Origin of the sequence: Cerasibacillus quisquiliarum, assembly GCF_014202495.1 — a bacterium.
Classification (GTDB): domain Bacteria; phylum Bacillota; class Bacilli; order Bacillales; family Amphibacillaceae; genus Cerasibacillus; species Cerasibacillus quisquiliarum.
This window is the reverse complement of sequence record NZ_JACHHA010000001.1, coordinates 471,259-528,511: the sequence shown is the minus strand read 5'-3', so window position 1 is coordinate 528,511 and position 57,253 is coordinate 471,259. Positions and strand designations below refer to the sequence as shown.

Genomic DNA, 57,253 nt, shown 5'->3' with positions numbered 1-57,253 from the left:
TAACAAAATAAGATATAATGAATGCACAATCATTCAAATTTAAGGGGGAAATGAAATGACACAGTTCAACACGATTTATTCGCGAAAAGGTACGAAATCAATTAAATGGGATGCTTTACAAGACATCTTTAAAACTGATGATGTTCTTCCTATGTGGGTAGCAGATATGGATTTTCCCGCCCCGCAAGCTGTTTTAGAAACATTAAATAAACGAATACAACACGGTATTTTCGGTTATACGATGATAGATCAAGAAGTGAAACAATCAATAGTAAACTGGTTAGATAGACGCCATCAATGGAAAGTCCAAACCGAATGGCTCACCTTTAGTCCTGGTGTTGTTACTAGTTTACATATAGCTATTCAAGCATTAACAAGTCCAAAAGATAAAGTGCTTATTCAAACACCTGTCTATACCCCATTTTATAATGTCATAAAAATGCATGACCGAATCGTTGTAAAAAATTCACTTATATATGAAAACGGAACATATCGGATAGATTTTAACGATTTAGAGCAAAAGTTAAAAGATGTTCAGGCGTTTATTTTATGTTCACCACATAATCCGGTTGGTCGAGTTTGGAAAAAAGCTGAATTGAATAAAATAGCGACACTCTGTGAGAAGCATGATGTATTATTAATTTCCGATGAAATTCATGCTGACTTAATTTATCCAAATCATAAACATACTCCTATCGCGTCACTATCTGAAGAGATGTCTATGCGAACAATCACATGTATGTCACCTTCTAAAACGTTTAATTTAGCTGGATTACAAGCATCTTATATCGTAACTGAAAATCCTGTATTAAAGAAAAAAATTGATACGACACTCCGAAAGCAAGGGCTATCCTTATTAAATACGCTAGGTACATTGGCGATGGAAGCAGCCTATTCATATGGAGAAGCTTGGCTTGATGAGCTTTTAAATGTCCTAGAAGGACACGTCAACTATGTCATTGAAACTTTAGAGACTAACACCGACTTACGTGTCGTTCGACCTGAAGGAACATACTTATTATGGATTGATTGTAAGTCCTTAGGATTAACAGGTAAAGACTTACACGAATTTATGATAAAGAAAGCTAAAGTTGGATTAAATGCTGGTTTTGAATACGGTGTAGAAGGTGAACAATTCATGCGTATTAATATTGCCTGTTCAAAAGAAACGTTGCAAGAAGGCATTAATCGAATAATAAATGCCGTTCAATCATATGAATAGTTATTTTTAAGCGAAACGAATCGTTTGTTGATTTGTTTCGCTTTATTCATCTTCTTTTTCCTCGCTTTCCCCTTCTTCAGTTGGATCAGATGGCCATTCGCTTTGTTGTTTTTTTGGATCAACGATTTTTCCACATGCAAGTCTTACACCGGAAGAGCCACTCGGTTGGGTCATACCATCGTCCTGTTCTTCAGTAATAATTAACGATGTTCCACCACCCTTTAATAAGGATGTTTTACCTTCTTTTAAAGTAGCACCGTTAAGGGTCACTTCCGTTTCGATTAAGCCAGACCCATCTGCCTCAACATTAGGTAAGTCACCAAGATGAGGGCCATCGGGGTGTAGTAAACCATGCTTCTTACCTTCTGGATTTAAATGATTTCCTGCTGATTTAAACTCCGGACCATCACACTCTGGAAATTCATGAATATGTATGCCATGAAAACCAGGTGAAAAGCCTTCAACTTTCAATTTAATTAAAACACCTTCTTCACTTTCTGATAAAGTTACTTTACCTACATAATCACCAGAAGCATTATACATATTTACGTCTAATGAGGAGATTGGTGACGAACATGCAGTGAAAAAGATAATGAACAATATAATGATAAAACGCATCGTAAGACCCTCTTTTTCATCGATTTTTAATAGCTTTTCCTAAAAACAAAAAATGATTCCAGAGTGGTGGAATCATTTTTTTGAAGCATGTTCTTCTTTTTCAACCGTCACATGCATATATTGTTCATCAAATTCTTTTTCTTCTTTACGTGATTTTTTTATAAAGTAAATTGTCGCTACAATCGCACCGATTAAAAATATAGCAAATGTAATGATTGCTGGTATATATTCCGATTTATCGTTAGGAAAATAAAGAAATTCCATCATCGTTCTATCACTTCCTTCGAAAATAATTATATCAAAACAACAACGGCTTTTCACTCGATTATTATGATTGTTTTTGTCACAATAGATAAAGGAGGTTGATATGATGACATCATTTCAAATAGGAGACTATGTCCGTGCCCATTATAACTCAGGAACTTATATCGGAAAAATTGTTGAAGATAGAGGGGATCGTTATCTTATTGAAGTACTTGCTGTGTACAAACATCCAATGCAAGGTGATATCCATAATCCCTTTCAGGTGGATGATGTTTTTTTCCATGAACGAAAAGCTCTCGCCTACCGAGAAAAGGCTAATATTAAAAAGCCAGCGGTCCATCCTTTTTCAGAAGAAGTTCCTGATTATGGAGAATCGTTAAAGCAAGCTGTTCAAGCAATTAAAGAAAAACTAATGAAAGAAGATACCGCATATAATAAAAAAGCATTAAAAAACATAGAAAGTCTAGAGAAAAATTATTATCACGTTTACTACTCATAAAACAGCTAGAGGAGAAGGCCTCTAGCTGTTTTCACCTAAATGCTCTTTAATCACTTCTTCAATTCCTTTGATCGCCGCTTCCTCATCTGAACCATTTGCAATTACTTTGATCTCAGAACCTTTTGGAATACCTAAAGACATAACACCCATAATAGATTTAAGATTAACCTTTTTATCTTTATACACAATTTCCAATTTAGATTCGAACTGGCCTGCTTTGTTTACAAGTAATGTGGCTGGACGTGCATGGACTCCTGTTTCAGCCGTAATAAGAAATGTTTTTTCCTTCATTCCAATACCTTCCTTTCCCCTAAACATTTATTTTGATCACGATTATTTTTAATATGTATTCAATCGCATACGTTTATTATATACTATCTGATATATGAAATTAACCTTCAACCGTGACTTTTATCTTTTATCAAAAATAATCTATTTAAAGTTAGAGTATATACTTTGTTTTCCATACAAATTGTGATAACGTTTTACATGAGATTATTAGATTGAGGAGGTTGACAAATGAGTGTACATATCGGTGCAAAACAAGGTGACATAGCAGATAAAATTTTGCTTCCAGGTGATCCACTTCGAGCAAAATATATTGCTGAGACTTATTTAAAAGACATTATGCAATATAACGACGTAAGAGGGATGCTAGGATTTACTGGAACGTATAAAGGTGAACGTGTATCAGTCCAAGGGACAGGAATGGGTGTTCCTTCCATTTCTATTTACGTTAATGAACTCATTCAAAGCTATGATGTAAAAAAACTAATGCGTGTCGGAACATGCGGGGCAATTAAAGAAGATATCCATGTACGTGATGTCATTCTTGCACAAGGTGCCACAACGGATTCTCAAGTAAATAAACTTATCTTTAAAGGTGTCGATTATGCACCACTTGCGGATTTCGATCTTTTAAAAAACGCTTATGATACAACGAAAGAAAAAGGCCTAAATGTTCGAGTTGGAAATGTTTTTACAAGTGACTCTTTTTACCGTGACAACGCGAAAGAATTAAATGAACGATTAGCTAAATATAATGTATTAGCTGTAGAAATGGAAACATCTGCTCTTTACACACTAGCTGCTAAATTTAATCGTCAAGCATTATCTATTTTAACAGTATCCGATCACATCATCACTGGGGAAGAAACAACAGCAGAAGAGAGACAAACATCTTTTCATGACATGATGGAAATTGCCTTAGAAACAATTATTAAATAGTTGGAGATTTTTTTAAAATCTTCTAATGAAGTGGCGGCGAAAAGATGTCAGCTTTCGCCGCTAGTTCTTATAGAATACGATATCTTAGCCTGCTTTTTTTAACAAGTGAAGATGCATTGACGATTCAACGCGATCTCTCAACAGGTGGTTTCATCGCGAGAGGCTACGTTGAGCATACAATGGGCTATCATTGCTATGATTCTTCTTCGTATGTGTTAACAAGATAATAGAAAAGACCATTAGATACCCCTATATAGAACTCTTTCTAGCATATATACATCAATCTACTTTTTAATCATTTGTTCTCTAAAAACTTGTAATGCCTCATTTTCATTTAATACTTTCAAATCAGCTTCAGACAAAGTTCCGTCTCCCTCTTGAATAATGTATACATCAACTTCACGTTTTCCCCACTGCTTATAAACATCTTCTACTGTTTCATAATATAAATCAATTTTGTTTCCTTTTATGGCCCCACCCTTATCAGCTACGACTCCATATCCATAATCCGGAATATACATAATCGTCCCGATCGGATAGATTGATAAGTCAGCAGCAATTGTAGAATATAAATCTCGTTTGACCTTAACCCCAGAGAACGTGATACCGTATTCGGGGTGACCAGGATTTTTACCTGTTGATTCATATCCAGCTGTATACCCTGTAGCGATTACAGTCGTCTTTGGATATTGTGACATTTTCATCACTTCTTCTAATGATTCAGCTCCAGCAATCTCATCGCTAGAAAGATAACGTGTATGTGAATGAAAATTTTTTAATGCTTTTGGTCGTAAGGAGACCTCTCTTTCCTCCATGTTAAAAACATCTGTGCCATTACTAATATAAGAGTAAATATCTGATACTGATACATTGGATATACTACTTAATGTTGTTAATATAGCGTAAATAAAGAGAATACTTAACACGATGTAATTAAGAAAGTTGCTTATTTTCAATGTCAACACCCTTTCAGAATGTCAGCATCTCCAAATAAGCAACTTTTATTCATAAAATCCATATTTTTATTAAAACATTTGATAACCGCTTTTTCTTAATAACTTAATCACAATGCCAGAAACAACTGTTCCTAAAAAGCCAGCAAGAAATGTTACATAATCAACAAGATATAAGTTTGTTAATTTATTATATGTATGGGCAAATGCTTCTGATGGTGCAGTAAAATATCTTGTCGTTGGTATTCCGTCAAGCATCATAATCATTATGATAGGATAAAGAACACTCATTAACCATGTACGTCTAAGTAACATATTTAATATAAAAGAAATTCCAAAGAAGATAACGAAATATAATAAAACCGCAACTATCAATTGTATCAACGTTCTATTCCCCTTCAATTTTATGTTCTCATTTACAACGTTCATTTTATACTATAAGGACAAAAAATGAAAGATAATACATCTAACATTAAATATGAAGCCGCTTCATTTCCCTATTTTTTAAAATTTATGTTACGATAATAATGATTTGATTCTTAAATCTACTTCTTTCCTTCCATCCCAAAGGAAAGTCACACTTAAAAATAAACAAGTCTTTATGCTTATATGTACGAATAGGAGGAAATACGGTGTCAAATAACGTTTATGATATTACCATTATTGGAGCTGGCCCAGCCGGTTTATTTACAGCCTTTTACGGTGGCATGCGGCAAGCTAAAGTTAAAATAATAGAGAGTTTACCACATATAGGTGGTCAATTAACAGCACTTTATCCAGAGAAATATATTTATGATGTTCCAGCTTTCCCTAAGATTCGTGCTCAAGATTTAATTGACCAGCTAGAAGAACAACTTAAACTATTCGATCAAACAATCGTCTTAGGACAATCAATTGAAAAGGTCGAACGATTGGAAGATAATACATTTAAATTGACCTCGCACACTGGTGAAACACATTATTCCAAAACAATCATTATCACAGCTGGTAATGGAGCTTTCCAACCCCGTCGTCTAAACATAGGAAATAGTGAACAGTTTGAAGGTGTTAACTTACATTACTATGTTAAAAACATGAACCAATTCAAAGATAAAGAAATTGTTCTTCTCGGTGGTGGTGATTCAGCAGTTGATTGGGCACTTATGCTTGAACCAATCGCTAAAAAGGTAACACTTGTTCATAGACGTGATCAGTTTAGAGCACATGAGCACAGTGTTGAACAGTTAAAACAATCATCTGTAAATATTTTAACACCTTTTGCTGCTAAAGATATTGTCGGTTCTGACAAAATTGAAAAGATTATTTTACAAGAAGTAAGAGGCGAGCGTGAAATCGAACTTCCTGTTGACGATGTGCTATGTAATTACGGATTTGTATCAAGTCTAGGACCTATTAAAGATTGGGGATTAGAAATCGAGCGCAATAGCATCGTTGTCAATACTAAAATGGAAACAAATATACCTGGTATTTATGCTGCTGGCGATATTACAATTTTCCCTGGTAAAGTAAAATTAATAGCAACTGGATTCGGTGAAGGGCCTACAGCAGTTAATAATGCCATGCAATATATCAATCCAAAAGCACGAATCCAGCCAAGGCATTCAACAAGTATGTTTTAAGGAAAAATTAAGCCTTGCGTCATATTGATACATCTTTTTTACTGAATCGAACAACATGATTTTAAAATAATATTGTTCCATTTAATATAAGCGAAAGCAACATGAGTAACAAACAATGATTCCTTTTTCAATATGCTCCCTTTAAGGTAAACGGATTTTAAAAATTAAATTTCTGTTCTCCTTAAGGGGTTTTTTATGTTCAATTTAAGAACCAAATATTTGAAAGTTAAATATATATCTACAAATATGAAAGATTTTTAGATACAAGAAAAATTAAAGGCCTTAGCCCTATTGAGCTAAAGCCAATTAAATTACTTATTATTCTTTCCACAATCCACTTGATAAAAAGCATTTTACTTTCTATATTATTTAACAAGTTTCCGGGGTGCCTTCATAATCTTTTGCCCGGAATGAGGAACCACAACCACATGAGACAATCGCATTTGGATTATCAATTGTGAATCCGCCGCCCATCATGTTTTGTTTATAATCAATTGTTGTTCCCTCAATAATTGGGATATCTTGTTTATTTATGACGACTGGTATACCGTTTATTTCTTCAACATGATCTAGTTCCTCATTAATATTCTCTTCAAATCCTAGAGAGTAAGAAAGACCGCTACATCCCCCACCTTGGATACCGAAACGAAAGTGAACCGGATTTTCTTCTTCTTGCATCATTTCTTTAATCTGTAGGCTCGCTTGATCAGTTAGTGTGATAACCATTTCACTGCCTCCTTATGAACACGACATAAATTATGACTCATTATTCATTATACAAATCCATTTAATCTCCTTCAAATATTACACTTCATTCATGTTTGTAACGCTACATCATGTTTATCTAAAGCAGCATATATCGTTTTTAAACGTGGAATGCCTTCTGCTACAATTTCATCATTAACCATGACGATTGGATAAAAGAGATCTTCCTCTAATATACGTTGCACAAATTTTTTATGTTTTTCTACATTTGGTGGTGATTCAATATCAATATATTCATAAATTATCTGATCATCAACATATTTTCTACCAATTGCAGCTTGTAACCATTCATACGTATCTTTTGAACCTGGCGCACCAACACAACTTGCACATATTTGTTTTGCACCATAAACTGTAATAACAATCGACTCTTTTGACATATATAAACCCTCCCATTTTAATATTTATCATTTCCCGATCACTTTTATTTTACAAAATCGTTATTAAAAGATAAAATAATAGTAACTGAGAATGATTCTTAAATAAAGTTCTTGAATTAGATTTTTTTCATAAATCATCATATAATATAACATAGGAAAGGGGAATGCAGGATGCGTGAACAAGTACAAGAAGTATTAAATAAACTACGCCCATTTTTATTGCGTGATGGCGGTGACGTTCAACTCGTTGATGTCGACGAAAATGGGATTGTCCAACTTCGACTCATGGGAGCATGCGGAAATTGCCCTAGCTCAACGATTACATTAAAAGCTGGCATTGAACGAGCACTCATGGCAGAAGTACCAGGGGTAACTGAAATCGAGCAAGTATTTTAATGATGCAATTTAAAACTCTTTATCAATTAAGCAAGCGAAGAAGAGATTGTTTTCTTCGCTTGTTTTTATGTTGTTCTTCTAGTAACGTTAACACCTAACAAGACGAATACAAAAACTCTCCATGAAGCATCGATAAAATCAATTTTTTCGCCCTTTTCTAGCTTAAGAACACTAATAAAACGTAAATGATGAATGAATAGTAAAATGTTAAATAAGTATAACAAGAGCCAATTATGATGCTCTCATTTTATTGAATATTCATATATAAAAAATAATGTGCCAAAAGCCTAACAAGACTTATTGGCACTTCTATTACTCATTTCTTCGTAACTGGTGTCAGCGCACCATCTCCATAAAAATAACCTTCAAAGTTATCCATGCATAATTGGATCATTTGTGATCGTGTTTCATAGCTAGCTGAACCGATATGCGGAAGACAGACGACATTTTCCAAAGTAAATAGGGGATGATCTGCTGTAATTGGCTCTGACTCAAAAACATCTAACCCAGCAGCTCGAATTTCACCTGTTGTTAATGCTTCAATTAAATCTTGTTCATTTACGACAGCACCTCTGGAAACATTGATAAAAATTGCTTCCTGCTTCATCTTTTGGAAAGCTTCTGCATCAAATAATTCGGTCGTATCTTCAGTTAATGGAACGAGAGAAACGACATAATCTGATTTCTTAAGTAAAGTATCAAAGTCAACGTATTTAGCGCCTAATTCCGCTTCTAATTTCTCATTACGTGATCGGTTATGATATAAAATTGGCATGTCAAATCCTTTTGCTCTTCTTGCTACTGCACCACCAATTCGTCCCATACCTACGATTCCAATCGTTTTCTTATAAATATCAGTCCCTGCCAAGAAAAACGGCGACCAATCACGCCATTTGTTTTTTCGAATGACATGATGTGCTTCGATTAAACGTCTACCAGTCGCCATTAATAATGCGAAGGCTAAATCAGCTGTTGTTTCTGTTAAAATATCAGGTGTGTTTGTTACTGTTTTTCCTAAACTTTCTGCCGCTTGAATATCGATATTATCAAAACCAACGGCAAGGTTAGCAACAATTTTTAGCCGTGGATTGGCCTTTAAAAATTCCGCATCTATCTTATCTGATAACATACATAGCAAACCATCTGCCTCTTTTGCCTCTTTAAATAAAATATCATTTGGAACGGGCGTTTCTTCATGTTTCCATGTACGAATTTGAAAACGTTCTCTATATGGTGCTAATAATGATTCGGGTAGTTTTCTAGTAATGTAAATAGTAGGTGTTGACATGTATTTCTCTCCTTTATCTTATATCGTCTATTTTAATATATCATATGAGTGTTTTAATTTTCAGTAATTATACTTCTATAACAACATATCTTTCATTGGTTAACTTAATATGTTATCTTTGGATTACTAATCAATTCTTCAATTGAGGTGGATAAAATGGATGAAAAAGAACATATTCAAAGCGATCTTGAAATTAAAGCAAGACAATTATTAAGAGAACGTGGTGTAACAATTGAACATATTGCTGAACTCGTCTATTATCTTCAGTCGACATATCATGATAATTTAACGATGGAGATATGTTTAGAAAATGTCGACCGCGTACTAAGTAAACGTGAGGTACAAAATGCCATCTTGACAGGTATTCAACTTGATAAATTAGCTGAACAAAATAAATTAGAACAACCACTACAAAATATTATACGCACGGATGAAGGTTTATACGGAGTGGATGAAATAATCGCCTTTTCAATTGTTAATGTTTATGGTTCAATCGGATTTACAAATTATGGATATATAGACAAACAGAAACCTGGTATTTTAAAACAATTAAATGATCCATCAACTGGTGAATGTCATACATTCTTAGATGATATTGTCGGTGCGATTGCCGCCGCTGCATCTAGTCGATTGGCGCACTCGTTTGAAAGTAATACATAAAAAAATAAGCAGGCCACCACTTTAAGGTGACCTGCTTATTTGATAAGTTAAATATATGGAAGCCACTCTTTCAACGATTTCACATAATGTGTCGGCTTTTCCTCTAACGTTTCATACGATTCAAATGGAGTGACTCCCGTAAAGACCATTAATGTATCAATACCTGCATGAATGCCAGCCTTAATATCTGTATCATAATTATCACCAACTAATAATGTATCGGCGCGTTTTGTCCCAACAAGTTTTAGTGCTTCATTAACGATGATTTCTTCAGGTTTTCCTATAAAAATCGGTTTTTTTCCTGTAGCTACAGCCAAAACTGATGTTAAAGAGCCATTACCAGGAAGTAAACCTCTCTCACCTGGAATCGCGACGTCACTATTTGTTGAAACAAATGTTGCTCCACGCTGAAGCGCAAGACTACCGATTGCCAATTTTTCATACGTAATGGATCGATCTAAACCGATGACAACGTAATCACAATTCTCATCGTCTACTAATTGTAAGCCCGCTTTTTTAATGGCGTCACGCAAACCATCTTCACCAATGACATAACAACGAGCATGAGGGTTTTGCCTTTTAATATATGTTGCAGTCGCCATACTTGTTGTACAAATGTTCTGTGGCGTTGCATGAATACCCATATTCGTTAATTTATCCGCTACTTGCTCTACCGTCATTGTTGAATTATTCGTTAAAAAGACATAAGAGAAATCATTTTCAATTAAAGTCTGAATAAATGGAATGGCATCTTTAATGACTTGATTTCCACGATACATCGTTCCATCTAAATCGATAATATACCCCTTATACTGTTTCAATACACGTCATCCCTTTATACAGTCATCATTTATTATGAGTTTGAGGCTTAATCACCCATTTGCAACAATGGTCTCCCTTTGTGATCATTGCTGGTGCATCTATTTCACTACCTGGAAATAAATCTTCATACATCTTTTTCTCATGATGGCACATCTCGTGATAATCGCATGCTACATTCGCGATTGGGCAATGATAATATGTCATCACGTATTCACCGGACGCTTCCTTTTCTAATTCGACCATATATCCTCGTTTATGTTGTATGTTTGCAATTTCTTTTATCCTTTTGTCCAAGTCTGTACAATCGCTTGTCAATAGTTCTTCCAGTTGTTTTTTCTCCCGATCTATACGCTTTTTTAATAATGCTTGAACCATTTCTTCACCGGCAATTTCCTTTAAATCATCTAACAATTCCACAGGAAACGTCTCATAATGATTGGGATAAAGTTGATGTCCTTCTTTTGTGAGCTGATATGTGTGGTAAGGACGACCAATCTTTTGTTTATGGATTCGCTTTTGAACAAATCCATCAGCCTCAAGTTGTTTCAAATGCTTTCTAACAGCAATTTCCGAAATAGTAAAATGAATCATTAAATCATCGATTGACACAGTTTTCTCTTTCTTTAACGTATCTAAGATTTTCTGTTTAATAGAGGTCATTCGTTTCAATATGCATCACCTTTTTACTATTCTTTTGAAAATGCGTTTGCAACACCTAACTCATTATCTAAATAGTTTTTTATATGTGTACTGAATTGTCTTAGAACAGGCACATGTTTTTGCATCGTTTCTTTCAAAAGGGCTTGATCTACAGTTAAATAATCATTGACTAGCATTTTTCTTAAACTAATCACTTCTTTGTAAGCTGATTCATCAGCTTTTGGAATAACTTCTTCATCAATTAAAATATCGATAATATCTTCGTAACTACCAGGGTCACGCATAATAAATCCGTCAATCATTAAATTACCAGTATCAAGGATTGCTTCAATTAACATGTGACTTAACCGTTCTAGTGCAAGCTGTTCTATACGAGTTTCATAACGATAATTATCAAATATGTTTAAATAATCATCAATATAAGTTAATGTTTCAATAATTTTACTACGATCTACAAAATACATATCTAAAATCCTCCCATGACTTCCTTATATATATCATAGCATTAAACGACTATCGTGACATTATTAATGATATATCTCTCCAAATGGCACATCCAAGATTTTACATGTGTTAAAAGCTAACGATGACATAAAGTAGACATGTGAGGTGATCATTTAATGGATAAAAAAGGGGAAAAAAAGTATACCGATTTTTCTAATGTCGAACAAATGAAAAACCGATTAATTCCTGAAGAATTTCCCGAAGGAACATACGGATCATCTATTAATATAGATGAACCTGTTAAAGGTAAATCTACACCATGGGAAGAAGGTCAATATCGTGACAGTGCTTTTGTATATCCAGATCGTGAAAGACATGAGGATTTACCTAGAAAAGCTTTAGGAAGTCATCCTTTAAATAGTCGTAATAAAGATAATAAAGAGCAGTAGCTAAATTAGCTTCCTGCTCTTTCCGTTTTCTTGAGTACAAAATATGCACAACCAAAATTACAATATTCATAAATATAATCTTGTAATGTACTAATTCTTGTATCGTGTGAAGCCTTTTTATGAAAGTCATCATAAAAACCTTTAAGTCGTAATTGATCATAACCCCAATCACCAACAATGTAGTCGTATTTCTTTAAAATATCTGCATACCTTTCTTTAAATGCTTCTTCTTGAAATCCATCACGGACATCTTTTACTAATTCATATGTTACGCCATCTATTGTTATCAATGCCTTCCCTCCCGACTTTCTCTCCGTTTAGTTTACCATATTTCCAGCTATTCTGGGATGAACATGATTTTTACTGTATGTTTTCGTATTTTATTCTCAAACTAATGATAAATAATAAATTTAAGAGGCGATATATCATGCGAAAAATAATGATGATCATATTTATCACATGTTTTATACTATTTGGGTGTCATAACGATAATCAACGATTGAGTGAGCGTGAACATATAAATAATCAACTCGACCCCAATTCAAAGCAAACAGTAGACCCTGATTTCGATAAGCGAGTCGGCTTTGTTAATTATAAACGTGACCAAGTTAAACATGAAGAACAAAGACAAATAACTATCGATCGCTTCGCACTTGCTGACATGATTACCCGGATATTACTACAAAATGAAGCATTTGAAGAAGTTGCAACTGTTGTGACAAATAACGACGTATTGATAGCGTATGAAAAAAATGAAGAATATGATGAAAAAGAAACTATAAATTACGCGAGAAAAACAGCTATGTCTGTTATGCCACGCTTTTTCGATATACATGTATCAGATAACCCCAATTTAATCGATGACTTACAAAGTTTACACAACAGTTTAACAACCGATAAAAATGATCAAAATGTCGTAGAGCAAATCATTCATGAAATGAACCATAACGGATAAATATACATGATATTTAATTGAAAGGAGATTGGGAATCTGTATCAATGAATAAGTATAAATTACAATCATTCTTCACTATTTTAGTCATTTGTCTTGTTTTACTACCTACACCTACTCGTGCCAATCAAGTAGATGACACAATCTATAATAAACGACTTGCTTTATATAAAAAAACAGAAGCCATTACCCAACTGCCTTGGTATTTTATTGCAGCAATTGATCAATACGAAAGACAGATTCATAAAGATTTACCAGACGATCAACTTATTTCAATTAAGATTCCAGACATATTATGGTACGGTGTTGGAAACAGTTCGAACATTCAAGATGAAAAGGTGATTACATTATTTCAAGGAAAAGGGAAAGATGGCAACGGTGATGGGAAAGCTGATATCAATGATCCAGAAGATATATTATATACGATGGCACAAATCATCTTAGAATTTGGACCAACAGAAGATGACGTGAAAATTGGTTTATGGAATTATTATCAAAGAGAACTAACAGTACAAACGATTAAAAATACAGCTCGTGTCTTTAAAAAATTTCAACATGTTCATTTAACTGATCGTGATTTTCCAGTATCGTTACAACATAATTATAGTTATCGAAGTACATTCGGTGACCGAAGAGGGTTTGGCGGTTTAAGAAGTCACGAAGGAACAGATATATTCGCCAATTACGGAACACCAGTTAAATCAACAACATATGGCGTTGTAGAAATGCTCGGTTGGAATTTATACGGTGGTTGGCGTATCGGAATTAGAGACATCTACAATATTTATCACTACTATGCCCATTTAAACGGTTATGCTGACGATTTAAAATTAGGTGATATCGTTAAACCTGGAGATGTTCTCGGAAGCGTTGGTTCAAGCGGCTATGGACCACCAGGAACATCAGGTAAATTCCCACCACATTTACATTACGGCATGTATAAAGATAATGGTTATAATGAATGGGCTTTTGATCCATATCCATACTTACGTCGCTGGGAAAAGATGGCACGTTCAAAAAACAAATAAAGGGGGCTCTATTATAAAAGCACCCTTTAAAGTTTTAATGTTCAGTCTTTTCATTTTTACGAATAGCATTGATAATACTTGCTGTTAACCCACCCCAAATAATAAGCATACCTGTGATCATAACAATAATAGAACTCGTACTCATTTATTTAGCCTCCTTTATATCAACTTCAGTGTTTTCAGGTTTTTTTCTCCACTTGATGAGACTAAGGATAATCCCAATGACTAACACACCTATAGCGACAGACCAGCCACTATAAAAAATAAATGAATCGGGAAAATTACTATAATTTCCAGTCTCTGTAGCAAATGTCTTCAAAATATTTTGTCTTAAAGAATCATACATCATATAGCCTAATATAATAGGTGTAATCACGCCTAAGCAAATGGTCCACCAGACACCTAATTTAATATCTGACACATCATTAGCATGATTTCTCAATTCACGTAATTTACGTAAAACCCAAACAATAAGAACGACTTCAACTAAACCAAGCATAGCGACCCCAAAACTATTAATAAAGTAATCAACGGCATCTAAAATGTGTAAACCACCCTTTGTCGCGTAAATCATAGATATAATCGCCGCTAATCCCCCACCTACTAGGACGGCTTTTGTTCTAGAGATACGAAACTTATCAACTAAACCTGCAATATATGTTTCCGATATTGACATTAATGATGTTAAACCTGCAAGGACGAGCGAAAAGAAAAATAAGAATCCAAAGAAACCATTTAATGCTGGTAATTCATTAATAATAGCAGGAAACACCATGAAAGCTAAACCAACACCAGACTCTACGACATCATTGACTGCCACACCTTGTTGTCCAGCCATAAAGCCTAAAATAGCAAAGACACCGATCCCAGCCAATAATTCAAAACTAGAGTTTCCAAAACCTGTAATAAAAGCATTATTCGTTATATCTGATTTTTTAGGTAAATAACTAGAATACGTAATCATGATCGCAAATGCAATTGACAAACTGAAAAAAATTTGTCCATATGCTTCTACCCACACTTTACCGTTTAAAATCTTACTAAAATCAGGTTTAAAGAATGCTTCTAAGCCATCAAACGCTCCAGGCAATGTTAAAGCACGAATAACGATGATTAAAAAAACACCAATCAGTAAGGGGATCATTATACGATTAGCAATCTCAATACCCCGTTTAACACCTAATAAAAGGATACCTAAAATAATAACCCAAACGACAATTAAAGGGATAAAAACATCCGGAACTAAACTACCAACCTGCCCTGGTTTACCTACTTGTAAATGATTCAGAAAGAAACCTTCTGTATCACTACCCCACTGTAATTTGAATGAAAACAAAGCATAAGACATTGCCCAGGCAATAATCACTGAATAATAAGTAGAAATAACGAATGCGACTAATACACCCCACCAACCAATAAATTCAGTTTTCTTATTTAGTCTACGGAAAGTTAGTGGGGATGACCCTCGATACTTATGTCCCAATGTAAATTCCAAAATTAATATTGGAATACCTGCTGTTAATAACGCGACTAAATATGGGATAAAAAATGCTCCTCCACCATTTTCATAAGCAACAGCTGGAAAACGCCAAATGTTTCCAAGACCTACAGCGGAGCCAACTGCCGCTAAGATAAATCCAGCTCTAGTTCCCCATTGTGATCTTACTTCCATCGTTGTTCCTCCTTATATTTTCATTTCACATCTGAAAAGCTAAATTTTAATAAACTTAGCTATTTTCAGATATATTTGTTTTGTATTATACTCATACTTATATAAGATGTCAAAATGTTTTATTAATAAGAAAAGAAACCTATTTCTTCGCTATAACAAACGATAAAAATAGGTTTTCCACAATGAGTTTATACTTTTCTTAAATGAACTAATTGGAAACTAACGACAATAATCGCTAAAATTATTATTGATATCATTAAACCGAATCCGACTTGGTTTGTAAATCCGATAAATAAATAACCTAACCCAGCGGAAATGGCTGCTATAAACGCATAAGGCAACTGTGTTACAACGTGGTCAATATGATGTACCCCTGCTCCTGTTGATGAAAGAATCGTCGTATCTGAAATCGGTGTACAATGATCGCCAAACACTGCACCAGCAAGAACAGCGCCTAATGTTGGCAATAAAAGATTCATATCCGTTATAACGAGAACATCTACGGCAATCGGTAACATAATGCCGAACGTTCCCCAAGACGTACCCGTTGATAGAGACATGATACTAGCAATTAAGAAGAATAGAAATGGCAAAAAGGCAGTCTTCATCTGAGCTTCCGTAACAAGACCTGCTAAGTATTCACCAGTTTGTAATGTCCCGATAATAGAGCCAATCATCCAAGCAAGTAATAAAATAGTAATAGCTGGAACCATTGTCAGCGTTCCCTCTTTAACAATTTTCACCAGTTTGGCCTCACGTAAAGGGAGTTTTAAATATAATATAAGCGCAATCACAACTGATAATGTTCCACCAATAAAGAGTGATATATTAACATCGGTATTAGCAAACACTGCCAATATATTCGTTTCACCATCGCTTGCCATCCACCCAGTTATATACATCATAACAATGGTTGTCACTAGTAAAACAATAATTGGAATAAATAAATGGTAAGCCTTTCCATTTTGATTCGGTGTAAACGTATTTGATAAATCACCAGGTGGCATGCGATCTTGCCCAAGTAACTGACCTTTTTTTAACGCTCGTTCTTCATGTCTTTTCATCGGACCAATTAAAAAGTTTGCATAAATAACAATAAAGACAAGAATAAGAGCGATAATCGCATAAAGATTATACGGGATGATTTTAATAAACGCTTCTAACGCCTTAAATTCAGTTATTTCTTTAGCGGCAAACAGCCCACCTAATATCCCGATAATATATGCCCCCCAACTTGAAATTGGTGATAATACTGTTACTGGAGATGACGTAGAATCTATTAAATATGCAAGCTTTGCTCGTGAAACGTTATGGCGGTCTGTTAATGGACGTGAAATCTGCCCAACTGCTAAACTACTAAAATAATCATCAATAAAAATAATAAAGCCTAAAAGAACCGTCATTAATTGTGAACCTGTCCGAGTACGAACACGCTTTATCATCCATTCACCAAACGCACGGCTACCACCTGATGCTTGCAAGAAAGCAATCATAATGCCTAAAAGGACTAAAAAAAGTAATAATAAAATATTGCCTATTTCAATCCCTTCGCTACTGTAAAAAATAGCAACAAAAACTTGAACAATTTCTTTTAATGTATCAATGACATGAAATTCATGAATGAATAATGCCCCAATAACAATCCCTGTTCCAAGCGATAAAAGCACTTTTCGTGTTAATAAAACTAAAACCAGCATGACGAGTGCTGGTATAATCGAATAGACTGTCCCTACCATTTATACCCCTCCATTTATTATTCAGTTCGTATGGAGGGAAGAGGATTGACTTAAAAATATTAGGCAATGATAGAAAACGACTTATCATTGCCCCTTGCAATTTTCGTAATCCTCTATTTCGATCAGTAGTCCTCCATACAACAATATGTATGACAGTGCGTCTCTTATTCAAAGACACCCCAGCGAATATAAGTTTGACACTTATATTGCTTCGGCAAACAACCCTTTTGCTATCATCATTGTTGTCATCCTCAGATAGTTTACTCATGTTGCCTGCGCCTCTACCTCACCGACGTGATAAGGTAATATATTTAATTTATTACATGTTATTATACACATATTAAGGTAAATCTTGCAAGTCCTTTTTCGGAACAGCAATTGATGGCCCCTTATTTCCACCACCGTAGAAATTCGGTACTTGCCCCATAACTAAATGTTTGTCAATCATAATTCGCGTTTTTACAGTCGTTACTTCCGTTGTAAACGGTACGATTATTTGTACATCTGCTTCTACGAGAACATATAATGTAACAAATACATTGTTAATACCAAATTCTTCTCTTTCTTCTTTAATATCCGTGCGCACACTTCCAATCAGTTCTAAATTTACTGGAATTTTTGGACCTAAATTAGCTAAAATGGCATTTCCTGTTGCTTGACCAATCGGTATTTCTACAACTGTCGGATCCTTTTCCACTAATTCATCGACCGTATCACCATAAACTTTCGGTTCACTCAACGGATTTTCATAATTTGGTGGTTCTCCACGATTCATACTACGAAAAAATTCCTCAACACGGTCTGTAGCTGCTCGATTAATTTTATTAACAACTGACGAATCCCACCCAACTATTGATACATTTCCATTATCGTCTGTAATGGTACGGGCAATTTGATCAAACGTATAATTTTCAGCAAATTTAACAGCTGAATTAATTGCTCGAGTAGCAAACTCTGTTGTCTTTCTTTTAGCAATATCCATTAGGACAGGCTTTATTTTTGCATCGATATACCAAATGCTAAGAAATGTACTTATCATAACAAAGAGAAAAGAAATGAATAAAAGCTGACTCATCGGAGGTGGTGTTCGTGATTTAAATCGTGGTCGTTTGCGCATTTTTAAAACCCCCTTAACTCAAACTATGCTTGTTTACGGGGGTTTAGAAGAAAATTTATGCAATTTTTAACAATGCGTCTTTTCCATTCATACCAACTTCCCAACCATATTCCTTTGAAGCATCTGTTATCATCTCCAACGGTGCATGTAACAACTCATCAATTGTTCGAACACCATTTGCCCTGCCAGCAATCACATGTCTTTCTTTTAGCCGCTCATTTAAGACGTTAACGTCTAATGCAGCACACATGATATAGCCAATTTCATTTGCAATAATCAATAAATTCGTTCTTGGTAATTCAACACGTATCGCTGTAAAAATGATACCTTCTACATCAAGTGGATTAATTGTTATCATAAAAAATCCCCCTTTATCATAATACACACTATATGACAAAGGGGAGCGAACTGTTCATACACTTAATCATCTGCACCATAATAAGTCACTAATGTTTCTAAAAGAATATCCCGTAAAAATTCCGGTAAGAAGTAAGTTTTCTGTTTCGCTTGTGATATTTCAGGTAATAATGCACCAAATGTAAACGAATCAGCCGTTGCAATATTGTATGTCATATTTTCTTGTACTTTTCTCCCACCAATCGTAACATCGGATATGATGAAGCCTTCCATTTCATCCTCTATCGATGAAAAGGCGATATCAGAGTAAATCATTTTTCCTAGAACTTCTCCGCGAAAGCCAAATCCTTTCAATTTCATTTCAGTAAATGAACGGCTCAATGTCTTATGGATAACCTTGATTAATTCACTACCATAAATACTGACAACACATGGATTAATGGGATGCGGGCAAATACGGTGTATATCACCATAAGTAATATATCCAGAATGAAAGTCTTCTAACAATAGTCCTGCATTCAACATCGCTCCATCCGCATTTGTCCATTCTTTCACAGTATTAGTTAATTGTTGCATAATTTTTGTTTCTCTAAACCATCTCACTTCCAACGGTTCTTTTAAATAAACGATATCTTTTTCTAATATATTTCGTGCTTTGACATCTAATTGATGAAGCTTTTCTTCTGTAGCTAAATCTTTAGGAATATGTGATACATCTGTCGCAAAAGCTTCCTTATGAGAAAGCTCATCTATTTGATGATCCCATGTAAGATGCACTTCACCAACATAGTAACAATTTTTCCCAGCTGCCGTTATAAGGGTTTCATGTACCAACTCTCCACTTTTAAACAAATGATGTGTATGACCACCAATAATGACATCAATTTCTGGAAACTGTTTCGCAATTTTTCGATCAACCGAAATACCAAGATGTGATAACAATATAATGCAATCGACTTCTTGTTTTACCTTTTTTATATATTTTTCGAGTGTTGCAAATGGTGATTCCACATGGAGATCTAATAAATGATAAAAGTCATTGAAAGGTACTGTTAACCCTATCATGCCAATTTTTACGCCACCGACTGACTGAAATGTTGTATATCGTTTTAACCAATCCGGTTCGGGCCCATCATTACTATGTAGATTTGCACAAACGACATCAAACTCTGCCTCTTTATATAAATCAAAAAAATCATCTCGAGCTAATGTAATCCCTTCATTGTTACCAAAAGTGACAACATCATAAGCTAAATCATTCAGTAGTTCGACATTTGCCTTTCCCATAGTCGCCTCTGTGATGGGGTGTACCCGATCCATATGATCACCTATATCAATAAGATAATGTGATTCACCATCTATTTGATGTTTGATTTTCTTTACTTTTAAAAAGTTCGCTACACGTGACCATTGTGAAAAATGGCTATGAAAATCATTCGTATAATAAATGTGAATATGTTCTAACATCTTTCGATCACCTTAGCTCAACCCTTCTATAATTAATTGAAATCCTACTAAAATAAGAATAATCCTTAAAATCCACTGAACCGCATTTCCTGTTAATTTTTGATTTGTATATGCACCTAATTTGCCACCAATCCATGCTGCTGGAATAAAAATAAATACATATTGCCAATCAATATGTCCTAAAAACACATGTGTCGTCGCACTAAATAAGCTAACAAAAAAAATCATAAACATCGATGTCGCTGTTGCTATTTGTGTTGGAAAGCCGAATAAGAGGATCATTGTCGGCACCATAATCGCTCCGCCACCAATACCGAATAAACCAGATAATACTCCGACAATAAATGATATGGATATAGCGAACCACTTATTCACAGCATATTGGTACTCCACTCCATTTATCGTAAATACGCGTTTTGAACCAGTCGTAATCATTGGTCGTGCCTGTTCTTGTCGTTTAATAAATAATAACAATGACATAACTATCATTAGTAAACCGAAATATAACGTAAACTTCTCTGCGGGAACAAACTGGTTAAGCCATGAACCAAATATCCCTCCTGGAATACTACCTAGTAAAAATTGAAGCCCCGATTTCTTATCAACACGTTGTTGTTTAAGATAAGAAATGGTCGATGAGAGCGCTGTAAAAACAATTAAAAACAAAGAAATCCCAACAATCGTATGTGGCGTTGCCCAAGCAAAACCTGGATGATGTTCATGAAGTGCTAATAAGAGTGGAATTAAAATCATTCCACCACCCAATCCGACTAAGCTTCCAATAAAGGAAGCAATTATACCTGCTAATAAACTTATTAAGTAAACCAAGTAAAAACCCCTCTTACGAATTTAAATGATATTTCCATAGTAGCATGATTGAAATCTGATTCCTATTAGAATGGGTCATATGATTGTAAAGAGTCTATGAAGGTAAACAAAAACTTTTATTGTGTTAATAGATGGCTTTTATTTTGATATATATGATGGGTATATGCCTCATTTTATACCACATGTACGTATCTCTTCTACAAATAACGCTACTTAGGTCTTATCTTCGTATCAATATGAGTAAGGGAAATATCGAATAATATGAAGAGACATCATTTAACAGGACCTATATTCACAAAACTCAAAGCGGGTGTCTTATTTCGGGATATCCGTTTTTTTGTTATTTTATCTTCATCTCATACTATATTTTTTAATCCGTCTAAAAAAACTAGCTACAAGTGATCATATACACTTCCTTCTCAATTTTCTTACGCACTCATTAATCATGAATTTATCTATGATTTCAGTGCAGGATAATCATAATAATGCTTTTTTTACATCATTTACTCCTTTATAAGTTAATCGTCTTGTCCATATATTTGTTATATCATCCACAGGAGGAACAAACTTTGAGAAAAATAAGTCCAGTCTTTTTTATTTCAATCACACTTGCCATATTATTTATATTATGGGGAGCATTTCTTCCGAATAATCTCGAAAAAGTCTCGACAGCAACCCAAACATTTTTACAAGAGAAATTTGGTTGGTTCTACTTAATTACCGCAAGTGCTATCCTCTTATTTGCTATTTTTCTGGCCTTTTCAAAATATGGTCATGTAAAACTAGGTAAAGACGATGATGAACCTGAATATAGTACATTTAGCTGGTTTGCTATGCTTTTTAGTGCTGGGATGGGAATAGGTCTTGTGTTTTGGAGCATCGCTGAACCGATTTCACATTTCTACATTCCTCCTTATCATATCGGCAATCATCCTGAAGCAGCAGAAACAGCATTGAGGTTTTCCTATTTTCATTGGGGTTTACATCCATGGGGTATTTATGCTGTTATCGCCTTAGCACTAGCTTTTTTCAAGTTTAGAAAAGAGGCTCCTGGAACAATCAGTGCTATTTTTTATCCTTTACTCGGAGATCGTATCAACGGTCCGATCGGTAAAATAATTGATACGATTGCCGTTTTTGCAACAGTGTTTGGTGTTGCTACTTCCTTAGGTCTTGGGGCAATTCAAATAAATGGTGGCTTTCATTTTCTAAACGAAAACATTCCGAATGGATTCATAGCCCAATTGATTATCATTGTAGCAGTGACCATTTTATTCATGTTATCGGTTATTTCAGGACTTGGGAGAGGAATTAAGTGGTTAAGTAATGCCAATATTGTTTTGGCTATCTTGCTTATGCTTTTCTTCCTATTCATGGGACCGACGACATTTTTATTGAACCTTTTTACAACATCCTTAGGTAATTATGTAGAATACTTGCCACGGATGAGCTTCCGGCTATCACCTTTTGATCAGGAAAACAGTGAGTGGATTCAAGGTTGGACCATTTTTTATTGGGCTTGGTGGATTGCTTGGTCTCCATTTGTTGGTACATTTATTGCTCGAGTGTCAAAAGGCCGGACTATTCGAGAGTTTGTCTTCGGGGTATTAGCCGTTCCTACGTTATTCTGTGCGTTATGGTTTTCAATCTTTGGTGGTACAGGTATTCATATTGAAATGTTTGGTGAAGGTGGTATTTGGGAAGCAATGAATTTTGGAGAAAACACGGAAATTGCACTATTTGCGACATTACAGCATTTACCTCTAAGTACAATCGCTACAATTGTATCCATTATACTAATCGCTTCCTTTTTTGTTACATCAGCGGATTCTGCAACGTTTGTAATCGGCATGCAGACAACAAATGGCATGCTAAATCCTCCTTTACACGTTAAAATCATTTGGGGATTAGTCCAAGCCGCAGCTGCTGCGGTTCTACTATGGTCAGGTGGTTTGAATGCTTTACAAACAGCATCCATTGTATCTGCATTTCCGTTTGTGTTTATTTTAATATTCATCATGATCTCTCTTCATAAAGGATTAAAAGACGAACAAATTATAAAGAAAAATAGGAAAGTATTTTAAATGGAGGGAACATCACAATGAAACTGATTAATGTCAGAAAAGGACAATTTGTATATTATCAAAACAAATTACACAAAGTTTACTCAGTGAAACCCTTTTATAGACAATCCGTTCACCTTATTCGCCTGGAAGATTTAGAGCAACAACTCGCGACAGCTAAAGAAATTGATTTATATAAACCAAAACATCTCGACAGTTTTGTATGTAATCATACGCGCTATACTCTAAACAAGGATGTACGAGCAAAAGTTGGGGACTATATTTTAGTCATTAAACCACGCCCTGATTCACTTGACCGCCATTATCTCCATGCGATTGAAATGGTTTCTATCATTGAAGAAGAAGGAATCATCAGTCATAAATCAAATGGCATTAAGCATCATGAATATTGGGTGATGGAACCTGGACTAGCCGAAAATGCTACGATTATTGATAAACAAGTTCCTGATTCTGATGACGCCCATCAAGAGCGTACAAAAGACACATTTATGCCTGAATCACGAACACCGAAAATCGGTGATATATACCAAAAAAATGATAGTGACCCTGTCATCGAAGCCATGGTTATTGCTATGGAGGGAAATACCGTCTATCTAGGTGGAGATTTAGAAGTTACAATAGACGAACTCATCGATTCAAACAACTGGACGTATATGCATCAAGCCCATCACTGATTCCGCTCACAGAACGGGGTGCTTTTCTGGTGATAATGCGGACATGGGGGCAAGCAATTTCCCTGACAAAACAAGTTCATTCATACTCCTCTTGATCTGTGAATACAGCTTAAAAGAAATCATAAATAGGGATGATATTGAGATATGCAATTTTATTATGGAAATCAGATGCCTTTAAGGGTATTAGATGAGTGTGAGTTTTGGAAGCATTAAGAAGAACATACCGTTGCCATTCGAGGGTTAGTAAAAACCTTAGAGAAAAAACATGTAACCGCCTTACATGAATGGCAAAAAGCACTAAATGAGACTCAGCAACGAGTCGTACGCTTTATTAAGAGAGACTTATAACGCATTGAAGCTGTCAATCCAATGTAATACACTTCGATAAATCAGACTTGTATATAATGGATGGTGCCCCGTTGGGCAAAACATAAAACACCGTCAGATCTATAAAAATATAAGGAAATAAAACAGCGGAGATCCTCAAAACTTTCTCCGCTTATTTCATTTCAGATGCCTTTCAACATCCCGCTTTCATCTATATAAAAAAATAAAATCACTTGCTATGCTATTCAAGAAATTGATTTCCGAAAAAATGTAAATAACCCAAGAGCAAAGAATAAAATAAAACTCCCACTAGTAACCAATAAAAACTGTGTCATCGGCACGAAAAACATTCCCGACTTATCATTCACATACATCATAAAAAATGCTTGTGCCCAAAGGTAATACGGACCGAATCGTTCTTTAATAAAGCGGGCTACATGACTTATTCCGGTTTCTTAAAGTTAATTTAACTTTTATATATCATTATCATTTCCACTTTCGAGCCGTTCAACTAATTCATATTCAACAGAGATGGATTTGCTTTTTGGTTGAATTTGCATGAGTTTTTCCATGATTTGTTTCCGTTCATGAGGTGATAAAGAATCTATTAATTGAAGTTCGACTAAAATAACACCGTTTCCGATATCATAATGGCTACTAACATCTACAATGTTATCAAGCTGATAAACCTTATCGTGAATAATGTCTCGTTCTTTTTCCAATTCCGATTCAGAATAACCAATTCGACCTACGATCTCGCTATGACCAGGTAATTGATTCACTAAATCAATGGCTGCTTTAGGAATCTCTCCTTTAAATCCGAACCATGCTCCTCTATTTTCATTGAAAGTAGCTCCAGTAAATGTATCAGGATAAATTTCTTCTAGATCATTCGCTACACGGACAAAATCACTCTGCCAACCGAAACGCTCAATCGCTTCCTCTAAAGTAATCCCTTCACTTTCAGCTATTAATGTCAGATCTTCTAGCTCTTCATTCGTGATTTCTTGATGCTTATCTGCTTTATCATTTGATATAACGATCCTCTGTGTGTCTAATTCAGTTTGTTTATCCGATTCTTCGGCATCATAGGAAGGCAATTTAAGCGCAGTAGCGATTAAAGCAATAACTAAAACAGTTAAAAGCTTTTTATTCATTTTTCGATTCCTCCGCTCGATATTATAATATTACAAAAACTAATTTAAGATACCACCCTTTACTTTTATCTCACCTCTTTACTCATACATTCACTATAGGAATTTATATGACCTTTCTTTGTTGAATATAGCTTAATATCATTATACATTTTCTGAAATGTTTTTCATCTAAGAAACAGCTTAGTAATCATGCTTCTCGATATATTGTTTTGGAAGCTTTTTTATATGGTGTTGAAGGTATATTTTCTATAGTTGAAGTATTTCATTTATCCTAGTGAGGCGCTACCAATTCAACTTTTATTCGATCTGGGTCTTCAAAATAAACCGCATAGTGTTCCTCTCCACCATTCTATTTACACATCTTCTAACCGTTGCTCTTCCAATATATTTCTATCATTAGCATTTTGATTTTTAAATTCTTCAAATATTCGCTGTAACACCTATAATTGTATCTCATTATATGTACTAAAAATTTAAAAATCAAGGCTCTTTATTCATTTTTAAAATTAAATTGAACGTTTCTTCTTCGTCGTTTGTATAGTTAGTGAAGACCAAAATAGAAAGGAGACAAATAATATGCTGCAAATAGAAAACCTTGTAAAAAAATATGACACCAATACTGTCTTGGACGAAGTTTCAGCAACATTTGAAGAAGGAAAATGTTATTTACTACTCGGAGCAAATGGTGCTGGGAAATCTACTTTAGCAAAATGTATTGCAGGTGATGAGGGATATGAAAGTGGTTCAATTCAGTGGCATAACTCATCCACTAATGTATCGGACATCGTCGCTTTACAATATCAATTTTTTAATAGTTATCCACATTTAAAAGTACGAGAGGTCATCCAATTATTCCAACGTCTAATTGTAAATCCATACGATATCAATGAACTTTACACATTATTGAATGTTTCATCATTTGAACAAACGCTTATAAAAAATCTATCAGGCGGACAACAAAAAACACTCTCTATTATTCTGGCATTTTTATTAAATAAAAAAATCATCATTCTTGATGAACCTTTTGCAACTTTAGACTTGCAACGGAAACAAGTCCTTGCTGAATTTATAAAAAATCAAATACACCAAGATCGTTTATTCATAATTATTAGCCATGAGATTGCAGGTTTTGAAGATTTGTTTGATTCCATACTGATTTTACAAAATGGAAAAATTATGGAACAAGGCACAATGAGTGATTTGAAAAAGAAGTATAAGCAGACTACTTTTCCAGGAATCGAAGGCATTTATTTTGAAGTAACGGGGCAAGTGTTAGGAGGGTATAAGAAATGACCAATCAAATTGCACGAAGTTTTATCTTAGAACAAGTTCGAAACCGTGGTATACTTTTTGGAAACTTATTGCCAGCATTCATATTTATTATTTGTTCCTGGATATCCAAAATCAGTTTAATAAACAATCCAGATACGGTAGACTATTTGATAAAAGGACAATTCTTACCCATTTCATTGATGATGCTTCTTTTTACATTTTCTCTGTCAGGAGCAACAATCTATTTAGCAGATTTAAAAGCCAACAAAACATACCATTGGTTAAAACGAACGAATGTGTCTCCATTTACCTATTATTTCGGTATGGGGATTGGTGTTTTCCTATTAATGAATGTCTCATTAGTTGCTACTTTACTAGCATATGCTCTATTGATTCACATTTCATTACCATCCTTTTTCATTATACTATTAGTATGTAATTTTGTATTTCTAGCATTTTATCCAACCAGTTTTATCTTAGCAGGTATCTTCAAGAATGGAAATGTTGCACAAAGCATGCTTGTTCCGATTTTGATTATATTCATGTTTTCAATTACAATGCCAGCCATGTTTTTAACAATTAGTGGGAAAAATCCACAAGACTATTATATTTTTCTTAGTTGGAATCCAATGTTGTATTTAAATGATATGTTACAATATCAACTCAATATAATACATGAGATGTGGTTATCTTATGGTCAATATGCAATTATTTTATTATTCTTTAGCTTTGTACTCAGTTTATTTGCGAAAAAAATATATCAAAAGTAGGTGGGAACAATGGATATAGGTTGGATTATATCCTTAATTGTTACAGGAATTTGGATAATCGTGATACTAATGATTGTCATTCCAATGGATCGAAAATATATTGTACGAGAGAATCGAAAAATCAACTATAAAAAGACAAAAATTCTTTTGCGTTGGAATGTGTTCGATACGTTAACATTAATTGTCGCGATTTATACCATTATTTGTGTGCAAGCATTGAATTTCCTTCTATCGTCTGGAGAAACGATTGAAAATCCTTTCGTTCAATTCTTTACAAATCAATCACAAGCATGGGTTATTGTTACTATTTGTTATCTCGTTTCACGTGTGACCATGACTTTAAAAGCAATCAAAGCCCATATGAAGGATGCGACTAATGAGAACGAATGAAGAATGGATGAAAGTCTATCAAAGTGGTGATATAAGAGGATTAACTGTGTTGTATGAACGACTATACGAGACATTATATTCTTTTCTCTACAGATATACTCGTGAAGAACAACTCAGTATTGACATCGTTCATGACACGTTTGAAGTATTACAAAAGAAAAAGCATCATTATAATCAGCATAAGGGTACGGTAAAAGCATATCTTTTCCAGATTGCATACCGACTACTAATAAATAAATTAAACCGTCGAAAAAAATGGCGTTCGATTTTACCTTTTCTGGTACCCACTCCAACACCTACATTTTCTACGGATGAGAAATTAGTCATTCAACAAGCCATTGCTCGCTTGTCCGAAAAGCACCGCGCTGTTATTTTATTAGCATATTATGCAGACTTACCACAAGATGAAATAGCGCAAATTCTTGGTGTTCCAATTGGCACCGTAAAGTCACGATTATATCATGCAATTAAAATATTAAAAGAACAATTGAAGGAGGATTTTAATGTCAAAAAATGAATTCGAAGATGATAACTTAAAAAAGTGGCTCGACGAATATCATGTGCACATACCGAGAGAAAAATTACAATTTAGAACGCCTAAATGGGAACGTTTGATTCGTTACTTGGCATCACCAACACAAAATCCACTCGACAAATTTCACGAGACCTCATTCGGGTTAAAGTTGTTTCGGAGTATTCCACTTACAGGAGCGGTATTAGTTGGGGTCATTCAAGTCATATCTCAATTATAGAATAAGTATATAATCGTAAAATAAAACATAAAAATAACAACCATTGCCTGTTCATTCTCTAAACGCTATACTATTCATTGGCAATGCGATATTTTTTAGAGGTGAATAGAGTGCAGTTACCAGATGACTTTTTAGTTAAAATGAAAGATCTATTAAATGAAGAATTCGAACCGTTTATCACTACGTATAACGACAAGCAAACAAATGGTTTACGTCTAAATACATTAAAAATTAAAAAAGAGGATTTTTTAAACTTGACCTCCTTCGCTTTAAAGCAAATACCTTGGGTGGATGTTGGTTTTTATTACAATCATGAAGAACGTCCAGGCAAACATCCTTATCATGAAGCTGGACTGTACTATATTCAAGAACCAAGTGCTATGGCAGTTGTTGAAGTGATGACGCCACAACCAGGGGAAAAAATTCTTGACTTATCAGCCGCTCCCGGAGGAAAAACAACACATATAGCACAATATATGAAGCAACAAGGCTTGCTCGTCGCAAATGACATTCACCCTTCACGTGCTCGTATTCTTTCACAAAACGTCGAGCGTATGGGGATTCGAAATGCTGTTGTAACGAATGAAACACCTGAACGTCTCGCCAAAAGATTTCCAAGCTTTTTCGATCGCATCTTAGTGGATGCACCTTGTTCTGGTGAAGGTATGTTTCGAAAAAATCCTCTCGCCTGTGATGAATGGAGTTTAAATTATGTTGAAGCATGTGCAAGACGTCAAAAAAATATATTAGATCAAGCATGTCAAATGTTAAAAACAGAAGGACAGCTTGTCTATTCAACTTGCACTTTCTCTCCAGAAGAAAATGAACAACTTATTAATCAATTTGTAAAAGACCATCCAAATTTTGAAATTGAACGAATAGATGTTTATGATCAATTTAGTTCTGGACGTTCACATTGGGTCGATGGGCCTGTTAAAGGTATCGAACATACGATTCGATTATGGCCACACCATATCAAAGGTGAAGGACATTTTATAGCTGTACTACGAAAGAATGGCGCACGAGAGCAACATAAATATAAACAATTACGACCGATTAAAAATAAAAATCGTCTTAAAGATTATTTGACCTTTGCTAAAGAAAACCTTCGAACAATACCGAAAGGAACATTCATCTTATTTGGCGATGACCTTTATATCGTACCATCTGAGATGATTCTGATGGATCATTTAAAAGTTATCCGACCCGGTTGGCATTTGGGAACTAATAAGAAAAATCGTTTTCAACCTTCTCATGCACTCGCATTAAGTTTAAAAGCTAATGAAGTTAAACACCATGTCAATTTTTCCAGTGATTCCCACGATATCCTGGCTTACTTAAAAGGCGAAGCATTCCGAGTACAAGGTGAAAATGGCTGGAATCTAATTACCGTTGATGGATATTCATTAGGCTGGGGCAAATTATCGAATCAATTGATGAAAAATCACTTCCCAAAAGGCTTAAGATGGATGTCGTAAACAACTATTAAAACTTCCGACAAATTGTAGCTAAGCGAGATCTGATGAGGTTGTCTCGGATAGGCTTATGTCATATAACTTTGGCGAAGGGACGTACATTGAAATCCGATTCCATAAAACTTTAGTCTAATCGTAGGATTTACATAAATCAAAACGTGGAGAAAAGATTTCTCTTTCTCCACGTTATTTAATATAAGGCCATTATTTCAATAACCCTTACATCACACTCAATTGTTGGACGTGCTCTTTTCCTTATCCCTCATTAATATAAACGTACTTATCCAGGAAGAAATTGGAATGATAAGCGCAATACCAATACCTGCACAAAAGATAGTCATCATCTCTCCACTAAACACTTTCGAGTTGACAATCTCGCCAAAAGAATACTCTAAATCTTTAAACCAGATAAGTAGTCCTAAATAACCACCAAAAAAAGCAAAAAATATCGTATTCGCATCTGTTCCTAAGATATCACGCCCAATATTTAAGCCAGATTGGAATAATTCTTTTTTATTAAGTAACGGATTTAACCTTAACAAGTGATGAAGTGATGATGATATCGATATGGCTACGTCCATAATCGCACCAATCGTACTCATAATGATAACAGATGTAACGATTTTAACAAAATCTATACCGATATATAGAGAATACCCACTGATTTCATCTGTTTCTTCTTCACTAAAACCTTGAATTAGCGCATACTTTGTCACCAAATGGATAAAGAGAAGTAAGATGGTAACGGTAATAATTGTCGCAAGAAATGCTGCTATTGTTTTGTCATTTATTTCATTGATAAAAAAGAGATTGATACAACTAATCAAGACACATGCGATCAATGTAATGATTAGCAGATTAATGGAAGTATTCAACATGAAAAATACTGTTAAAATAACAGCAAGTAAATTTAACAATAATGCAACAAATGAACGTACGCCCTGTCTGCCACCGACAAAAGCCATTAATGTAAATAAAATAACCGATAATAGTCCAATTGCATTCATATATTCGCCCTCTTTCGCTGAACGAAGAAAATAGCTGTATACAAGCTAATCGGTATCGTTAAGACAACACCAATGCCTCCTGCTAAAGCTCGCGCAATTTCTAATGAAAGATTCATCGAAAGCGTAAATCCAAAAGGAACGCCATTTTTCAAATATAAAATAAGCATCGGAAGTGAACCACTCACATAAGCAAAAAATAAAATACTCGTAATCGTCCCCATCACATCTCTTCCGATTTCCAGTCCCGTTTCTTTAAGCTGCTTTACAGATATATCTTTATTCTTTTCATACAACTCAAAGATGGAAGACGACATTGTAATCGCAACATCCATCACAGCGCCGAGTGAGCCAATGAATAACCCAGCCAAAAAGATTAATCGATAAGGACGCGTTAAAAAAGACATGCCTTCATAATAAATCCCACTATCAGAGGTTATCGATAAAACAACATATGTAATAAATAAAGACGAAAATGTGCCAACTAAAGTAGTCACAATCGCGGCATATGCTTTATCATTCAAGCCACTCACAAATAACAATGAAATGACCGTAAATAAAACAACCATCAGCGCACTGAGCCATAATAAGTTTGATTGGGGATTTTTCACATAATAATCAAGGACGAGTGATAATAGAACAATGTTAATACCTAAACTCACCATTGAAAACAAACCTTGCTTCCTACCTATCAAGAGAAGTGTAAAAATAAAAACCCATGCCGTTATGACAACATATTTATCACGTTTTACATTCATAATATGACCAGTTAATAATCCATCTTCTGTTTGGACAATCTTTACAAATAAGTCGTGTCCTCGTTTATATGCTTGGTCATAAGCACCTGATGATGAATATTCATTCGTTAAATAAATTGTTTTTCCCTTATGTTCACCGTTTTGAACGACAGCCTCTATTTTCTGTGTAAAGCGTTCATCCTTATTTTGTAATCCATCGACTGTTGTCTCTGTATCTATTATTATTGTCTCAACAACTTTCACAATTGGTCGATCATAAAGTGAATGATTATGATAAACAAAAATAAAAGATAAGAGGCAACTTACAATAACGATGCTATAAAAAATGAGTCGGCTTTTAGGTGCCTCTTTTAATTGATTGATTAACATGCACCAAACCTCCACCTATCTGATAAGATTCAGTTTACCATGAACAACTGTTTGTTGCGAGTGTAGGTGTTTTGTATGTAATATAGCTTTAAAGCCATTACTCATGAGAACCGTTATATAATATAAAGAAAATATTGATTTAAGGAAGCAGATTACTTTAGATACGAATTGAAATATAATTGGAGGGATTTTAATTGAGCGAAGGTAAAAATAGTACCACTTATAGGCGTGAAAACTTAAAACAAAAAGAACTTAAAAAGAACACAAATCGTAATATAGATAATGTATTCGATCATTCAAATATCGGCAACTTTTCGGATGACCCAGTTGGTGTTTTGGGGTGGAAAGGAACTGGGATACTATTTCTTTTAATCATAGCAGGTTTTATCATTTATTCCCTATTCTTTCACTAGCGGGTGCATTACACCCTTGAAATGATGTATAGTGGGAACGATCGAATAACAAGATATTTTGTCGTAGTAATGAGTGTTTTTTGATTAACATTAAAGAAAAATGAATAGACCTCACTATCTTATGTAAGGCCTATGAGTAGTTAATATTCTCTATCAATTTTAGTTCGGTACCTTTTGTTAATTAAGGGCTTTTTATACTTTGTTTTATGGATTTAGAGACTGTATACACCCCATAAATCATTATAACAAATCCCCAGACAACGGTAATCACATTAAATTGTGGTGTATCATAAACTTGAAACCAACCGATCAATGGGTTTATAAAGGACACTACTTTTTCACCAAAAGGGTTCAAATTAAAAATATGCCAACCTGTATAATCATCTAATAAATAGAAAACAAATTGTAATATTAAAAAGGCGAATAGATAAATCAACCAACCATAGCGATTTTTTCTCACTTGGTCTGGACGATGCTCTTTTGAATTTTGCTCGGACATATGACGTCCACCCCCTTACTTATCAAAATTCTTTATTTTTATAAATCATATATGAAACAAAATACGAGACGATAAAAAGCACAATAGACACAGCAAAAAATGTAACTGAAAAAATCCCATCGAAACCATCAACCGTTCCAATAACAAGTTCTAAAAGCATAAAAACAATAAAAAACATTCCAAAACAGAATCCCATACTGCTTATCGTAATCGTATCTGATTTTTCTGTTCCTAATAAGTAAGTCAACGGATAATGTAACGCAGCAATAGCCAAAATGCCACCCATACCACGTAACAAAAAGTTAAAAAATGTATTTGTAAATGTTGGATATAAGAATGTATGAACAAAATAAAACAGGACAAACGTTAAAACTAAACTCATAGAAAACAATAATACGAATGTTATATATTTACTCTGAATAATTTTATGTCTTTCTACTGGCAATGTAAGCTCAAATTTACTCCAGCCAGACTTATCATCATGTTTTAATACTTCAAATGCATTGACAGGTATTAATAAAAACGGTAAAAAAGCGGCTACCCTTAATGCCACTGGATTTTGTGTAAAAAGAAGTAAACTAATGGCCAATATCGTTAATCCTATAGAAGACTTAATACCTTTTTCTACTGTGTACAAATTATTAAGAATGAGTCCTTTCATTGTTTTCTCCTTTCATAAGCAATAATGTAATATCATCAATCGTAAAATCGCTGATCTGGCAACCTCTTGGTAAACCGTGCTTATTTGAAACGAGTACATTGAGCATTTCATCTTTTGTTATATAAGCTAACACATCATCTTCGTTTATTTCATGAAATGTGTCAGAACGGCACTGAACAATGGCATAGTTATGAAGCAATTCGTCCTTGTTTACTTTTAAAATAATCTCGCCATTTTTAATAAATATCAGTTCATCCGCTATTTTTTCGATATCACTCGTTATATGTGACGATAAAAAAATCGCATGGTCTTTATCTTTTACAAAGTCTATAAATACCTCTAAAATGTCATCTCTTGCTACAGGATCTAATCCAGCTGTTGCTTCATCCAGAATTAATAATTTTGCACCATGTGATAAAGCAACTGCTATCGATAATTTCATCGACATACCTCTAGAAAAACCTGCTATTTTTTGCTTTTTTGGTAGCGAAAAAAGTTGAATATAATGATTGTATTTGTCGTTATCCCACTGCTGATAAATATTTTTCATCACTTTTGCTAATTGATCGACATTCAAATGACTGGAAAAATTCATGTCATCAAACACAACGCCTATATCTTCTCTTATTTTTGGCTTTGTAACATCCACTTTTTTTCCAAAAATGGTGATGGCTCCACGGTCTTTTTTCAATGTGCCAAGAATAGCTCCCATTGTTGTCGTTTTACCCGCTCCATTTTCTCCAATAAACCCGACAATCGATCCATACGGGATTGAAAAATCAATATCTTTTAAGACAAATTGGGATTTAGCATACACTTTCCTTAAACCGTCGACTTCTAAAATATTAGACACGTGCGATTACAACTCCTTTTCTTCATAAATTTTTATTGATAACCTCCATGACAAGAGGTAGAAAATAACACTAATCAATAATAATAAACTGTATAATTGACTATCTGGTAAATGATAGAAAAATAGAATGATGTTAGGAAAATATTCATTTATATAATCTAAAATCGATGGAATTAATATGGCCGTCACAACATAAATAAACAAGAAAATACTAATCAAATTTTGGTTTGCCAATTTATAAATAAGCGGGATGTATAAAGCCCCGTAAAACATCGCTAAAGCTAAACTAAAAACGATCCACTGCCAAGCTAGTAAAACGATTCCCCCATTAAGAATCGAGCTAACGATCATAAAAACAATCATTGTTGCGGAAGTGAAAACAATAATCCCAATGAATTTCGCACTAACAAGCTCCTTCCGGGTAAAAGGTAAAGCATTCATTAACTTATGTGCATTGAAAAAATCATCATAGTAAAATGAATTCAGAGTCATGATGGCACTTATTAAAACAATAATAAATACAGAACTATTTTGAAAATAAATAAAAATAGTCAACATGATCAAGTAAAGCAAAAGTAGGTGCTTCTGTATGATTAAATCTTTTTTAATTAAGTGAAACACCGCTCGCCCTCCTTTTAACGTAATACATCACATCTTCTAAAGTTGCTTCTTCAATAAGAGCTTCATCTGAAAATACCTTTTCTACCGATTGTCGATTAGATGTCAAAGCTTCAAATCCTGCTCCTGTTCGCTTGACTGAAACAAAGTACTTTTCTGTTTCTACATCTAATAAATCCAATGGCCCACGGACAATGGCATATTCTTCTTCAACTGCATGTAGTTCCTTAGAAAAAATAAGCTGCCCATCATGAATAAACGAAATATAATCAGCAATACGGGCTAAATCACTCGTTATATGTGTCGAAAAGAAAATCGTTTTATTTTCATCTAACATGAAATCATGAAGGATATCTAAAAATTCCCGGCGAAAAATCGGATCCATTCCCGCTGTCGGCTCATCAAATATAAGTAATTCAGCATGATGAGAAAAAGCTATTGCGAGTGATACTTTCATTTTCATCCCTTTTGAGAAGGTTTTTATTTTTTTCTGAAGTGGAATGGCAAATAAATCCGTATAGTAGCGAAATTGTATCTCATCCCATCGGCGATAACACGGAGCAATAATCCGTTGTAAGTCATTCACTGTCACATCTTCATATAACACATTGTCATCAAATACAATGACGATTCTTCTACTAACATTCTTTATTGCTGTATTTTCTTCATTAAAATTTACGTGGAGTGAAGGAAGTAAAGACGAACGCGGATAAATCATATGGTATTGCATTTCCTTTAATACCTTTAGGATGGCTATTAATCTATATAATGAGCTAATAGCTAAAATGAGTTACGATACTTATAAATTAACCATTTGGTTTTTTCTTACAGGTTTAATGATTCTGCAAGCAATTATTTTAACTGTATTAAAAAGGAAATACTAAGTATTGGTGCGTTATGATATGACGATTTAAAAGTTACATTAAAATCTACACAAAGGGAGCTTTCAAATGTTAGGATTACCACGTGGAGAGGTTTTTTTGGTTTCTTGGACAAAGGAATGGAAGGAAGCATTTTTGAACGAAAAAAAACTAATAGAAAAGTTAATTGGCGAGTACATGATAGATATACAGCATATCGGTAGTACAGCCGTTCCACACTTAAAAGCAAAGCCAATTATTGATATAGCTATTGTACTCGAACGATTTGAAGATGGACTAAAGTGTATTGCCCCATTAGAGAAACTAGGATATAAATATCGAGAAAATGTATTGCCTGAAAGATATTATTTTAATAAAGGTGAACCGAGAACACATCAAATCCATATGTATGAAAAAGGGAATAAATATTTAATGGAGCAATTAAAGTTTAGGAACCATTTAATTAATAATGATGCAGCACGTATAGAATATGAACAATTAAAAATTCAACTTTCTCAAGCAAATCCAAGTAATAAGCATCAATACGCGGAAGAAAAGACGGACTTTATTAGATCTATATTAAATATAATTAATGGTTGATAAGACAGCTTTGATTCTTAATTAGAACATAAAATTCCGGGGGAGTTTTCTTGTCTGAATACATCTTTACTGGACTGATTAGCTTAATGTCATGTAAATCATCTCTGATTGATAGATTTGTTTATCATTGCAGAGCACATTGCGATATAACCCGCTTCAATGAGGCCGATTTGTTTAACGTTGGAACATCAAATGCGATTTAACCCAAGCGGAACGAGATCAATGACACAACATCAATTGCTTTTTTAATCATCTTCATTTTAACTCACCCTTTATTTTATTTATAAAACTCTGTTTATCCAAGATTTGTGTCACATCATTAATTATTTCCTTGTCATTACTTTGAAGATCATTAGGATGAGCTTCTAAAGATGCAAATTCATCCAATGAATCAGATAATTTAATAAGGTAATCATCCGAAGCAACTTGGAACATACCTGTTTCTTCACCAAGAATCCAATAATCCGATTCACTAGCTGCCGTCTTTTTCAAGAAAAAAACATATTTTTCTCCAGGCTTGAACATTTTATTATCATTAAAACGCCATTCACTGTCGCCATTTTGTCTTATTGTTACTTCTGCCCTCATATCGTCTCCCTCAATCTTTTGAATAATATGAGTTGCAAATACTGTATAGGGAATTGGCTCTTCTTTCACTTCCTTAATCAATCTCTTTATTTCTACCTCAGCAATTAAATCAGCATCTTTTACAGCCTCTTCGAAATCAAAAGGTACAATTCTAGCATCTATTCCACCAGGTATTTCAGTACCTACTCCTGCATAATCTGGATTCATTTCTGTTTTTTCATGCGATGAACAACCAACTAGAAATGAAATAATGAGTAATAAAATAGATGTTGTTAGGAAATCCTTTTTCAATAAAAACCCCTCCTAAAAGAATAATATTGCTATTCATTTTAGCTATTTCCCATTATTTTTTCAAGATGGAATTTTTAGATATTTTTATATATATTGTGACAAATTTTGACATCGAACCTGATTGATGACTTGTTGTAAATCTTTTTTAAACGCCTGCTAAGGTCCTCTTCTTATAAAATTATTAGAAGATAACTACCATCCCATGTGTAGCCTTCTATGGTGTTATTTAGTGTATACGTTGATTTCTCAACAATCATCTGCAAATAGGCGTTCAGATGATACTAAATCGAAATAAGCGAAGAAAATGATTCTTCGCTTTTTTAGGTAAAAGGCATATCGCAAATAAATGAATTATACAGAGTGTCATTGCACGGTTACCTATTCCTTTGCCCCACCGATCGGCTTCATGTAAAACAATTCCCATTTCAAGCCAATATGACGGCTCATGTCCCGATAATAAAGCAAGGAATCTGTCATATTAATCCCGCAATTATTTTATCTTCTCATCCGAAAATAGCAACAACATTATATCATAATTTACACATCTGACACACTCACGTAAAATCCCAGATAGCTTATAAGTTTTTATGATATACTTTTCCTAAAGGAGGAATCCGTATGGGTACACGTAACTTAGACAAAATCCTTCTCTCATAATCAAAATATGATAGGAGGAACAATAAATGAAATTAGAAGAAGCGTTAAATTTTTATAAAAAACAGTTTCACGATTTTAAAAACGTTATAAATTTAACAACCATATTAGACAAAGAAGTCGATGAAATTGAACAACAAATCGGGAGACACTTTCAAACTGTATTAGAACTCGGAGCTGGAAATGGCCAATTAGCAAGAAGTATCGCACATCGAAAAAAAGATGTCACAACGATTGAGCTCGTTCCAGAAATGGTCGAATTTGCCAATTCAATTCCTTCATCGGTAAAGTCACTCTGTGGGAGTTTTTATGATTTACCACTTAATAAAACCTTTGACGTCATCCTCTATATTGATGGTTTTGGCGTAGGAAATGATGACGATCAATTAAAACTTTTGCACAGAATCTATGGATGGATGAATGATGATGGGGTTGCATTGATTGATATTTATCAACCAAACTATTGGAAAAAGATAGATGGAAAGAGTATGTATCCTTTAGGAACGAAAAAAGTAGCCCGTAAATACGGTTTTATAGAAGAAACAAATGAAATGACAGATACGTGGTGGCATGTGGATAATCCTGAAAACGTGTATACACAAACATTGACATGCTATTCACCAGATGACATTGTAGAACTTGCCAATCAAGCAAACCTAAAAGTAAAAGCATTCTACCCCGGTGGTGCAATGGATTTTGACACATGGACATACAACGAAACCGTGTCACTTTCTAGTTGTCTCAGTTATCGGGTGAAGTTGGTGAAATAAAAGAAAAAATCCTGTCACCATTTTAGCGGTGGCAGGATTTTTTTAATGATTGGTTGCTTCAGACTACATGATGGTTGTATGTTCTTCCAAAACTTGGGCAATTTCTGCTAATAAATATTTGCGGGGCACTATATCCACTACAAAGTCCTCTTCTTTTGGTTTTATTCAAATCACAGTTTATACCCGTTATACCTGAAAAAAAGCGCCGCAAAAAGTAATACTGTCCGCTTATTCGCATTGAATCGATTCTCTATCTTGACATGTGAAGCTTAGTAGTACGCCTCAACTTTGCTATGAAAGTATATGTTAATCAATTATGTGTATCACCCATTTTCAACGTTTATTTTTCAGAGTCATAAATCATTCTCAAATAATTAATTAACACCTTTATTTATTGCGAAAATATTCTCTGTTTCTAAACACTTACTCGAAATGTTCAATGTTTCCAAGTATGTCTCTTCAATTCCGCCTCCACCGGCTTCCAGTGCATCACCTTCTAAAAACGTACCGTAACTTGGGATTTTCACTCCATACAAACCATTCTTTTCATAAAGCTTTGTCCCTTTTGGCCAAATAGAAACACGTAATGATTTCAATTTACCATACAAACTTAACATTACTTATCGTGTTGGATCTACGTCAATATTTTGGACACAAAAAAGTTAAGTTTTCAATAGTTCTTTGAATGTTAATTTATATAAAGCTATTGGGCTTGACATGGAGCCTCTGCGGGCACGATTTCTTTAGCCTAGGCCAGCTTATTTAATACAATGCTGGCATGCCACAAAGGCTATCATACCCGCCACTCCATGTAAAGCCGTGCTCTTATGCAAGTTTACGTTATGATGTAACAGCTTTAATCTCATTTTCTAATTCTTGCGGTGTTTTATAGCTGATACTTCCATGCATTCTTTTGCGGTTATACCAGCTTTCAATGTATTGAAATAATACTAATTTAGCAGAATGATAATCAAAATATTGAACATGATTGACTTCTTCTTTCTTTAAAATGGCATGAAAGGACTCGATACAAGCGTTATCATACGGACTGCCCTTATAACTAAAGGAATGTGTCATTCCATACTTTTTAATGATATTCGCAAATTCACCACTTGTATATTGAGTACCAAGATCTGAATGGAAAATTAAACCTTCATCTGGTTTTTGTGTGTGATAGGCATTTTCTAATGCTTTTATAATCAATTCAGTCGTCATTTTTCTGGAAAAAGAGTAACCAACTATCTTTTTAGTATGTAAATCCATAACCGACGCAAGATAGCACCAGCCGTGTTTAAGCGTATAAATATATGTGATATCATCGACCCATTTCTCATTAAGCGTTTTGGTTGAAAAGTCTCTTTTTAGGATATTTTCGCGCTCAACAACTTTTTGTTTACTTGATGTAGGACGGAATTTTTTAACTATAATAGAACGAAGACCAGCCTTTTTCATTAAACGTTGAACACGTTTCATACTGACATGATATCCTTTCTTTTTTATAGACGGTGTATTTTCGGTGCACCATAACGCTTTTGACTATCATGATGAATCTGAGTGATTTTTTTTGTTAATTTTTGGTTTTCTCTTTCACGTTTAGATTCTGTTTTATGAAGCGACTGATAGTAAGTACTTCTTGGGATCCCGAGCACATCACACATCGTTTGAACTGGATATTCTTTTTTCTGTCGATCAATAAAATGAGTGATTTCATTGTCATCTACTTTTTTGCGAATATGGCCATAGCCTTTTTTAATATCTCATTTTCCTCCTGTAAGCGGAGTATTTGTTTTTGGAGTTTTGCGTAGTCATCTGGAGTAACAGATGAACCATCTTCTAATTCAATTGGAGAAAACTTTTTAATCCATGCATAAATGGTAACTTCTGAAACGCCATATTCGCTGCTTAAATCTTTGACTGATTGACCAGAACGATATCATTCAACAACCATTTTACGAAAATCATCATTGTATCGTTTGCCATTATTTTTATGTTTCATTGGACACATCCTCCTAAGATTGATTGTAATGACTTAACTAAGATGTGTCCATGAAACTATACTAGCATCAAAACTTATTTGAATATATATGTTAAGGATTTACATAGAGCCACTATGGCGTGATAATTTGCCAAATACGGAAGGTTAGTGAAACACATTTCGCTAGGTTGAGCCATATAACGACTGTCTATCCAAGTAAAGACTCGTTCTTATAAAGTTTTCGGTTATACCAGTCTTAAATGTATTTGAAACTTTTATGTGTAATGGGCATTTTCCAATACTGTTATAATCTATTCAATCATCATTTTTCAGGAAAAAGAGTAAACAATTAATTATTTTACTATGTAGATCCGCAGCCAATGTAAGATAACTGCAGCCATGTTTAAGCACAACTATAAATGTTTTGTCACTGATCGATTTTCCATTAAGCAGTTTGGTTACATTTTCGCGTTCAATTACTGTTTGTTTACTTGAAAACACGAACATCAGAAACCTTAATGTATTCGTCATAGCAAAGAGATTGATACATCCAAGCCTTTGCAAATACATATACTCTAAAAATTGCAATCTATAGATTAATAAAAATAGTTTAGTTTTATTAAGATTTATAATCATCATTCACCCAGAGTAGACAAAAAACCCGTCACACATATTTCTGTGACGGGTTTTTTAAGACCTTAACCGATTGAACCTTCCATCTCGAACTTAATCAATCTGTTCATCTCAACCGCATATTCCATCGGTAGTTCTTTTGTGAATGGTTCGATGAAGCCCATGACGATCATTTCTGTTGCTTCCTGTTCGCCTAGGCCGCGGCTCATGAGATAGAATAATTGTTCTTCAGATACTTTTGATACTTTCGCTTCGTGTTCGAGTGAGATGTTATCGTTATATACTTCGTTGTATGGGATTGTGTCGGAAATCGATTCGTTGTCTAGAAGTAACGTATCACACTCGATTGTTGCTTTTGCATTATCTGCTTTACGACCGAATTGGACAAGACCACGGTAGTTTACTTTTCCACCTTGTTTTGAAATTGATTTAGACACAATGGATGAAGATGTATTTGGTGCTAGATGATGCATTTTCGCACCGGCATCTTGTGTTTGGCCTCTTCCAGCGATAGCAATTGATAATGTGTTACCTCTTGCACCCTCACCTCTTAATAGGACAGCAGGGTATTTCATCGTTACTTTAGAACCAATGTTACCGTCAATCCATTCCATTGTGGCGTTCGCGTCACATGTTGCCCGTTTTGTAACGAGGTTATAGACGTTATTTGCCCAGTTTTGGATGGTTGTGTAACGGCAGTATGCATTCTCCTTAACGAAGATTTCAACGACCGCTGAGTGTAGTGAGTTTGTTGTGTAAACGGGTGCTGTACATCCCTCAACATAGTGGACAGATGCACCTTCATCAACAATAATTAATGTTCTTTCGAATTGACCCATATTTTCCGAGTTAATTCTAAAGTATGCTTGTAATGGTGTCGTTGCTTTTACACCTGGTGGAACGTAAATGAATGATCCACCTGACCATACAGCTGAGTTTAGTGCTGCGAATTTGTTATCAGTTGGTGGGACAACTTTTCCGAAATATTGTTTAAACAGTTCTTCATGCTCTTTAAGGGCTGAATCTGTATCGGTAAAGATGATCCCCATTTCTTCTAAATCTTCTTGTAAGCTTTGATATACAACTTCTGATTCATACTGTGCGGATACACCTGCTAGGTACTTCTGCTCTGCTTCAGGGATACCTAATTTATCGAATGTCTGTTTAATTTCGTCAGGTACTTCATCCCATGTACGCCCTTGTTTTTCTGATGGTTTAACGTAGTAAACAATCTCATCAAAATCAAGTTCTGATAAGTCGCCTCCCCACATTGGCATCGGGCGCTCGAAGAAATGTTCTAATGATTTCAAGCGGAATTCAAGCATCCACTCTGGCTCTTCTTTCATCTTAGAAATTTCTTCAACGACTTCACGTGTTAAACCTCTTTCAGTACGGAAAATCGAAACGTCTTTATCACGAAAACCATATTTATATTCATCAGACACTGGCAAATCTTTCGCCATTGCTTACAACCTCCCTTTAAAATTTTTCAATGTGTTCAAAAAAACGCATTGACTTATTCTTCTTTCTTCACACCTTGTTCCATCGCTTTCCAAGCAAGTGTGGCACATTTGATTCGAGCTGGAAATTGGGAAACACCTTGAAGTGCTGCAATATCACCTGAATCTATTTCATTAAAATCAATATCTTTTCCAAGCATCATATCAGAGAAAAGTTCTGACATTTTTAGTGCTTCCTCCACTTTTTTACCCTTAACAGCTTCTGTCATCATAGATGCAGATGCCATGCTGATGGAACATCCTTCACCTAAAAATTTAACATCTTCAATGACACCTTCATCGACTTTCATTTGTAATTCGATTCTATCACCACATGTCGGGTTATTTAAATCGACTGTTAACACATCGCCTTCAAATTTACCGCGATTTCGTGGACTTTTATAATGGTCCATGATGACTTGTCGATACAATGTGTCTAGGTTATTAAAAGACATGATTGAAATACTCCTTCGTTTTTAGAAGTCCTTCTACTAATCGATCAATATCTTCAGTCGTGTTATATAAATAAAAGCTTGCTCTTGCTGTAGCTGTTACATCTAACCACTTCATTAATGGTTGTGCACAGTGATGTCCCGCGCGAACAGCGATTCCTTCTGCATCCAAAACGGTTGCAACATCGTGTGGATGGACATCATCTAAGTTAAATGTGACAAGAGCTGCTCTCTTCTCAGGTCCGTAAATCTCGATACCATCAATGGTACGCATCTTTTCTAGTGCGTAGTCAGCTAATTGTTCTTCGTGTTTTAAAATGTTTTCCATGCCTACATCTTGTAGAAAGTCTATCGCTGCACCTAATCCGATTGCTCCTGCAATAATAGGTGTGCCACCTTCAAATTTCCATGGGAGCTCTTTCCACGTTGAGTCATATAAATCAACAAAGTCAATCATTTCGCCGCCAAATTCAACAGGTTCCATTACTTCTAACAAATCTTTCTTACCGTATAAAACACCTATGCCTGTTGGTGCTCCCATCTTATGTCCTGATAATGCGTAGAAATCACAATCTAAATCTTGAACATCAACTTCCATATGTGGCGCACCTTGAGCACCATCAACGACGAAAATAGCACCGTTTTGATGTGCAATCTGAGCGATTTCTTTCACCGGGTTAATCGTACCGAGCACATTGGAAACATGCGTGATGGCAACGATTTTTGTATTTGTTGTTACTGTTTTCTTTACATCATCTAATGTAATTGTACCATCTTCCTGTAATGGGATATATTTTAATGTAGCGCCCGTTGCTTTCGCAGCTTGTTGCCATGGAATAATATTACTATGATGTTCCATTGGCGTTATGACAATTTCATCGCCTTTTTTTAATTGGTGACGTGCATAACCATAAGCGACCATATTTATCGACGTTGTCGTTCCGCGTGTAAAAATAATTTCCGCCGTACTTTTAGCATGTAAAAATTGGCGCACTTTCTCACGTGCTCCTTCATATTGATCTGTTGCACGTGAGCCTAAAGTATGCACCCCGCGATGCACATTCGCATTGTTCTTACGGTAATAGTCATTCACTGCTTCAATGACTGTAATCGGCTTTTGTGCCGTTGCTGATGAATCGAGATAGACTAACGGATGACCATTGATTTCCTGGTTAAGAATTGGAAACATCTCACGAATGGCTTTAACATCCATTAGTTAATCTTCCTTTCAATGACTTGTTTTAGTTGCTTTTTCACTGATTCAAGTGGTAATTGAGAAACAACTGGCTCAAGGAATCCGTGAATAATAAGTTTTTCCGCTTCCTGCTTTGTAATTCCACGGCTCATGAGATAGTATAACTGCATTTGGTCCACGCGGCCAACTGATGCAGCATGACCCGCCATAACGTCATCTTCTTCAATAAGAAGAATTGGGTTTGCATCTCCACGAGCTTTTTCACTTAACATAAGGACACGTGATGTCTGTTCTGCGTTAGAACCTGATGCGCCGTTTTCAATTTTACCAATTCCATTAAAGACATTACTTGCACTGTCTTTCATCACACCATGTTGTAAAATATACCCTTCTGCATTTCTGCCCCAATGGATTGTTTTAGATGTAATGTTTTGGATCTGTTTACCACGACCGACAGTGACTGTATTCGCATTACATAAGGAATTGTCACCGACAAGTTCTGTAATATTTTCAAAGATTGTGTTCCCATCATTCATTTGTCCAATCGACCAATTAATCGTTGCATCTCGATTGACAACACCACGGCGGTTCATGTAAATCGTAGTGCCAGTTGCAAAATTATCTACACCACCGAAAGCAATTTGTGCATTATCATGTGCGAATACTTCTGTAACGATATTAGCTACTGTTTCTTCTTCATTATTTGAAATATAGTTTTCCACATAATTAACCGAGCTATTAGATTCTGCTACAACAATTACATGGTTGAAATAAGCAATCGTTGGATCCTCTTGCCAGAACACAACTTGTAATGGTGTCTTTACTTCTACGTTTTTAGGGACGTATACGAAAATACCGCCATTCATAAGCGCTGCATGTAAAGCAGTTAGACGATGTTCATCTATAGATACGGCATCTTTCATATAATATTTTTTAACAAGTTCTTCATGTTCTTGTAAAGCAGTAAATATATCTGTGAAAATAACACCTTTTTCTTTTAGTTCATTACTTAGTGATGCATAAGCAATGGAGTGATTTCTTTGAATGAGTAAGTTCTCAGGTAAATTTTCTGGATCAAAGAAATCTTTTATTTCTTCAGGTAGATGTTCCAATGATTGAATCGCTTCACCCTCGACATAGTCATGTTTAAAACGACTGAAATTCCATCTGACGATATTTGTTTTATCAGGTTTAGGCATGTCAAGAGTTTCTGACTGTTCCAATGCCTGAAGGCGTAACGTTTTCATCCACTCTGGTTCATTTCTATCTTTGGAAAACTGTTTAATATATTCTTTTGTATAAATCTGTTCCGTATCAACAGTCATGCTAACCCTCCTAACTTAAGCTTCTTGTCCAACAGTTTCATCTTTAATACCAAGTTCCTCTTTTAACCATTCGTATCCTTCTTCTTCTAGACGTTTTGCTAACTCAGGTCCACCTGATTTAACAACACGACCTTGCATCATAACATGGACGTAATCTGGTTTAATATAATTTAATAATCTTTGATAGTGCGTAATAATTAATGTCCCGAATTCTTCACTACGCATGTCATTAATCGCATCAGAAACAATTTTAAGCGCATCAATATCTAAACCTGAGTCAATTTCATCAAGAATAGCAATTTTTGGCTTTAATAGACTCATTTGTAAAATTTCATTACGCTTTTTCTCTCCCCCAGAGAAGCCTTCGTTCAAATAACGCTGTGCCATACTTTTATCGATTTCTAATGCTTCTAATTTCTCATCCATCTCTTTAATAAATTGCATAAGTGGGATTTCATTACCTTCTCCACGAATCGCATTTATAGATGAACGTAGGAAATCAGACGTTGTGACACCACTAATTTCGCTTGGATATTGCATCGCTAAAAACAAACCTGCTCGTGCACGCTCGTCAACTTCCATATCAAGCACTTCTTCTCCATCAAGAAGAATACTTCCCTTTGTCACTTCATAGCTTGGGTGTCCCATAATTGCGGATGCTAAAGTTGATTTACCGGTTCCGTTCGGTCCCATAATTGCGTGGAACTCGCCACCCTTTATCGTTAAATTAACTCCTTTTAATATTTCATTCCCTTCAACTGAAACATGAAGGTCTTTAATTTCTAAAGTAGATCCAGCCATAATGATACCTCCAATTAAAAATAGTTATGTTTGAGAACCATTATCACCAATTCTCAATTTATTATCATTATCATCTTAAATCATCTAGCAATTAATAGCAAATGATTGAGATAACTCTCTCTAAAACATTATAACACATATATATTTACACTTTAATGAGATGAAATGAATGTGATGTTTTTCACTTTATATTTTCAATTAAACAAATAAAAGCGATGGTTATTGATACAAAACCCGATTGGAATTCAACAAAGAAAGAGCTGTTTCTTATATAAAGATAAATAAGTGAAGCACAATAATCGATTTAAATGAAATGAGCCTGATTTTAAAATTGTCATTGTAAAATGAACATTTTATGGAATTGGTTAGTTAGCGAAAATTGATGGTGTTAATCCAGGCTAATCTATTTACGCAACCATAAAAAATCCACTCCTAATAATTAGGAGTGGGAAATAGACTAAATCTTAACTCTAACGTACGAAATAGATGGATCTATCTCATATTCATTTTGCACTAAACCGATTGCAATCGTCCTTTATAATTAAAGACAATAAAAATTTAATCTTCGTCAACCGGTACAACTGAACCGTTATACTCTTCTAAAATAAACTCTTGAATCTCTTCAGAACGAAGAACTTCAACGAGCGTTTTAATTGCTTCGTTATCTTTATCTTTCGACTGCACAGCAATAATATTCACATATGGTGAATCAGAATCTTCTATGGCAATTGCTTCTTCAATAGGATTAATATCATGATCAAGGGCGAAGTTTGAATTGATTAAAACCGCATCTCCCTCATCATTTAAGTACATTTGTACGAGCATTTCTGGTGATGTTGAGTCATCGAACTTAAAGTTTTTAGGATTTTCCTCAATATCATCCACAACGGCTACTGTTTTATCGATGCCTTCTTTTAATTTAATTAATCCCTTTGCCTCTAGTAAAGCTAACATACGACCATGGTCAGCGACTGAGCTACTTAATAAAATCGTCGCACCTTCTGGTAAATCTTCTAGGCTTTTATGACGTTGTGAGTAAATACCGATTGGTTCGATATGAATGCCACCTGCATTTTCGATATCATAACCATGCTCTTCTTTCTGAGATTCGAAAAACGGTATATGTTGATAGAAGTTAGCATCCAAATCGCCTGCATCTAAATCTTGATTCGCCATGACATATTCTGTATATGTTTCAATCTCAAGCTCTATTCCTTTTTCCTCTAAGATTGGTTTTGCTTTTTCTAAAATGGGAACATGCGGATTGGGTGATGCGCCTATTTTTAATGTGACAGTTTCACCTGACGCATTGTCCTTTGAATCTGAACTTTTGTCTTCTTTATCCGCTCCACATGCTACTAATGCAATAGCAACGAGCACAATAATTGATAATTGCAACCATTTCTTCATGTATGATCTCTCCTATTATTTTATTATTTATATATGGGAACTAGATGAACTAGTATGTTAACGTTTATCAACTTTTGCCGAAATCGTATCACCAAGCCACTGAATGAAAAAAACAATGAATAAGATAATAATTGTAGCAACTAATGTCACATCCGGCCGATTGCGTTGAAACCCGTATAAAAAGGCTAAATGACCTAACCCTCCTGCACCGATCACTCCAGCCATCGCTGTATAGCCAACAAGTGCGACAGAAGTGACAGTGATGCCTGAAATTAATGCTGGACGTGATTCTGGGATAAGCACTTTCCAAATGATGGTGCTTGTTTTAGCTCCCATTGATTTCGCTGCTTCTATAACTCCTTTATCAATCTCGCGTAAAGCAATTAACACCATTCGCGCATAAAACGGAGCCGCTCCGATAATTAATGCAGGAAGAGCTGCGTTTGCTCCACGAATGGATCCGAAGATGAGCTTCGTAAATGGAATGAGTAAAATGATTAAAATAATAAAAGGTATCGAACGAAATATGTTTACGAAAGCTCCAGTTAAAAAATGAACGATGCGATTGGCCCATAAATTATGTGGCGCTGTTAAAAACAGAAGAAGGCCTATCACCAAACCGAATATAAAGGTAAATACCGTTGACAATGCGGTCATATAAAGTGTCTCATATGTTGCCTCCCACATTTGTCCCCAATCTACATTTGGAAAAATCTGTTCAATAAATGACGTTGTTTCATTCGATGTCTGCTCATTCATTGCTTAAAACCTCTGCTTTCACATCAATTGATTGCAAAAATTGCAATGCTTCATGAATTTGACTTTCTGCACCGTCGATATGAACGATTAATGTGCCATATGGACCGTCTTTCGTTTCGTTAATATGTCCGTGGACGACACTTGCCGATACTTGAAAGTTTCGAATCAGCTCCGTTAATATCGGCTCTTCTGTTTTTTTACCAACAAAAGTGAGCTGAATGAGCGAACCACTCGGATAATTGTCAAAAAGCATCTCTAATGTCGGTAAAGTATCTTTAACACCTGTTAATTGTGATACAAAACGTTTCGTAACAGATTGTTGTGGATTTTGAAACACATCTAGCACTTTACCCATTTCAACAATCCTTCCTGCTTCCATGACTGCAACACGATGACAAATTTTTTGAATGACGTGCATTTCATGGGTAATTAAAACAATTGTAATACCTAAACGTTCATTAATATCTACGAGTAAATCTAAAATAGCATCCGTTGTCTCAGGATCAAGTGCACTTGTTGCCTCATCACCGAGTAACACATCTGGTTCATTCGCTAATGCTCTAGCGATACCGACCCGTTGTTTTTGTCCTCCCGATAGTTGACTTGGATAAGCTTTTTCACGTCCTTGTAAGCCGACAAGTTCAATTAGATTTTGAACGCGATCATATCTTTCTTCTTTTGATACACCTGCAATTTCTAATGGAAAAGCAATGTTTTCTTCAACCGTTCTCGACCAAAGTAAATTGAAATGCTGAAAAATCATGCTCACTTTTTGACGTGCCTGACGTAAACTCTCACCTTTCATATGGGAAAATCTTTTACCATTAATAAACACTTCACCACTTGTTGGTTGTTCTAAACCATTTAACAAGCGAATAAATGTACTTTTCCCTGCTCCACTATAGCCAATGACTCCGAAGATTTCGCCTCTTTTTATATCTAATGTCACATCATCGACTGCAACAATCTTTTTATCCTCAACAGTAAATTCTTTGCGGAGTTCTTTTATTGAAATCACTCTATGCCCTCCTATCACTTAATGTCATATAAACAAAAACGTCTTCCTGCTCTAGAGAACAGAAAGACGATATCATTCATCTTCGTTCTCTCATCTTCCAAAGCATGGCTTTGCAGGAATTAGCACCGTTTTAGGAATATCCTAAAGGTTGCCGCGGTTTCTACGGGCCTGTCCCTCCACCGCTCTTGATAAGAGATTTCATTTTTATGCTTTTTCCTAATAAATGCAATGATACGCATTTTAATCATAAATGTCAACTCATTTATATTTATTGTGCTATATCTTCTTATTATTAATCTTGTTGAAATAATTCTGGTTTATATTGATATAAATATTGGTATATATTCCCTATTGAATGAAAAGCATAGACTTTTTCTTTTACTTCATTATTTTTTTTGATAAATAGACATGGTACACTCTCAACTTCATTATCTTGCATAAATTGAGGATAAAGGGATGCGTTCATTTCATAGAATATATCTTGTTTATGAATCCCTTCAATTTGTTCAAGCATTTGACGGGCAACGTGACACGTTCCACAAAATGGGCTATGTATATATAGTAATATTTCTTCTGCTTCAAGTTGGTTTTCCGTTATTTTTATCATTTAATCACCCTAATTTTTAAGCTTACAGAAAAATAGGGTTCACTTCAATGTTTTTACTCACTAAGGCATGAGCTATTTCATGTAACGGTGTTGTAGCGACCTCTTTATAATCTGGATGGATATAAATATGTTCAGCATGGGGTAGCTCTCGCTTCAACTGCTTGCGTAATTTCCATCCTGCTCTATCTTCATCTGCCATTATATATACATCACGATCATCCAGTTGATACGTTTCTAACATGTTATCAAAGCGTTCAATTCCGAGTGTTCCGTTTGTACAAATGATGGTAACATCTTCCGTTATGACTTTTTTTATTTGCTGTTTATCTGTTAATCCTTCAACAATTATCACTTTAGGAAGCATGTTATACACCTCGCAATGTCAAATGTTTTTAAATATGCATATTTGATTTAATAATCTTTTCAGCTCACAACTTAAATCTACTGATTAAGCAATAAACGAAAAAAAGGTTGTATCGTTCACAGCAAAACGACCAACCTCCTTGTAAACTTCATATACACTTAGTCTTCTTCTACCATTGCTTTATATTCATCACTAGACATGAGTTTATCTAATTCTGATTCATCAGAAACTTCAACAACGATCATCCACGCTTTTTCATATGGTGATTCGTTTACAAACTCAGGGCTATCCTCAAGATCTTCGTTTACTTCAACGACTTTACCACTTACTGGAGCATAAAGTTCGGATACCGTTTTAACGGACTCGACACTACCGAAAGGTTCATCTGCTTCAACTTCCTCGCCAACTTCAGGTAACTCAACGAATACGATGTCACCTAATTCATCTTGTGCAAAATCAGTTATCCCAATTCGCACTTTGCCATCTTCTTTTTTAACCCATTCATGTTCTTCAGAGTATAATAGTTCTTTTGGAAAATCCATTCCAATTCCCTCCATTCAATCATTGCGGCTTCATACTTAAATATACAAGTTTACAGAAAAATTTGCCAGTAAATCATTGCTTGTTTTTATTTTATCATAAGATGCCTAGAACATTAACTCCAAGTTTCAGCATATGCATCCTCTTTAAAACCAACTGTAACACGTTCACCATCTGTCGCAATCGGTCTTTTAATGAGCATCCCTTCTTGAGCTAATTGTTCAGCCATTTCCTCTTTCGTCATATCTTTAATTTTATCCTTCATATTAAGTTCGCGATATTTTTTCCCACTCGTATTAAAGAATCGACGTGGCGGCAGACCGCTTTTATCCATAAAATCTAATATTTCTTCTTTTGTCGGTGGATTTTCTACAATATGTATATACTCATATTTGATTCCTTGCTCATCAAGCCACTTCACAGCTTTTTTGCATGTACCACAATTCGGATAACAATATAACTTCATGAAAAGCCCTCCTATTATTTAACATTTGTTTTCATCTTAGCATGTTCTGGGGTGGGATTGAAGTATGTTGGTTTTAGGATTGTTAATTGTCTGTATGTCGTTGTTTTACGTTGAAATGGATGATAGAAGAACAATCTAGAAATAAGCAATATATAGAATTTACGTTACTACACCTGCTCCTTTAGTTTATTGATAGGTATTCGAAATAATGGTAAAATTTATAAAAAGTTTTTTTAATAATTGTTATGAATCCCTTAATTTAAATTTTAAAATTTCAGGAGTGTCATCATATGATTTCAGCCATCGAAATATCCAAAACGTATCACAATTCTAGAACAGCAGCACTAAAAAATACAAATATCGTTATTGATGAAGGTTCAATTAACGTTATTATGGGTAAAAGTGGGTCTGGAAAATCAACACTGTTAAATATATTAAGTGGGTTGATTGAACCAAGTACTGGTACTGTTTATATGATGAATAAAGATTATTATAGGTTATCAGAAAAAGAAAAAGCACAGTTCCGCGGAAAATATTTTGGTTATGTATTCCAATCCTTTCAACTCATTTATGAATTGACGGTGTATGATAATATCATCATGCCACTACATATTACAAATCAAAAAGTAAATGAACAAGCCGTTTATCAACTACTAAAAGATTTAGAGATTTATCATTATATGCGTTCTTTTCCTAGTGAATTATCTGGTGGGCAACAACAAAGAGTGGCCATCGCAAGGGCAATGATCCACAATCCAAAAGTCATTTTTGCGGATGAACCTACAGGTAATTTGGACTCTGAGAATTCATTAAGGGTAATTGAATTATTAACTCGTCTTTGTAAAAAAAATCAAACGACATTACTCGTTGTCACACATGATAAACAATTAATTAAAAATCCGGATCATCTATTTATACTAAAGGATGGAAAACTCGTATAGAATGAAGGGTAAACAATGAAATCGGTAAAACTATTATCTTACGCATGGAAATTATTATGGAATGATAAAAAAATTTTCTGGTCAATTGTTAGCGCTCTAACATTTATACTCGTATTTATAACGATTGCCGTTGGGATATTGCATCAATATGTGGATCAAGCAAAATTAGCCGCTTATCAAACATATGGTGACCACACTTTAATTGTAAATTCCGATGAACCCATGACTGGAGAAAATGCACTAAGGGAAACTGGACATTTCCGCATTTCTGGAAATATATATACATTCGGTCTCTTAAACAATGATCAAGATTTGGATTTCACAATCGGGTGGATGGACGAGCACGCTTTGACTCAAATGAATCTCCTCCGTGGAAGAATGCCAGAGTCAGATTATGAAGTCCTAGTCGAAGAATTTACTATTAAACACCTTGCTAAAGGGTCCAAGCAAACTGACATCAAGCTTCCTTTCACATTCAATATAGAGGGAGAGGCGTTTACTGTCGTTGGGATTGTTAAAAACTATTCCGGTATTTGGTCTAGTTCAACGATAATTGATAAAGGGAAAAATACATTTCCAAATATCATTTTGACTCGTGATTTTACACAACCCTTCCCAGATATTCAACAACATATGATATTAATCAAAGACAGAAAAGAGTCACTTACTCTCGACTTTGATACAATTGATACTTTTTTTAAACATAATAATTTGCAGGAATTGGATTATGACGCAATTGTCATTAATACAAATTTATATGATGATCATTTAAAGCAAGTCAATCAGGTTTATGTCTTAACAACACTATTTTTATCAGTAATCACAATAACTGCTTTGATTGTCTTCACATACATTTTTTCATTCTATTATTCAATACGATTTCGCAGTCATTTTAATCTTTTTTCAAATTTAGGTTTTACACCATGGCATATCTATAAATTGGCTTTCTTTCAAGGTTTAATTATTGTATCCATAAGTGCTTTTTTCATGTTTCTTATCCATATCATGTCTGTCTATATCTTTAATATTTTACCTAAATTAAATATGCTTTTACTTATGACAATCACCCTAATAGCGATTTTATTAATGGGATGTTTAATATTAATTGTTTGTCATCTTACATATTCAACTTCAAGGGATAACATTCGACATTTACCTGTGTTTATAGAACTGTGGATAAAGAATTGGCATGTGAAATGGAAATTATTTTATTTAAATCTATTCCATTCGTTGAAATCGTTTTTCTTAATCATCGGGCTGTTGACAAGTTTACTCGTGTTAATATTTTTAAGTGAGCTTATAGCAAATGAAACATTATATGAAACGGATGAAAAAATGGCCGATTATATTTTTAGTTCCAAAAGGTCAGATGCATTTGTGCATTTACAGCAATTTGAAATCTTTTTCACACCAGAATATATTCCTAGTCATTTAGTAGATGAAATAGAAAATGAAGCAGTAGCCTTCATGGATAAAGAACCGAAAACACTTGGAACGAGCTTGTTGTTAAAAGACGATTCATTAAACGCACCAATCATTAATCGTTTTCACGAAGATGTGGAAGATTCGGGTGTTGTTTTTACAGAACATGATCTATTAGAGTTAGACATGCCGCTCGACTATGTTCCTTTATCTAATATTCATTATGTCGTTTTAAATGATAACAATTGGTCACTTTTTAATTCTCAACTCAAATTTAGTGAGCGCACATATCATAAATTGCAAGATTCTCTATCTATGATACTTATCATTCCAGATGAAACAATTCGGTTCGATCAACCTGATACATTATCCATTGGGAGAATTGAAAATCTCAATAATGAATTAGAGTATAAGCAGTGGGATTTACAAGTTTTAGAATCCGTAAAGAAAACGATCGTTCACCCAATAACAAAAGAAGCATTTTCTAACATAATCATTATGATTCATGAGAACACCATGCAAAAATATGATATCTTCCCTGGTTATAGAAACCTGGAAATTTACCGAGATGCGCAAGCTAATATAAATGAAATTAAACAACTAGAAAATAAGTTGGCAACTTTAGCAGCTATGTATCCAGATAACTTATACTACATTAAAGAGGCATTTATTGAAAAAAGCAAAGACCAAGCTAGATTTATAAGCCGACTTGGCATTCTGTTATTTATCATATTGGGGTTATTTGTGGGAACGATTATATTTATAGTCTTTTTAATGAAGTTTTATCAACGTGAAAGAGAGCTTCTTATTTACAAATCTCTAGGAGGGACTACTCAAGATATTATTAAAATCTTTTTAACGGAATTACTTGTCTATTATATTCTCTCGTTATTCTTAGCAACAGGATTAATTACTTTACTCCTAATCATCACACCAGCACCTGTTCAATCGATTATAGACGCTATTTATCTTGATATCCGTTTATTTATCATATTGGGGATTTCCACAGCAGGTCTTTGTTTCGTAATGATGAAGAAATTGAACATGTCACATCTTTATAGTATACAAAATAAATATGGTTCATAATTAGTAGATACGTTACAACTATATCTAAGATAGGTGGGGAATTATGCGAGTTGTTGTCAGAACAGGATTAATAATAGCCTTTTGTCTCTATTTACTCATTTTAACAAAGCTCATTTTATTTAAACATTTGCCTGCCGGAGAAATTATCAATCATTTTACTTTTAAATTTGATGGTATCTATTGGCCTGCCCATATTGAAGTCATTATCTCAGCATCACTTTCTGAAATTCCCAGTTCCACAAGTATTTCTTTGTCGGCAGTAAATTCAACATTTCCATTTGCGTCTTCTTCAAAGAATTTTGATAGATTTTCTGCCAATTCAATCTGTTCTTTGTCTACTACGATAGCATCGGGATTAACAACCAGAATTTTCGAATCAGCATCCCAATCAATAGAATCTTCCTTTTTACCGTAGCTAATTCCGTTAGCGCTTACTGAAGTAGAAAAAGCCAAAGTAACCTAGCGACAACAATTAATAGAGTAAAGAACCTTTTTAACACATGAACCCTCCTGATCTTTTATTGGAAGCGTATACATGATGTTTGATTTACAATATACTAGTAAATACCAAGAATAAACAAGGGGGAAATAGTAAAAAATGTATTTTCTTTTATTCACTGTAATTTATTGTTTAATAACGCAGATTTTGAACATAGACTATGTGCTTGCTTTGGGAATTTATTTAATCGGCCTATGCTTTATCAAAGGTATGCTTAAAGAAATGACTAACGGTGAAGGAATAAAAGATGTTTTTAACATAAAAAAAACGAAGCACATGTATGAAGAAAATGGATTTAAAAATTCTTTAATAGAGTATTTATCTCTATTTCTAGTTTTTTTAAATTCTTATTTAATTGATTATGAGCCTTTCACTCCTTTTGAATATATTTATATGTTTTTTCTTATTGGGTTTGTATATCGCTTTATATTTTGGGGGATGATACGTTCCTTTAAGGAAGCAGACTTCAGGAATTTGGAAAAATAGTGGGGGAAAGGGTTAAAAAAACTCCTCACTATATTCAAGTCTTCATCCACTAATAAAACTGAATGTTGTTCACTTTTTCTTGTGGTTTTCCCACCAAGTTAGGTGGGGTTGTTGGATATTTGCCGTTCCATTACTTTTATCGTTTTTATTTACGTAGAAGTGAGGGTCAGGCTTGATGGGATAACTGAAACGCGACCTCTCAGGAAGGAAATGGATGACTAGACTATTCATTGAACCGGCAATACAGCCTCTCGATGATGATATTATAAACGAGACTATGCATTGAAGCGACAACGTGGACTCTCATAAGAAAAATACAGTACGAGACTGTACGTTGAAACGATAACGTGGACTCTCATAAGAAAAATACAGTACGAGACTATGCATTGAAACGACAACGTGGACTCTCATAAGAAAAATACAGTACGAGACTGTACGTTGAAACGACAACGTGGACTCTCATAGGAGAAATACAGTACGAGACTATGCATTGAAACGACAACGTGGAGTCTC

The 57,253-nt window shown here is 34.6% G+C and carries 65 protein-coding genes, 3 pseudogenes and 2 riboswitches; of the genes and pseudogenes, 24 read left to right on the top strand and 44 right to left on the bottom strand.

Annotation, left to right across the window (positions count from 1 at the left end; all coding sequences use genetic code 11):
* Window positions 1–55 precede the first annotated feature (55 nt).
* Window positions 56–1,222 (top strand): MalY/PatB family protein, encoded by a 1,167-nt coding sequence (locus HNQ35_RS02590; protein WP_146934030.1) that lies wholly within the window; start codon window positions 56–58, stop codon window positions 1,220–1,222.
* 42 nt (window positions 1,223–1,264) lie between these two features.
* Here HNQ35_RS02590 and HNQ35_RS02585 read toward each other — a convergent pair whose 3' ends face one another.
* Entirely contained in the window at window positions 1,265–1,840 is a 576-nt protein-coding gene (locus HNQ35_RS02585; protein ID WP_146934034.1) for a superoxide dismutase family protein, read from the bottom strand.
* A gap of 72 nt (window positions 1,841–1,912) precedes the next feature.
* Window positions 1,913–2,107, bottom strand: a complete 195-nt coding sequence (locus tag HNQ35_RS02580; protein ID WP_146934037.1) for a hypothetical protein — start codon at window positions 2,105–2,107, stop codon at window positions 1,913–1,915.
* 103 nt (window positions 2,108–2,210) lie between these two features.
* Between HNQ35_RS02580 and kapB the strand changes: the two genes are divergently transcribed.
* The gene (gene kapB / locus HNQ35_RS02575; RefSeq protein ID WP_146934040.1) at window positions 2,211–2,603 is read left to right on the top strand and encodes a kinase-associated lipoprotein KapB; all 393 of its coding nucleotides are present in this window, start codon (window positions 2,211–2,213) and stop codon (window positions 2,601–2,603) included.
* 21 nt (window positions 2,604–2,624) lie between these two features.
* Here the strand turns inward: kapB and HNQ35_RS02570 are convergent, their stop codons facing one another.
* Window positions 2,625–2,894, bottom strand: a complete 270-nt coding sequence (locus HNQ35_RS02570; RefSeq protein WP_146934043.1) for a phosphocarrier protein HPr — start codon at window positions 2,892–2,894, stop codon at window positions 2,625–2,627.
* A 228-nt stretch (window positions 2,895–3,122) separates the two neighbouring features.
* On the opposite strand from HNQ35_RS02570, the gene deoD reads away from it, so the two are divergent.
* A complete protein-coding gene (gene deoD / locus HNQ35_RS02565) occupies window positions 3,123–3,830 on the top strand; it encodes a purine-nucleoside phosphorylase (protein ID WP_146934046.1) in 708 nt (235 codons plus the stop codon).
* Between the two features lie 284 nt (window positions 3,831–4,114).
* On the opposite strand, the gene spsC is transcribed toward deoD, so the two are convergent.
* Both spsC and HNQ35_RS02555 read right to left on the bottom strand, forming a co-directional pair.
* Window positions 4,115–4,786, bottom strand: a complete 672-nt coding sequence (gene spsC, locus HNQ35_RS02560; protein WP_146934049.1) for a stationary phase survival protein SpsC — start codon at window positions 4,784–4,786, stop codon at window positions 4,115–4,117.
* A 69-nt stretch (window positions 4,787–4,855) separates the two neighbouring features.
* Window positions 4,856–5,167 carry a YuiB family protein gene (locus HNQ35_RS02555; protein ID WP_146934052.1) on the bottom strand — a complete coding sequence of 104 codons (312 nt, stop codon included), beginning with the start codon at window positions 5,165–5,167 and terminating at the stop codon, window positions 4,856–4,858.
* 248 nt (window positions 5,168–5,415) lie between these two features.
* On the opposite strand from HNQ35_RS02555, the gene HNQ35_RS02550 reads away from it, so the two are divergent.
* A complete protein-coding gene (locus tag HNQ35_RS02550) occupies window positions 5,416–6,402 on the top strand; it encodes an NAD(P)/FAD-dependent oxidoreductase (RefSeq protein ID WP_146934055.1) in 987 nt (328 codons plus the stop codon).
* A 369-nt stretch (window positions 6,403–6,771) separates the two neighbouring features.
* Here the strand turns inward: HNQ35_RS02550 and HNQ35_RS02545 are convergent, their stop codons facing one another.
* Together HNQ35_RS02545 and HNQ35_RS02540 are read right to left on the bottom strand one after the other, a co-directional pair.
* Complete coding sequence (locus HNQ35_RS02545) at window positions 6,772–7,128, bottom strand: HesB/IscA family protein (protein ID WP_146934058.1); 357 nt, start codon at window positions 7,126–7,128, stop codon at window positions 6,772–6,774.
* Between the two features lie 89 nt (window positions 7,129–7,217).
* Window positions 7,218–7,547: a YuzD family protein gene (locus HNQ35_RS02540; RefSeq protein ID WP_146934061.1), complete on the bottom strand. Its 330-nt coding sequence runs from the start codon at window positions 7,545–7,547 to the stop codon at window positions 7,218–7,220.
* A 171-nt stretch (window positions 7,548–7,718) separates the two neighbouring features.
* Between HNQ35_RS02540 and HNQ35_RS02535 the strand changes: the two genes are divergently transcribed.
* Window positions 7,719–7,943 carry a NifU family protein gene (locus HNQ35_RS02535; RefSeq protein WP_146934064.1) on the top strand — a complete coding sequence of 75 codons (225 nt, stop codon included), beginning with the start codon at window positions 7,719–7,721 and terminating at the stop codon, window positions 7,941–7,943.
* Window positions 7,944–8,259: 316 nt separating this feature from the next.
* Here HNQ35_RS02535 and HNQ35_RS02530 read toward each other — a convergent pair whose 3' ends face one another.
* A complete protein-coding gene (locus HNQ35_RS02530; RefSeq protein WP_146934067.1) occupies window positions 8,260–9,231 on the bottom strand; it encodes a 2-hydroxyacid dehydrogenase in 972 nt (323 codons plus the stop codon).
* A 156-nt stretch (window positions 9,232–9,387) separates the two neighbouring features.
* On the opposite strand from HNQ35_RS02530, the gene HNQ35_RS02525 reads away from it, so the two are divergent.
* Window positions 9,388–9,891 (top strand): phosphatidylglycerophosphatase A family protein, encoded by a 504-nt coding sequence (locus HNQ35_RS02525; RefSeq protein ID WP_146934070.1) that lies wholly within the window; start codon window positions 9,388–9,390, stop codon window positions 9,889–9,891.
* Window positions 9,892–9,938: 47 nt separating this feature from the next.
* On the opposite strand, the gene nucF is transcribed toward HNQ35_RS02525, so the two are convergent.
* The 3 genes from nucF to HNQ35_RS02510 are packed head-to-tail and all read right to left on the bottom strand — an operon-like array spanning window position 9,939 to window position 11,837.
* A complete protein-coding gene (gene nucF / locus HNQ35_RS02520; protein WP_146934074.1) occupies window positions 9,939–10,712 on the bottom strand; it encodes a 5' nucleotidase NucF in 774 nt (257 codons plus the stop codon).
* A gap of 25 nt (window positions 10,713–10,737) precedes the next feature.
* Window positions 10,738–11,373, bottom strand: a complete 636-nt coding sequence (locus HNQ35_RS02515) for a helix-turn-helix transcriptional regulator (RefSeq protein ID WP_246118000.1) — start codon at window positions 11,371–11,373, stop codon at window positions 10,738–10,740.
* Window positions 11,374–11,399: 26 nt separating this feature from the next.
* Window positions 11,400–11,837, bottom strand: a complete 438-nt coding sequence (locus HNQ35_RS02510) for a DUF86 domain-containing protein (protein ID WP_146934081.1) — start codon at window positions 11,835–11,837, stop codon at window positions 11,400–11,402.
* A gap of 156 nt (window positions 11,838–11,993) precedes the next feature.
* On the opposite strand from HNQ35_RS02510, the gene HNQ35_RS02505 reads away from it, so the two are divergent.
* Window positions 11,994–12,266, top strand: coding sequence for a hypothetical protein (locus HNQ35_RS02505; RefSeq protein WP_146934084.1), 273 nt, complete (start codon window positions 11,994–11,996; stop codon window positions 12,264–12,266).
* Between the two features lie 5 nt (window positions 12,267–12,271).
* Here HNQ35_RS02505 and HNQ35_RS02500 read toward each other — a convergent pair whose 3' ends face one another.
* Window positions 12,272–12,556: a YutD family protein gene (locus tag HNQ35_RS02500; RefSeq protein ID WP_146934088.1), complete on the bottom strand. Its 285-nt coding sequence runs from the start codon at window positions 12,554–12,556 to the stop codon at window positions 12,272–12,274.
* Between the two features lie 137 nt (window positions 12,557–12,693).
* Between HNQ35_RS02500 and HNQ35_RS02495 the strand changes: the two genes are divergently transcribed.
* On the top strand, window positions 12,694–13,221 hold the full coding sequence (locus tag HNQ35_RS02495) for a YhcN/YlaJ family sporulation lipoprotein (RefSeq protein ID WP_170226527.1): 528 nt from the start codon (window positions 12,694–12,696) through the stop codon (window positions 13,219–13,221).
* Between the two features lie 44 nt (window positions 13,222–13,265).
* A complete protein-coding gene (locus HNQ35_RS02490; protein WP_146934094.1) occupies window positions 13,266–14,246 on the top strand; it encodes a M23 family metallopeptidase in 981 nt (326 codons plus the stop codon).
* A gap of 34 nt (window positions 14,247–14,280) precedes the next feature.
* Here the strand turns inward: HNQ35_RS02490 and HNQ35_RS02485 are convergent, their stop codons facing one another.
* The 7 genes from HNQ35_RS02485 to HNQ35_RS02455 form a co-directional block, all read right to left on the bottom strand.
* Window positions 14,281–14,391 (bottom strand): methionine/alanine import family NSS transporter small subunit, encoded by a 111-nt coding sequence (locus HNQ35_RS02485; protein WP_146934097.1) that lies wholly within the window; start codon window positions 14,389–14,391, stop codon window positions 14,281–14,283.
* On the bottom strand, window positions 14,392–15,918 hold the full coding sequence (locus HNQ35_RS02480; RefSeq protein ID WP_146934100.1) for a sodium-dependent transporter: 1,527 nt from the start codon (window positions 15,916–15,918) through the stop codon (window positions 14,392–14,394). It lies immediately after the preceding gene.
* Between the two features lie 188 nt (window positions 15,919–16,106).
* Entirely contained in the window at window positions 16,107–17,654 is a 1,548-nt protein-coding gene (locus tag HNQ35_RS02475; protein WP_146934103.1) for a Na+/H+ antiporter NhaC family protein, read from the bottom strand.
* Window positions 17,655–17,772: 118 nt separating this feature from the next.
* Window positions 17,773–17,946, bottom strand: a riboswitch (Lysine riboswitch).
* A gap of 48 nt (window positions 17,947–17,994) precedes the next feature.
* Window positions 17,995–18,771: a sporulation protein YunB gene (yunB, locus tag HNQ35_RS02470; RefSeq protein WP_146934106.1), complete on the bottom strand. Its 777-nt coding sequence runs from the start codon at window positions 18,769–18,771 to the stop codon at window positions 17,995–17,997.
* 55 nt (window positions 18,772–18,826) lie between these two features.
* Window positions 18,827–19,129 (bottom strand): YunC family protein, encoded by a 303-nt coding sequence (locus HNQ35_RS02465; protein WP_146934109.1) that lies wholly within the window; start codon window positions 19,127–19,129, stop codon window positions 18,827–18,829.
* A 62-nt stretch (window positions 19,130–19,191) separates the two neighbouring features.
* Window positions 19,192–20,595: a bifunctional metallophosphatase/5'-nucleotidase gene (locus HNQ35_RS02460; RefSeq protein ID WP_146934112.1), complete on the bottom strand. Its 1,404-nt coding sequence runs from the start codon at window positions 20,593–20,595 to the stop codon at window positions 19,192–19,194.
* A gap of 12 nt (window positions 20,596–20,607) precedes the next feature.
* A complete protein-coding gene (locus HNQ35_RS02455) occupies window positions 20,608–21,423 on the bottom strand; it encodes a sulfite exporter TauE/SafE family protein (RefSeq protein WP_146934115.1) in 816 nt (271 codons plus the stop codon).
* 569 nt (window positions 21,424–21,992) lie between these two features.
* Between HNQ35_RS02455 and HNQ35_RS02450 the strand changes: the two genes are divergently transcribed.
* The 3 genes and pseudogenes from HNQ35_RS02450 to HNQ35_RS14175 all read left to right on the top strand — a co-directional run.
* Window positions 21,993–23,507, top strand: coding sequence for a glycine betaine uptake BCCT transporter (locus tag HNQ35_RS02450; RefSeq protein ID WP_146934118.1), 1,515 nt, complete (start codon window positions 21,993–21,995; stop codon window positions 23,505–23,507).
* A 17-nt stretch (window positions 23,508–23,524) separates the two neighbouring features.
* Window positions 23,525–24,181, top strand: coding sequence for a hypothetical protein (locus HNQ35_RS02445; protein WP_146934121.1), 657 nt, complete (start codon window positions 23,525–23,527; stop codon window positions 24,179–24,181).
* A 144-nt stretch (window positions 24,182–24,325) separates the two neighbouring features.
* Window positions 24,326–24,517 (top strand): annotated as a pseudogene (locus tag HNQ35_RS14175) (DUF2935 domain-containing protein); the annotation flags it as partial.
* Between the two features lie 464 nt (window positions 24,518–24,981).
* Here HNQ35_RS14175 and HNQ35_RS02440 read toward each other — a convergent pair.
* Complete coding sequence (locus HNQ35_RS02440) at window positions 24,982–25,665, bottom strand: hypothetical protein (protein WP_146934124.1); 684 nt, start codon at window positions 25,663–25,665, stop codon at window positions 24,982–24,984.
* A 271-nt stretch (window positions 25,666–25,936) separates the two neighbouring features.
* Window positions 25,937–26,011 (bottom strand): annotated as a pseudogene (locus tag HNQ35_RS14565) (VOC family protein); the annotation flags it as partial.
* A 230-nt stretch (window positions 26,012–26,241) separates the two neighbouring features.
* Here HNQ35_RS14565 and HNQ35_RS02435 point away from each other — a divergent pair.
* The 6 genes from HNQ35_RS02435 to HNQ35_RS02410 all read left to right on the top strand — a co-directional run bounded on the left by HNQ35_RS02435 (window position 26,242) and on the right by HNQ35_RS02410 (window position 30,327).
* Entirely contained in the window at window positions 26,242–26,958 is a 717-nt protein-coding gene (locus HNQ35_RS02435; protein ID WP_146934127.1) for an ATP-binding cassette domain-containing protein, read from the top strand.
* Window positions 26,955–27,707: an ABC transporter permease gene (locus HNQ35_RS02430; RefSeq protein WP_146934131.1), complete on the top strand. Its 753-nt coding sequence runs from the start codon at window positions 26,955–26,957 to the stop codon at window positions 27,705–27,707. The genes HNQ35_RS02435 and HNQ35_RS02430 overlap by 4 nt, the downstream gene beginning before the upstream one ends.
* A gap of 9 nt (window positions 27,708–27,716) precedes the next feature.
* On the top strand, window positions 27,717–28,097 hold the full coding sequence (locus tag HNQ35_RS02425; RefSeq protein WP_146934134.1) for a group-specific protein: 381 nt from the start codon (window positions 27,717–27,719) through the stop codon (window positions 28,095–28,097).
* On the top strand, window positions 28,075–28,614 hold the full coding sequence (locus HNQ35_RS02420) for an RNA polymerase sigma factor (RefSeq protein ID WP_174771651.1): 540 nt from the start codon (window positions 28,075–28,077) through the stop codon (window positions 28,612–28,614). The genes HNQ35_RS02425 and HNQ35_RS02420 overlap by 23 nt, the downstream gene beginning before the upstream one ends.
* Window positions 28,601–28,849 (top strand): hypothetical protein, encoded by a 249-nt coding sequence (locus HNQ35_RS02415; RefSeq protein WP_146934137.1) that lies wholly within the window; start codon window positions 28,601–28,603, stop codon window positions 28,847–28,849. Before HNQ35_RS02420 ends, HNQ35_RS02415 begins: the two co-directional genes overlap by 14 nt.
* A 110-nt stretch (window positions 28,850–28,959) precedes the next feature.
* Window positions 28,960–30,327 (top strand): RsmF rRNA methyltransferase first C-terminal domain-containing protein, encoded by a 1,368-nt coding sequence (locus tag HNQ35_RS02410; protein ID WP_146934141.1) that lies wholly within the window; start codon window positions 28,960–28,962, stop codon window positions 30,325–30,327.
* Between the two features lie 227 nt (window positions 30,328–30,554).
* Here the strand turns inward: HNQ35_RS02410 and HNQ35_RS02405 are convergent, their stop codons facing one another.
* Together HNQ35_RS02405 and HNQ35_RS02400 are read right to left on the bottom strand one after the other, a co-directional pair.
* Entirely contained in the window at window positions 30,555–31,331 is a 777-nt protein-coding gene (locus HNQ35_RS02405) for a YibE/F family protein (RefSeq protein WP_146934144.1), read from the bottom strand.
* Window positions 31,328–32,455 (bottom strand): YibE/F family protein, encoded by a 1,128-nt coding sequence (locus HNQ35_RS02400; protein ID WP_146934147.1) that lies wholly within the window; start codon window positions 32,453–32,455, stop codon window positions 31,328–31,330. The genes HNQ35_RS02405 and HNQ35_RS02400 overlap by 4 nt, the downstream gene beginning before the upstream one ends.
* A gap of 194 nt (window positions 32,456–32,649) precedes the next feature.
* On the opposite strand from HNQ35_RS02400, the gene HNQ35_RS02395 reads away from it, so the two are divergent.
* Window positions 32,650–32,868: a DUF6366 family protein gene (locus HNQ35_RS02395; RefSeq protein WP_146934150.1), complete on the top strand. Its 219-nt coding sequence runs from the start codon at window positions 32,650–32,652 to the stop codon at window positions 32,866–32,868.
* 181 nt (window positions 32,869–33,049) lie between these two features.
* On the opposite strand, the gene HNQ35_RS02390 is transcribed toward HNQ35_RS02395, so the two are convergent.
* Genes HNQ35_RS02390 through HNQ35_RS02370 form a run of 5 tightly spaced genes read right to left on the bottom strand, consistent with a single transcriptional unit; the run spans window position 33,050 to window position 36,229 of the window.
* A complete protein-coding gene (locus HNQ35_RS02390) occupies window positions 33,050–33,367 on the bottom strand; it encodes a YfzA family protein (protein ID WP_146934152.1) in 318 nt (105 codons plus the stop codon).
* 22 nt (window positions 33,368–33,389) lie between these two features.
* Complete coding sequence (locus tag HNQ35_RS02385) at window positions 33,390–34,028, bottom strand: ABC-2 transporter permease (RefSeq protein WP_146934155.1); 639 nt, start codon at window positions 34,026–34,028, stop codon at window positions 33,390–33,392.
* The gene (locus HNQ35_RS02380) at window positions 34,009–34,881 is read right to left on the bottom strand and encodes an ABC transporter ATP-binding protein (RefSeq protein WP_146934158.1); all 873 of its coding nucleotides are present in this window, start codon (window positions 34,879–34,881) and stop codon (window positions 34,009–34,011) included. The genes HNQ35_RS02385 and HNQ35_RS02380 overlap by 20 nt, the downstream gene beginning before the upstream one ends.
* 6 nt (window positions 34,882–34,887) lie before the next feature.
* A complete protein-coding gene (locus HNQ35_RS02375; RefSeq protein WP_170226529.1) occupies window positions 34,888–35,502 on the bottom strand; it encodes an ABC-2 transporter permease in 615 nt (204 codons plus the stop codon).
* Window positions 35,486–36,229, bottom strand: coding sequence for an ATP-binding cassette domain-containing protein (locus tag HNQ35_RS02370; RefSeq protein WP_146934166.1), 744 nt, complete (start codon window positions 36,227–36,229; stop codon window positions 35,486–35,488). Before HNQ35_RS02370 ends, HNQ35_RS02375 begins: the two co-directional genes overlap by 17 nt.
* Window positions 36,230–36,449: 220 nt before the next feature.
* Between HNQ35_RS02370 and HNQ35_RS02365 the strand changes: the two genes are divergently transcribed.
* Complete coding sequence (locus HNQ35_RS02365; RefSeq protein WP_146934169.1) at window positions 36,450–36,959, top strand: GrpB family protein; 510 nt, start codon at window positions 36,450–36,452, stop codon at window positions 36,957–36,959.
* 255 nt (window positions 36,960–37,214) lie between these two features.
* Here the strand turns inward: HNQ35_RS02365 and HNQ35_RS02360 are convergent, their stop codons facing one another.
* The gene (locus HNQ35_RS02360) at window positions 37,215–37,838 is read right to left on the bottom strand and encodes a hypothetical protein (protein ID WP_146934172.1); all 624 of its coding nucleotides are present in this window, start codon (window positions 37,836–37,838) and stop codon (window positions 37,215–37,217) included.
* Window positions 37,839–38,521: 683 nt separating this feature from the next.
* Here HNQ35_RS02360 and HNQ35_RS02355 point away from each other — a divergent pair.
* A complete protein-coding gene (locus HNQ35_RS02355) occupies window positions 38,522–39,262 on the top strand; it encodes a class I SAM-dependent methyltransferase (RefSeq protein ID WP_146934176.1) in 741 nt (246 codons plus the stop codon).
* Between the two features lie 374 nt (window positions 39,263–39,636).
* Here HNQ35_RS02355 and HNQ35_RS02350 read toward each other — a convergent pair whose 3' ends face one another.
* From HNQ35_RS02350 to HNQ35_RS02285, 14 genes and pseudogenes are all read right to left on the bottom strand, one after another.
* Complete coding sequence (locus HNQ35_RS02350; RefSeq protein WP_146934179.1) at window positions 39,637–39,879, bottom strand: hypothetical protein; 243 nt, start codon at window positions 39,877–39,879, stop codon at window positions 39,637–39,639.
* Between the two features lie 223 nt (window positions 39,880–40,102).
* A pseudogene (locus HNQ35_RS02345) lies at window positions 40,103–41,258 on the bottom strand (IS3 family transposase).
* A 677-nt stretch (window positions 41,259–41,935) separates the two neighbouring features.
* Window positions 41,936–43,333 (bottom strand): Fe-S cluster assembly protein SufB, encoded by a 1,398-nt coding sequence (gene sufB / locus HNQ35_RS02340; protein ID WP_146934182.1) that lies wholly within the window; start codon window positions 43,331–43,333, stop codon window positions 41,936–41,938.
* A gap of 53 nt (window positions 43,334–43,386) precedes the next feature.
* The gene (sufU, locus tag HNQ35_RS02335; RefSeq protein ID WP_146934185.1) at window positions 43,387–43,824 is read right to left on the bottom strand and encodes a Fe-S cluster assembly sulfur transfer protein SufU; all 438 of its coding nucleotides are present in this window, start codon (window positions 43,822–43,824) and stop codon (window positions 43,387–43,389) included.
* Complete coding sequence (locus HNQ35_RS02330) at window positions 43,814–45,034, bottom strand: cysteine desulfurase (protein WP_146934188.1); 1,221 nt, start codon at window positions 45,032–45,034, stop codon at window positions 43,814–43,816. Before HNQ35_RS02330 ends, sufU begins: the two co-directional genes overlap by 11 nt.
* Window positions 45,034–46,341 (bottom strand): Fe-S cluster assembly protein SufD, encoded by a 1,308-nt coding sequence (gene sufD, locus HNQ35_RS02325; RefSeq protein WP_146934192.1) that lies wholly within the window; start codon window positions 46,339–46,341, stop codon window positions 45,034–45,036. Before sufD ends, HNQ35_RS02330 begins: the two co-directional genes overlap by 1 nt.
* 15 nt (window positions 46,342–46,356) lie before the next feature.
* Window positions 46,357–47,142 (bottom strand): Fe-S cluster assembly ATPase SufC, encoded by a 786-nt coding sequence (gene sufC, locus HNQ35_RS02320; RefSeq protein ID WP_146934195.1) that lies wholly within the window; start codon window positions 47,140–47,142, stop codon window positions 46,357–46,359.
* 558 nt (window positions 47,143–47,700) lie between these two features.
* Window positions 47,701–48,552, bottom strand: coding sequence for a MetQ/NlpA family ABC transporter substrate-binding protein (locus tag HNQ35_RS02315; protein WP_146934198.1), 852 nt, complete (start codon window positions 48,550–48,552; stop codon window positions 47,701–47,703).
* A gap of 57 nt (window positions 48,553–48,609) precedes the next feature.
* Complete coding sequence (locus tag HNQ35_RS02310; RefSeq protein ID WP_146934201.1) at window positions 48,610–49,311, bottom strand: methionine ABC transporter permease; 702 nt, start codon at window positions 49,309–49,311, stop codon at window positions 48,610–48,612.
* Window positions 49,304–50,329, bottom strand: a complete 1,026-nt coding sequence (locus HNQ35_RS02305) for a methionine ABC transporter ATP-binding protein (RefSeq protein WP_146934204.1) — start codon at window positions 50,327–50,329, stop codon at window positions 49,304–49,306. The genes HNQ35_RS02310 and HNQ35_RS02305 overlap by 8 nt, the downstream gene beginning before the upstream one ends.
* 87 nt (window positions 50,330–50,416) lie before the next feature.
* Window positions 50,417–50,524, bottom strand: a riboswitch (SAM riboswitch).
* A 97-nt stretch (window positions 50,525–50,621) separates the two neighbouring features.
* Complete coding sequence (locus tag HNQ35_RS02300; RefSeq protein ID WP_146934207.1) at window positions 50,622–50,936, bottom strand: thioredoxin family protein; 315 nt, start codon at window positions 50,934–50,936, stop codon at window positions 50,622–50,624.
* Between the two features lie 22 nt (window positions 50,937–50,958).
* On the bottom strand, window positions 50,959–51,300 hold the full coding sequence (locus HNQ35_RS02295; protein ID WP_146934210.1) for a toprim domain-containing protein: 342 nt from the start codon (window positions 51,298–51,300) through the stop codon (window positions 50,959–50,961).
* Between the two features lie 158 nt (window positions 51,301–51,458).
* The gene (gcvH, locus tag HNQ35_RS02290; RefSeq protein WP_146934213.1) at window positions 51,459–51,842 is read right to left on the bottom strand and encodes a glycine cleavage system protein GcvH; all 384 of its coding nucleotides are present in this window, start codon (window positions 51,840–51,842) and stop codon (window positions 51,459–51,461) included.
* A gap of 113 nt (window positions 51,843–51,955) precedes the next feature.
* Complete coding sequence (locus HNQ35_RS02285) at window positions 51,956–52,306, bottom strand: arsenate reductase family protein (protein WP_146934216.1); 351 nt, start codon at window positions 52,304–52,306, stop codon at window positions 51,956–51,958.
* A 290-nt stretch (window positions 52,307–52,596) separates the two neighbouring features.
* Here HNQ35_RS02285 and HNQ35_RS02280 point away from each other — a divergent pair, with 290 nt between their 5' ends.
* On the top strand, window positions 52,597–53,247 hold the full coding sequence (locus tag HNQ35_RS02280) for an ABC transporter ATP-binding protein (RefSeq protein ID WP_146934221.1): 651 nt from the start codon (window positions 52,597–52,599) through the stop codon (window positions 53,245–53,247).
* A 15-nt stretch (window positions 53,248–53,262) separates the two neighbouring features.
* Complete coding sequence (locus HNQ35_RS02275) at window positions 53,263–55,755, top strand: ABC transporter permease family protein (RefSeq protein WP_146934224.1); 2,493 nt, start codon at window positions 53,263–53,265, stop codon at window positions 55,753–55,755.
* 177 nt (window positions 55,756–55,932) lie between these two features.
* Here HNQ35_RS02275 and HNQ35_RS02270 read toward each other — a convergent pair whose 3' ends face one another.
* Window positions 55,933–56,208 carry a hypothetical protein gene (locus HNQ35_RS02270; protein ID WP_146934227.1) on the bottom strand — a complete coding sequence of 92 codons (276 nt, stop codon included), beginning with the start codon at window positions 56,206–56,208 and terminating at the stop codon, window positions 55,933–55,935.
* 145 nt (window positions 56,209–56,353) lie between these two features.
* On the opposite strand from HNQ35_RS02270, the gene HNQ35_RS02265 reads away from it, so the two are divergent.
* Window positions 56,354–56,740: a hypothetical protein gene (locus HNQ35_RS02265; RefSeq protein WP_146934230.1), complete on the top strand. Its 387-nt coding sequence runs from the start codon at window positions 56,354–56,356 to the stop codon at window positions 56,738–56,740.
* The last annotated feature ends 513 nt before the right edge of the window (window positions 56,741–57,253 follow it).

What these genes read in the sequence shown, in the direction of transcription:
- HNQ35_RS02530 (WP_146934067.1), bottom strand. Translation starts at nt 9,231, where the DNA reads ATGTCAACACCTACTATTTACATTACTAGAAAACTACCCGAATCATTA.
- HNQ35_RS02365 (WP_146934169.1), top strand. Translation starts at nt 36,450, where the DNA reads ATGTTAGGATTACCACGTGGAGAGGTTTTTTTGGTTTCTTGGACAAAG.
- HNQ35_RS02460 (WP_146934112.1), bottom strand. Translation starts at nt 20,595, where the DNA reads ATGTTAGAACATATTCACATTTATTATACGAATGATTTTCATAGCCAT.
- HNQ35_RS02480 (WP_146934100.1), bottom strand. Translation starts at nt 15,918, where the DNA reads ATGGAAGTAAGATCACAATGGGGAACTAGAGCTGGATTTATCTTAGCG.
- HNQ35_RS02385 (WP_146934155.1), bottom strand. Translation starts at nt 34,028, where the DNA reads ATGAAAGGACTCATTCTTAATAATTTGTACACAGTAGAAAAAGGTATT.
- HNQ35_RS02430 (WP_146934131.1), top strand. Translation starts at nt 26,955, where the DNA reads ATGACCAATCAAATTGCACGAAGTTTTATCTTAGAACAAGTTCGAAAC.
- HNQ35_RS02390 (WP_146934152.1), bottom strand. Translation starts at nt 33,367, where the DNA reads ATGTCCGAGCAAAATTCAAAAGAGCATCGTCCAGACCAAGTGAGAAAA.
- HNQ35_RS02370 (WP_146934166.1), bottom strand. Translation starts at nt 36,229, where the DNA reads ATGCAATACCATATGATTTATCCGCGTTCGTCTTTACTTCCTTCACTC.
- HNQ35_RS02465 (WP_146934109.1), bottom strand. Translation starts at nt 19,129, where the DNA reads ATGATAACAATTAATCCACTTGATGTAGAAGGTATCATTTTTACAGCG.
- HNQ35_RS02425 (WP_146934134.1), top strand. Translation starts at nt 27,717, where the DNA reads ATGGATATAGGTTGGATTATATCCTTAATTGTTACAGGAATTTGGATA.
- HNQ35_RS02435 (WP_146934127.1), top strand. Translation starts at nt 26,242, where the DNA reads ATGCTGCAAATAGAAAACCTTGTAAAAAAATATGACACCAATACTGTC.
- HNQ35_RS02475 (WP_146934103.1), bottom strand. Translation starts at nt 17,654, where the DNA reads ATGGTAGGGACAGTCTATTCGATTATACCAGCACTCGTCATGCTGGTT.
- HNQ35_RS02570 (WP_146934043.1), bottom strand. Translation starts at nt 2,894, where the DNA reads ATGAAGGAAAAAACATTTCTTATTACGGCTGAAACAGGAGTCCATGCA.
- HNQ35_RS02265 (WP_146934230.1), top strand. Translation starts at nt 56,354, where the DNA reads ATGTATTTTCTTTTATTCACTGTAATTTATTGTTTAATAACGCAGATT.
- HNQ35_RS02540 (WP_146934061.1), bottom strand. Translation starts at nt 7,547, where the DNA reads ATGTCAAAAGAGTCGATTGTTATTACAGTTTATGGTGCAAAACAAATA.
- HNQ35_RS02275 (WP_146934224.1), top strand. Translation starts at nt 53,263, where the DNA reads ATGAAATCGGTAAAACTATTATCTTACGCATGGAAATTATTATGGAAT.
- HNQ35_RS02490 (WP_146934094.1), top strand. Translation starts at nt 13,266, where the DNA reads ATGAATAAGTATAAATTACAATCATTCTTCACTATTTTAGTCATTTGT.
- HNQ35_RS02415 (WP_146934137.1), top strand. Translation starts at nt 28,601, where the DNA reads ATGTCAAAAAATGAATTCGAAGATGATAACTTAAAAAAGTGGCTCGAC.
- HNQ35_RS02400 (WP_146934147.1), bottom strand. Translation starts at nt 32,455, where the DNA reads ATGTTAATCAATCAATTAAAAGAGGCACCTAAAAGCCGACTCATTTTT.
- HNQ35_RS02350 (WP_146934179.1), bottom strand. Translation starts at nt 39,879, where the DNA reads ATGTTAAGTTTGTATGGTAAATTGAAATCATTACGTGTTTCTATTTGG.
- HNQ35_RS02445 (WP_146934121.1), top strand. Translation starts at nt 23,525, where the DNA reads ATGAAACTGATTAATGTCAGAAAAGGACAATTTGTATATTATCAAAAC.
- sufB (WP_146934182.1), bottom strand. Translation starts at nt 43,333, where the DNA reads ATGGCGAAAGATTTGCCAGTGTCTGATGAATATAAATATGGTTTTCGT.
- sufC (WP_146934195.1), bottom strand. Translation starts at nt 47,142, where the DNA reads ATGGCTGGATCTACTTTAGAAATTAAAGACCTTCATGTTTCAGTTGAA.
- HNQ35_RS02330 (WP_146934188.1), bottom strand. Translation starts at nt 45,034, where the DNA reads ATGGATGTTAAAGCCATTCGTGAGATGTTTCCAATTCTTAACCAGGAA.
- sufU (WP_146934185.1), bottom strand. Translation starts at nt 43,824, where the DNA reads ATGTCTTTTAATAACCTAGACACATTGTATCGACAAGTCATCATGGAC.
- HNQ35_RS02545 (WP_146934058.1), bottom strand. Translation starts at nt 7,128, where the DNA reads ATGGTTATCACACTAACTGATCAAGCGAGCCTACAGATTAAAGAAATG.
- HNQ35_RS02280 (WP_146934221.1), top strand. Translation starts at nt 52,597, where the DNA reads ATGATTTCAGCCATCGAAATATCCAAAACGTATCACAATTCTAGAACA.
- kapB (WP_146934040.1), top strand. Translation starts at nt 2,211, where the DNA reads ATGACATCATTTCAAATAGGAGACTATGTCCGTGCCCATTATAACTCA.
- HNQ35_RS02315 (WP_146934198.1), bottom strand. Translation starts at nt 48,552, where the DNA reads ATGAAGAAATGGTTGCAATTATCAATTATTGTGCTCGTTGCTATTGCA.
- HNQ35_RS02585 (WP_146934034.1), bottom strand. Translation starts at nt 1,840, where the DNA reads ATGCGTTTTATCATTATATTGTTCATTATCTTTTTCACTGCATGTTCG.
- HNQ35_RS02495 (WP_170226527.1), top strand. Translation starts at nt 12,694, where the DNA reads ATGCGAAAAATAATGATGATCATATTTATCACATGTTTTATACTATTT.
- HNQ35_RS02405 (WP_146934144.1), bottom strand. Translation starts at nt 31,331, where the DNA reads ATGAATGCAATTGGACTATTATCGGTTATTTTATTTACATTAATGGCT.
- HNQ35_RS02420 (WP_174771651.1), top strand. Translation starts at nt 28,075, where the DNA reads ATGCGACTAATGAGAACGAATGAAGAATGGATGAAAGTCTATCAAAGT.
- HNQ35_RS02505 (WP_146934084.1), top strand. Translation starts at nt 11,994, where the DNA reads ATGGATAAAAAAGGGGAAAAAAAGTATACCGATTTTTCTAATGTCGAA.
- HNQ35_RS02580 (WP_146934037.1), bottom strand. Translation starts at nt 2,107, where the DNA reads ATGATGGAATTTCTTTATTTTCCTAACGATAAATCGGAATATATACCA.
- gcvH (WP_146934213.1), bottom strand. Translation starts at nt 51,842, where the DNA reads ATGGATTTTCCAAAAGAACTATTATACTCTGAAGAACATGAATGGGTT.
- deoD (WP_146934046.1), top strand. Translation starts at nt 3,123, where the DNA reads ATGAGTGTACATATCGGTGCAAAACAAGGTGACATAGCAGATAAAATT.
- HNQ35_RS02285 (WP_146934216.1), bottom strand. Translation starts at nt 52,306, where the DNA reads ATGAAGTTATATTGTTATCCGAATTGTGGTACATGCAAAAAAGCTGTG.
- HNQ35_RS02485 (WP_146934097.1), bottom strand. Translation starts at nt 14,391, where the DNA reads ATGAGTACGAGTTCTATTATTGTTATGATCACAGGTATGCTTATTATT.
- HNQ35_RS02510 (WP_146934081.1), bottom strand. Translation starts at nt 11,837, where the DNA reads ATGTATTTTGTAGATCGTAGTAAAATTATTGAAACATTAACTTATATT.
- HNQ35_RS02590 (WP_146934030.1), top strand. Translation starts at nt 56, where the DNA reads ATGACACAGTTCAACACGATTTATTCGCGAAAAGGTACGAAATCAATT.
- HNQ35_RS02440 (WP_146934124.1), bottom strand. Translation starts at nt 25,665, where the DNA reads ATGAATAAAAAGCTTTTAACTGTTTTAGTTATTGCTTTAATCGCTACT.
- HNQ35_RS02355 (WP_146934176.1), top strand. Translation starts at nt 38,522, where the DNA reads ATGAAATTAGAAGAAGCGTTAAATTTTTATAAAAAACAGTTTCACGAT.
- HNQ35_RS02525 (WP_146934070.1), top strand. Translation starts at nt 9,388, where the DNA reads ATGGATGAAAAAGAACATATTCAAAGCGATCTTGAAATTAAAGCAAGA.
- sufD (WP_146934192.1), bottom strand. Translation starts at nt 46,341, where the DNA reads ATGACTGTTGATACGGAACAGATTTATACAAAAGAATATATTAAACAG.
- yunB (WP_146934106.1), bottom strand. Translation starts at nt 18,771, where the DNA reads ATGCGCAAACGACCACGATTTAAATCACGAACACCACCTCCGATGAGT.
- HNQ35_RS02515 (WP_246118000.1), bottom strand. Translation starts at nt 11,373, where the DNA reads ATGACCTCTATTAAACAGAAAATCTTAGATACGTTAAAGAAAGAGAAA.
- HNQ35_RS02535 (WP_146934064.1), top strand. Translation starts at nt 7,719, where the DNA reads ATGCGTGAACAAGTACAAGAAGTATTAAATAAACTACGCCCATTTTTA.
- HNQ35_RS02300 (WP_146934207.1), bottom strand. Translation starts at nt 50,936, where the DNA reads ATGATAAAAATAACGGAAAACCAACTTGAAGCAGAAGAAATATTACTA.
- HNQ35_RS02295 (WP_146934210.1), bottom strand. Translation starts at nt 51,300, where the DNA reads ATGCTTCCTAAAGTGATAATTGTTGAAGGATTAACAGATAAACAGCAA.
- HNQ35_RS02310 (WP_146934201.1), bottom strand. Translation starts at nt 49,311, where the DNA reads ATGAATGAGCAGACATCGAATGAAACAACGTCATTTATTGAACAGATT.